The 49820-nt window shown below is 48.3% G+C and carries 50 protein-coding genes and 1 riboswitch (1 of these 51 only partly in view); of the genes, 31 read left to right on the top strand and 19 right to left on the bottom strand.

The window, feature by feature from the left end; all coding sequences use genetic code 11:
* Positions 1–82: 82 nt before the first annotated feature.
* Positions 83–289 (bottom strand): hypothetical protein, encoded by a 207-nt coding sequence (locus tag E2980_RS12110; protein WP_135152430.1) that lies wholly within the window; start codon positions 287–289, stop codon positions 83–85.
* Positions 290–580: 291 nt separating this feature from the next.
* Between E2980_RS12110 and E2980_RS12105 the strand changes: the two genes are divergently transcribed.
* Positions 581–1591: a glucosaminidase domain-containing protein gene (locus E2980_RS12105; RefSeq protein WP_135152429.1), complete on the top strand. Its 1011-nt coding sequence runs from the start codon at positions 581–583 to the stop codon at positions 1589–1591.
* A 3-nt stretch (positions 1592–1594) separates the two neighbouring features.
* Here E2980_RS12105 and E2980_RS12100 read toward each other — a convergent pair whose 3' ends face one another.
* From E2980_RS12100 to desA, 3 genes are read right to left on the bottom strand one after another with little or no spacing between them, the layout of a single operon-like run.
* Entirely contained in the window at positions 1595–2200 is a 606-nt protein-coding gene (locus E2980_RS12100) for a response regulator transcription factor (protein WP_135152428.1), read from the bottom strand.
* Positions 2197–3342: a sensor histidine kinase gene (locus E2980_RS12095; RefSeq protein ID WP_135152427.1), complete on the bottom strand. Its 1146-nt coding sequence runs from the start codon at positions 3340–3342 to the stop codon at positions 2197–2199. The genes E2980_RS12100 and E2980_RS12095 overlap by 4 nt, the downstream gene beginning before the upstream one ends.
* Positions 3343–3394: 52 nt before the next feature.
* The gene (gene desA / locus E2980_RS12090; RefSeq protein ID WP_135152426.1) at positions 3395–4462 is read right to left on the bottom strand and encodes a Delta(5) desaturase DesA; all 1068 of its coding nucleotides are present in this window, start codon (positions 4460–4462) and stop codon (positions 3395–3397) included.
* Positions 4463–4690: 228 nt separating this feature from the next.
* Between desA and E2980_RS12085 the strand changes: the two genes are divergently transcribed.
* Positions 4691–6967 (top strand): PAS domain S-box protein, encoded by a 2277-nt coding sequence (locus E2980_RS12085; protein WP_135152425.1) that lies wholly within the window; start codon positions 4691–4693, stop codon positions 6965–6967.
* A 230-nt stretch (positions 6968–7197) separates the two neighbouring features.
* Here E2980_RS12085 and E2980_RS24220 read toward each other — a convergent pair whose 3' ends face one another.
* Positions 7198–7359 carry a hypothetical protein gene (locus E2980_RS24220; RefSeq protein WP_167747097.1) on the bottom strand — a complete coding sequence of 54 codons (162 nt, stop codon included), beginning with the start codon at positions 7357–7359 and terminating at the stop codon, positions 7198–7200.
* Between the two features lie 151 nt (positions 7360–7510).
* On the opposite strand from E2980_RS24220, the gene E2980_RS12080 reads away from it, so the two are divergent.
* Positions 7511–9001 carry an outer membrane protein assembly factor BamB family protein gene (locus tag E2980_RS12080; protein ID WP_135152424.1) on the top strand — a complete coding sequence of 497 codons (1491 nt, stop codon included), beginning with the start codon at positions 7511–7513 and terminating at the stop codon, positions 8999–9001.
* Here E2980_RS12080 and E2980_RS12075 read toward each other — a convergent pair.
* Positions 8980–10149: a hypothetical protein gene (locus tag E2980_RS12075; RefSeq protein ID WP_135152423.1), complete on the bottom strand. Its 1170-nt coding sequence runs from the start codon at positions 10147–10149 to the stop codon at positions 8980–8982. The genes E2980_RS12080 and E2980_RS12075 overlap by 22 nt on opposite strands.
* Before the next feature lie 153 nt (positions 10150–10302).
* Between E2980_RS12075 and E2980_RS12070 the strand changes: the two genes are divergently transcribed.
* Positions 10303–11214 (top strand): VanW family protein, encoded by a 912-nt coding sequence (locus E2980_RS12070; RefSeq protein WP_135152443.1) that lies wholly within the window; start codon positions 10303–10305, stop codon positions 11212–11214.
* Positions 11215–11293: 79 nt separating this feature from the next.
* On the opposite strand, the gene arsC is transcribed toward E2980_RS12070, so the two are convergent.
* Both arsC and E2980_RS12060 read right to left on the bottom strand, forming a co-directional pair.
* Positions 11294–11716 carry an arsenate reductase (thioredoxin) gene (arsC, locus tag E2980_RS12065; protein ID WP_135152422.1) on the bottom strand — a complete coding sequence of 141 codons (423 nt, stop codon included), beginning with the start codon at positions 11714–11716 and terminating at the stop codon, positions 11294–11296.
* A 48-nt stretch (positions 11717–11764) separates the two neighbouring features.
* Positions 11765–13057, bottom strand: coding sequence for an arsenic transporter (locus E2980_RS12060; RefSeq protein ID WP_135152421.1), 1293 nt, complete (start codon positions 13055–13057; stop codon positions 11765–11767).
* A gap of 105 nt (positions 13058–13162) precedes the next feature.
* On the opposite strand from E2980_RS12060, the gene E2980_RS12055 reads away from it, so the two are divergent.
* From E2980_RS12055 to E2980_RS12040, 4 genes are all read left to right on the top strand, one after another.
* Positions 13163–13579: a MerR family transcriptional regulator gene (locus E2980_RS12055; RefSeq protein WP_135152420.1), complete on the top strand. Its 417-nt coding sequence runs from the start codon at positions 13163–13165 to the stop codon at positions 13577–13579.
* Positions 13580–13597: 18 nt separating this feature from the next.
* Entirely contained in the window at positions 13598–14263 is a 666-nt protein-coding gene (locus E2980_RS12050) for a Rossmann-fold NAD(P)-binding domain-containing protein (protein WP_135152419.1), read from the top strand.
* Positions 14264–14277: 14 nt separating this feature from the next.
* Positions 14278–14694: a DUF2203 domain-containing protein gene (locus E2980_RS12045; protein ID WP_135152442.1), complete on the top strand. Its 417-nt coding sequence runs from the start codon at positions 14278–14280 to the stop codon at positions 14692–14694.
* A 50-nt stretch (positions 14695–14744) separates the two neighbouring features.
* A riboswitch (purine riboswitch) is annotated at positions 14745–14843 on the top strand.
* Between the two features lie 79 nt (positions 14844–14922).
* On the top strand, positions 14923–15864 hold the full coding sequence (locus E2980_RS12040) for an EamA family transporter (protein ID WP_135152418.1): 942 nt from the start codon (positions 14923–14925) through the stop codon (positions 15862–15864).
* Here E2980_RS12040 and E2980_RS12035 read toward each other — a convergent pair.
* Entirely contained in the window at positions 15861–17534 is a 1674-nt protein-coding gene (locus E2980_RS12035) for a ribonuclease J (protein ID WP_205699965.1), read from the bottom strand. The genes E2980_RS12040 and E2980_RS12035 overlap by 4 nt on opposite strands.
* 138 nt (positions 17535–17672) lie before the next feature.
* On the opposite strand from E2980_RS12035, the gene E2980_RS12030 reads away from it, so the two are divergent.
* The 4 genes from E2980_RS12030 (at position 17673) to E2980_RS12015 (ending at position 21439) form a co-directional block, all read left to right on the top strand.
* Complete coding sequence (locus E2980_RS12030) at positions 17673–18416, top strand: hypothetical protein (RefSeq protein ID WP_167747095.1); 744 nt, start codon at positions 17673–17675, stop codon at positions 18414–18416.
* Between the two features lie 337 nt (positions 18417–18753).
* Positions 18754–19521, top strand: a complete 768-nt coding sequence (locus tag E2980_RS12025; RefSeq protein ID WP_135152415.1) for a MerR family transcriptional regulator — start codon at positions 18754–18756, stop codon at positions 19519–19521.
* A 245-nt stretch (positions 19522–19766) separates the two neighbouring features.
* Positions 19767–20099, top strand: a complete 333-nt coding sequence (locus tag E2980_RS12020) for a PadR family transcriptional regulator (protein WP_135152414.1) — start codon at positions 19767–19769, stop codon at positions 20097–20099.
* Positions 20096–21439, top strand: a complete 1344-nt coding sequence (locus E2980_RS12015) for an FtsW/RodA/SpoVE family cell cycle protein (protein ID WP_135152413.1) — start codon at positions 20096–20098, stop codon at positions 21437–21439. The genes E2980_RS12020 and E2980_RS12015 overlap by 4 nt, the downstream gene beginning before the upstream one ends.
* A gap of 51 nt (positions 21440–21490) precedes the next feature.
* Here E2980_RS12015 and E2980_RS12010 read toward each other — a convergent pair whose 3' ends face one another.
* Both E2980_RS12010 and trhO read right to left on the bottom strand, forming a co-directional pair.
* Positions 21491–22117, bottom strand: coding sequence for a helix-turn-helix transcriptional regulator (locus E2980_RS12010; RefSeq protein WP_135152412.1), 627 nt, complete (start codon positions 22115–22117; stop codon positions 21491–21493).
* Positions 22118–22144: 27 nt separating this feature from the next.
* Positions 22145–23047, bottom strand: coding sequence for an oxygen-dependent tRNA uridine(34) hydroxylase TrhO (trhO, locus tag E2980_RS12005; protein WP_135152411.1), 903 nt, complete (start codon positions 23045–23047; stop codon positions 22145–22147).
* A gap of 236 nt (positions 23048–23283) precedes the next feature.
* Between trhO and E2980_RS12000 the strand changes: the two genes are divergently transcribed.
* The 4 genes from E2980_RS12000 (at position 23284) to E2980_RS11985 (ending at position 27034) form a co-directional block, all read left to right on the top strand.
* On the top strand, positions 23284–24300 hold the full coding sequence (locus E2980_RS12000; protein WP_135152410.1) for a glycine-rich domain-containing protein: 1017 nt from the start codon (positions 23284–23286) through the stop codon (positions 24298–24300).
* A 204-nt stretch (positions 24301–24504) separates the two neighbouring features.
* On the top strand, positions 24505–25281 hold the full coding sequence (locus E2980_RS11995) for a sortase B protein-sorting domain-containing protein (protein ID WP_167747094.1): 777 nt from the start codon (positions 24505–24507) through the stop codon (positions 25279–25281).
* Positions 25282–25368: 87 nt separating this feature from the next.
* Positions 25369–26196: a class B sortase gene (gene srtB, locus E2980_RS11990; RefSeq protein WP_135152408.1), complete on the top strand. Its 828-nt coding sequence runs from the start codon at positions 25369–25371 to the stop codon at positions 26194–26196.
* Between the two features lie 19 nt (positions 26197–26215).
* The gene (locus tag E2980_RS11985) at positions 26216–27034 is read left to right on the top strand and encodes an SPL family radical SAM protein (protein ID WP_135152407.1); all 819 of its coding nucleotides are present in this window, start codon (positions 26216–26218) and stop codon (positions 27032–27034) included.
* 21 nt (positions 27035–27055) lie between these two features.
* Here E2980_RS11985 and E2980_RS11980 read toward each other — a convergent pair whose 3' ends face one another.
* A complete protein-coding gene (locus E2980_RS11980) occupies positions 27056–27850 on the bottom strand; it encodes a DUF2935 domain-containing protein (RefSeq protein ID WP_135152406.1) in 795 nt (264 codons plus the stop codon).
* Between the two features lie 499 nt (positions 27851–28349).
* Between E2980_RS11980 and selD the strand changes: the two genes are divergently transcribed.
* The gene (gene selD / locus E2980_RS11975) at positions 28350–29399 is read left to right on the top strand and encodes a selenide, water dikinase SelD (RefSeq protein WP_420808647.1); all 1050 of its coding nucleotides are present in this window, start codon (positions 28350–28352) and stop codon (positions 29397–29399) included.
* Between the two features lie 15 nt (positions 29400–29414).
* The gene (gene mnmH, locus E2980_RS11970; RefSeq protein ID WP_135152404.1) at positions 29415–30452 is read left to right on the top strand and encodes a tRNA 2-selenouridine(34) synthase MnmH; all 1038 of its coding nucleotides are present in this window, start codon (positions 29415–29417) and stop codon (positions 30450–30452) included.
* 58 nt (positions 30453–30510) lie between these two features.
* Here mnmH and E2980_RS11965 read toward each other — a convergent pair whose 3' ends face one another.
* Positions 30511–30948: a hypothetical protein gene (locus E2980_RS11965; RefSeq protein ID WP_135152403.1), complete on the bottom strand. Its 438-nt coding sequence runs from the start codon at positions 30946–30948 to the stop codon at positions 30511–30513.
* A gap of 101 nt (positions 30949–31049) precedes the next feature.
* Between E2980_RS11965 and E2980_RS11960 the strand changes: the two genes are divergently transcribed.
* Positions 31050–31862, top strand: coding sequence for a spermidine synthase (locus E2980_RS11960; RefSeq protein ID WP_135152441.1), 813 nt, complete (start codon positions 31050–31052; stop codon positions 31860–31862).
* A gap of 596 nt (positions 31863–32458) precedes the next feature.
* On the opposite strand, the gene E2980_RS11945 is transcribed toward E2980_RS11960, so the two are convergent.
* The 3 genes from E2980_RS11945 to E2980_RS11935 are packed head-to-tail and all read right to left on the bottom strand — an operon-like array spanning position 32459 to position 35821.
* The gene (locus E2980_RS11945; RefSeq protein ID WP_135152400.1) at positions 32459–33538 is read right to left on the bottom strand and encodes a mannose-1-phosphate guanylyltransferase; all 1080 of its coding nucleotides are present in this window, start codon (positions 33536–33538) and stop codon (positions 32459–32461) included.
* Positions 33531–34634, bottom strand: a complete 1104-nt coding sequence (locus E2980_RS11940; RefSeq protein WP_135152399.1) for a glycosyltransferase — start codon at positions 34632–34634, stop codon at positions 33531–33533. Before E2980_RS11940 ends, E2980_RS11945 begins: the two co-directional genes overlap by 8 nt.
* Entirely contained in the window at positions 34634–35821 is a 1188-nt protein-coding gene (locus E2980_RS11935; protein WP_135152398.1) for a glycosyltransferase family 4 protein, read from the bottom strand. Before E2980_RS11935 ends, E2980_RS11940 begins: the two co-directional genes overlap by 1 nt.
* A gap of 285 nt (positions 35822–36106) precedes the next feature.
* On the opposite strand from E2980_RS11935, the gene E2980_RS11930 reads away from it, so the two are divergent.
* Positions 36107–36679, top strand: a complete 573-nt coding sequence (locus E2980_RS11930; RefSeq protein WP_135152397.1) for a 50S ribosomal protein L25 — start codon at positions 36107–36109, stop codon at positions 36677–36679.
* Positions 36680–36740: 61 nt separating this feature from the next.
* On the opposite strand, the gene E2980_RS11925 is transcribed toward E2980_RS11930, so the two are convergent.
* Positions 36741–37559, bottom strand: a complete 819-nt coding sequence (locus E2980_RS11925; RefSeq protein WP_135152396.1) for an alpha/beta fold hydrolase — start codon at positions 37557–37559, stop codon at positions 36741–36743.
* A 232-nt stretch (positions 37560–37791) separates the two neighbouring features.
* Here E2980_RS11925 and pyk point away from each other — a divergent pair, with 232 nt between their 5' ends.
* Together pyk and E2980_RS11915 are read left to right on the top strand one after the other, a co-directional pair.
* Positions 37792–38862 (top strand): pyruvate kinase, encoded by a 1071-nt coding sequence (gene pyk, locus E2980_RS11920; protein ID WP_135152395.1) that lies wholly within the window; start codon positions 37792–37794, stop codon positions 38860–38862.
* Positions 38859–39134: a DUF1801 domain-containing protein gene (locus E2980_RS11915; RefSeq protein ID WP_240703004.1), complete on the top strand. Its 276-nt coding sequence runs from the start codon at positions 38859–38861 to the stop codon at positions 39132–39134. The genes pyk and E2980_RS11915 overlap by 4 nt, the downstream gene beginning before the upstream one ends.
* 583 nt (positions 39135–39717) lie before the next feature.
* Here the strand turns inward: E2980_RS11915 and E2980_RS11910 are convergent.
* The gene (locus tag E2980_RS11910) at positions 39718–41337 is read right to left on the bottom strand and encodes an S-layer homology domain-containing protein (protein WP_240703003.1); all 1620 of its coding nucleotides are present in this window, start codon (positions 41335–41337) and stop codon (positions 39718–39720) included.
* A 225-nt stretch (positions 41338–41562) separates the two neighbouring features.
* Here E2980_RS11910 and E2980_RS11905 point away from each other — a divergent pair, with 225 nt between their 5' ends.
* From E2980_RS11905 to E2980_RS11865, 9 genes are read left to right on the top strand one after another with little or no spacing between them, the layout of a single operon-like run.
* Positions 41563–42024: a hypothetical protein gene (locus tag E2980_RS11905; protein WP_135152393.1), complete on the top strand. Its 462-nt coding sequence runs from the start codon at positions 41563–41565 to the stop codon at positions 42022–42024.
* Entirely contained in the window at positions 42024–43058 is a 1035-nt protein-coding gene (locus E2980_RS11900; RefSeq protein WP_135152392.1) for a CehA/McbA family metallohydrolase, read from the top strand. The genes E2980_RS11905 and E2980_RS11900 overlap by 1 nt, the downstream gene beginning before the upstream one ends.
* Positions 43055–43786 carry a glycerophosphodiester phosphodiesterase gene (locus tag E2980_RS11895; protein ID WP_135152391.1) on the top strand — a complete coding sequence of 244 codons (732 nt, stop codon included), beginning with the start codon at positions 43055–43057 and terminating at the stop codon, positions 43784–43786. Before E2980_RS11900 ends, E2980_RS11895 begins: the two co-directional genes overlap by 4 nt.
* A complete protein-coding gene (locus E2980_RS11890) occupies positions 43776–44777 on the top strand; it encodes a LacI family DNA-binding transcriptional regulator (protein WP_135152390.1) in 1002 nt (333 codons plus the stop codon). The genes E2980_RS11895 and E2980_RS11890 overlap by 11 nt, the downstream gene beginning before the upstream one ends.
* A gap of 29 nt (positions 44778–44806) precedes the next feature.
* Positions 44807–45631 carry an ABC transporter permease gene (locus E2980_RS11885; protein ID WP_135152389.1) on the top strand — a complete coding sequence of 275 codons (825 nt, stop codon included), beginning with the start codon at positions 44807–44809 and terminating at the stop codon, positions 45629–45631.
* Positions 45632–45664: 33 nt separating this feature from the next.
* Complete coding sequence (locus E2980_RS11880) at positions 45665–46702, top strand: ABC transporter ATP-binding protein (protein ID WP_135152388.1); 1038 nt, start codon at positions 45665–45667, stop codon at positions 46700–46702.
* Between the two features lie 22 nt (positions 46703–46724).
* Complete coding sequence (locus E2980_RS11875; RefSeq protein WP_135152387.1) at positions 46725–47912, top strand: extracellular solute-binding protein; 1188 nt, start codon at positions 46725–46727, stop codon at positions 47910–47912.
* A complete protein-coding gene (locus tag E2980_RS11870; RefSeq protein WP_135152386.1) occupies positions 47909–48748 on the top strand; it encodes an ABC transporter permease in 840 nt (279 codons plus the stop codon). Before E2980_RS11875 ends, E2980_RS11870 begins: the two co-directional genes overlap by 4 nt.
* Before the next feature lie 21 nt (positions 48749–48769).
* Positions 48770–49669: a hypothetical protein gene (locus tag E2980_RS11865; protein ID WP_135152385.1), complete on the top strand. Its 900-nt coding sequence runs from the start codon at positions 48770–48772 to the stop codon at positions 49667–49669.
* A gap of 127 nt (positions 49670–49796) precedes the next feature.
* Here E2980_RS11865 and E2980_RS11860 read toward each other — a convergent pair whose 3' ends face one another.
* A protein-coding gene (locus tag E2980_RS11860) for a GNAT family N-acetyltransferase (RefSeq protein WP_240703002.1) crosses the window boundary here: on the bottom strand, positions 49797–49820 show its end. 498 nt of this gene lie beyond the right edge of the window; the window shows 24 of its 522 coding nt (coding positions 499–522); its start codon lies beyond the right edge, outside the window — the gene reads right to left on this strand; the stop codon is at positions 49797–49799.

Here is a 49820-nt window from a genome sequence, read left to right as displayed (position 1 = left end):
GAAGTGTTGTTTTTGTTTGTATCCGTTTCCTAAACATATGCGATAGTTAACATGGCAAAAGCCACGCCCTATCCGAAGTTTTCTAACTCACGACTGAAGTCACGAGTTTGCGAAAACTGATCATCAAGTAGGGACCGACCATACTTCCGGCCATAGCCGCGTAGACGGAGTGGAGAGGGAGCTTCAGCACGTAATATAGAAGCGTCCCTCCCACGAGGTCGATGGCGATGAACTTCTTAACCTCCGATAACGGAATGACGATTACGACGAAACCGCGCTTTTTGTTCAACGTATACCCTCCTAACATTGTCCTTTCCACAGTCTACTTTCGACCCTTTTTGTCCCATTCGCGCCAATTATGAGAAAATATTAATTTTTGATAGTTCTTATGAAAAAAACTCTCAAACCCGCGCGGTTAGAGGGTTCTTTGCATTCCAAGACCTCCATTGGATAGTCCGGGATCGACAAATTAACAATAATTATTCACTTAAAGAATGACAAGCTTTTCAACTGCATATATGTACAATCTAACCAATATTACTGCGATTAGCCTTCACCATTCTATGAAAGAGGTGTTGTCATGCGTAGGGAATTAATCAGACGATTGTTCATTTATGGACTGGGAGTGACCCTGATCCTAACCCTTGGAATGCGATTCCATTCCGCAAATCACGATGCATCAACCCCGATTTCTTCAGAATCCCCGACCATACCAAAGTCGCATCCCCCATTAATATCGCCTTATCCTCTTGCAGAACCGATAGCAAGCCCTGCAGCGCAGGTCTCTAAAGAAGTGCCAGACATAGCCAAAAATGCAGGAAACGAAGTACATATCTCGGCTTCTCCTACTAAGAAGCCAGCCGTTTCGTCCGTTCAAACCTATAAGGTAACGGCCTACTATCTAAACGTTCGCGCGAATGCTTATGCGAAATCGAAAGTGCTTAAAGTCGTGCAGATGGGAACGCTGTTGGAGGTTCTCCAAAAAATAGACAATGGTTGGTTGAGATTAAACGGCGGGGGATACGTGCATGGGGATTATGCGGAGTTAGTCGACGGTGAAATTCAGACTGCTAAAATAACGCCGTTACAGCAGTTAGTACCGCTAGTTATGAAGAATAGTGAGGATGTGCAGGTTACCGAATCCGGAAATCCAGTTAAACCAACGTCTACCGTAGGGACGGCTTCCGGCCTCTCCGAGGAGGATATCGCCATGATCTTCGATGGGACGGATCTGGCCGGGCATAGGCTGGAGGAGGCGATACTGGAGGTCGAAGAGGAATACGGAATCAATGCCTTATTCACGATTGCGGTCATGAAGCTAGAGAGCGGAAACGGAAGCAGCCGGCTAGCCAAGAACAAGAACAATCTCTTTGGGTTAAACGCGTCAGGCGCGGATCCTCATAAGAGAGCCTTCAGTTTCGAGACTAAGGGAGATAGCGTCCGCAAATTCGGACAGCTTCTCTCCAAGAATTACGTAGGAAAAGGGTATACGACGATTGAGAAGATCGCCACGAAATATTGTCCGGCGAATAGCAAATGGTCAGGCCTAGTCAAGAATATTATGAAGAGGGATTACAGCAAACTGAACTGAGCATCATTTGAACCAGCCTTTTTCGTTAAACCGTTTGATCGCTTCCACCCGGTTACTGACGTTCAGCTTGTCGAGGATGATGGAGATGTAGTTCCGGATCGTTCCGGTGGTTAAGTACAGCTCGGTTGCGATTTCCTTCGTATTCTTGCCGTCGGCGATCAGTTCGAGTACTTCCTTTTCCCGTTCCGTTAACGGATTCTCGTTGTCCCCGCTATAAGCTTCGTCAACGAGCTCCGGCGCGAATACGCGACGTCCGGACAGAACGATACGGATCGTATTGGCGAGATCCTCGCTTGGGCTGTCCTTCAGTAGATAGCCGCTTACTCCAGCCTTAATGGCACGTTCGAAGTATCCCGTGCGGGCAAACGTCGTCAGAATGATTACTTTGCAAGGAAGGTCTTTCAACTCTTCCGCGGCTTCCAATCCGCTCTTGCCGGGCATCTCGATATCCATGATGCATACGTCGGGTTGATGAAGGCGTACAAGCTCGATGGCCTTCTCGCCATTGGAGGCTTTCCCGACAACTTCCATGTCCTCTTCCAGATCCAGCAGGGATCCGAGAGCGCCTAATAGCATGCGTTGATCTTCGGCGATGACGATTCGAATCATGCATTCTCCTCCTTGTCCGAGCGTTTCATGATCAGAGGGATCCTAGTGCTGATAGTCGTCCCTTCCGTACAGGATATCTCAAGGGTGCCGTTAACGAATTCCAGACGTTCCTTCATACCTTGCAAGCCATGGCCTTGCTTAAAGTTTAACTCTCCCGTATGGATTACGCCATTGTCCTTCACCTTCATGATGACCTCCGTCGGGGTCTCTTCAAGCGTAAGGGAACATTCGGTTGCACCGCTGTGCTTGACTACGTTATTCACGGCTTCCTTCAGGCACATGCTTAGCACGTTCTCGGACAATAGCGGGACGTTGGCAAGAACCGGATTTCCTTCAATATGGAACTCGATCTGAGCTGCCTTCAGGATTTGCCGGATACGGATGATCTCTTCTTCGAGCCTGGTTCCTCTCATCCGGGACACGAGGAGCCGGACTTCTTGCAGAGCGGTTCTCGCGGTTTGCTGGACGTCTTTCATCTCCGACCGTGCTCGTTCCGGGTTATTAGAGATGAGCTTGTGGGCCAAATCGCTCTTCAAGCCAATAAGAGAGAGCTTCTGGCCTAGCGTATCATGCAAGTCGCGGGCGATTCGTTGCCTTTCTTCAAGCTTTACCAGCTCGGAGATCCGTAAGTTGGCGTCCTTGAGCTGCTCTTGAAGCTCGCCGCGTTTGTTGCGGTTATAGCTGCCCAGAGGGAGCAGAATAACGGCGATAAGGCTAATTAGGATAAACGGGGTTTGAGTAATGAAAAATTTGTCTTGCAAAATAAAGCCTAAATTGACGGTAACGAAGGTAGTGACGATATTGACCGTGTACAGTGTTATAAACCCGGCCTTATTATGGATGTTCCCAATGAAGAAGGCCAGGAAAAAAGCGAAGTAAGCATAACTGAACAGCAGGGTCATCGCGATGGATACCGCGATTTGAACGCTTGTCCCGACATATACCGGCCACCCCTTGGCGTTCAAGGTGATCCGGTAGCAGAAGAAGAACAATACGATCATCAGGATCCCCGTCGCGATCTCGATATCGGACGAAGACCTGAAGATGAAATAAAACGGCAGAATACTGAACATAAGCCAAACATATGGGCTTATTCCCGTGGTTTTCGGGAATATTTGAATTTTCCTTAACCGCTTGAACATCGGTAACGCTCCTATTTGCGAAGGTAGTTTCCTCAACCTAGTGTATCAGATTTCAGGCTACTTCTCCGCTAATCGACGTATCGGTTTTTTTCGAGGCTTCCGCCAAAGTAGCTGCGTTGGCCTTGCCAAGCAAATGCTTGACTTGCTTAAAGCCAACGAATGTCTTGTTCTGTTCATCCCATAACCGGAAACGAAGCGCCTTGAAGCTGGCGGCAAGGGTGATCGTAGTGGCATGCTGCAAGGGAGGGACGGCGTTATGGGCATTCTCCAGATTATAGTTCGGTACTCTTGGGCTTAGATGATGGACATGGTGAAATCCGATATTTCCCGTAATCCATTGCAGCACTTTAGGAAGCTTGTAATAAGAGCTGCCATCTACGGCGGCTTTCACGTAACTCCATTCTCCATCGTTCTCGAAGTAGGAATCTTCGAATTGATGCTGCACGTAGAATAACCATATTCCCAGTGCTCCGGAAATCCAGAAGACGGGAGCTTGGACGAGCAAGAAATTCTGCCATCCGAGCATCCAGCATAACAAGCCGTAAAGGACGATGATGCCTGCGTTGGTTATCCACGTATTGATACGTTCCTCGCGACGAGCACCTTTCACGTTAAAGCGATATTGGATAAGGAAGGTGACGATAGGACCGATTCCGAACATGACTAGAGGATTTCTGTAGATACGGTAATATATTCTCTTCCACTTGGAAGCCGCGATATATTCGTCAACGGTATATAACCACATGTCCCCGATTCCGCGCTTATCCAAGTTGCTGCTCGTGGAGTGATGGATGGAGTGGCTGCGTTTCCATTGGTGGTAAGGGAACAGTGTGAGTATTCCGGTAATCGTGCCGAGTATTTCGTTCGCTTTGCGGCTTCTGAAGAACGATTGGTGGCAGCAGTCGTGAAAAACGATAAAGAGACGAATCGTGAAGCCCGCTGCAAGAGCGGCGAACATAAGGGTGAGCCAATAGGAGACGGACAAGCTCAAATAGGATGCGGCCCATAGCAGGAAAAAAGGAGGCATCGTATTTAATAATTGCCTCACGCTGGATTTCGTATTCGGTTTCTCATAAGGAGCGACGCCTTTTTTCAATTGTGCATGGTTGGGTGTAGTCATGGGTTCCTCCTTGTGATGGAAGCGGAATGATTATCGTAAAGGTTTCCAGGTCGGCAGAATGGCGACTGTAAGCTTAATTGTAGGGTTTGTAACCGATTTCCGTTAGTCATAAGTGTCAGCAGATGGATATGACAAATGTCATATAATAATTTTTAGCCAGAGAGGAATTTGTCGAACTTTGTCTAATTGATAATAGATCATCTTAGATTTATACCGGAGGCAACTGCCGTGTCCATTAAAGCCAAGCTATCGCTGCTGATATCCATCATCGTTATGATTGTTCTTTCCTTGAATATCTCCATCTACTATTACTCTTCCAAGGCAGAACTCGAGGAGAACGCCAAACAGGATATGATTACGATCGCGAAGCAGATCGGGACAAGCCTGGAAGCTGCGGAAAAATCCTTGAATTACATGGAGGATACGCTTGGTGAGAAGCTGAGGGCGGCTGCCGTCGCCGCAAAGAGCGAGCTCGATCCGCGTATCGACAAGGTGAGCAACGAGCAACTCGTCTCGCTCAGCCGTAAGCTGGGGATCGACCATATTTCGTTATGGAAGCGGACGGCCGACGATATCGTCGTGCTCAAGTCTTCGGATCCGGAAGAGCTTAATTTGGGCTCGAAGACGTGGGATTATTGGTATACGGCTTATAATCAATTATTCGACCATCAAGCCGTAACGATTCCACAGGGCCAGAAGCTGCCAAATTATTGGTCCGGACCTTACCAATACGCAACGTCCGATCCAACCCATGTGAACAAGTGGGGCAATTATTACGACGGAACGACCGATTACATGATTAATCCTTACGTAAACGCCCAGGTATTCCTCGATTATGTCAACAATGTCGGAACGAATGCTCTTATCCGCAATCTAATGGCAGACAATCCGGATATTAAGGGAATAACCGGATTCGATCCGGAGTTTTTCGGTAAACCTGAAATCTTGAAGGTAAAGAAAGGACAAATCATCCATAACCTGGATGTGCGCGCCATCCCGTTCGGCGAATATAATTACGAGGATAAGAACAACGACGTGGAAAACGTGAAGCGTGCTATGCAGACTGGCGAGCTGATAACGTCCACTTTTTATGGTGAAGGCATAAATGTTATGAAGAGTTTCATCCCGCTTAAGGATGGTACGCCTTACGTCATTGGCGTGAATTTCGATAATGGCGTGATCAAGCAAACCTTGAACCGTCAGCTGTTCCTTCATTCCGTCATTTCCCTCTGCTTAATTGTGGCGTCATGGCTGGCCAGTTATTTTATCGCAGGATTCATGATCCGACCACTCCGGCACATTCTGGATAACGTCAACGAAATCGCATTAGGGAATTTCAGCAGCAAGATCTCCATCCGAAGCAAGGATGAGCTAGGCATATTGTCTTCCAGGGTCAATATGATGGCGGATAATCTTGAGACGTACATGGGGAGGCTTCGGGATTCCGCGGAGGAGCTCCGGACCACGAAGGAATATTTGGAATCGTTCGTCAATCATACTTCTGATGCGATACATGTTACGGATCTTGAAGGAAGAATCATCCAAGTCAACCATGCGTTCGAAAGCATGTATGGCTGGAGCAGCGAAGACGTGATGCATCGAATGTTGTTGGATCATATACCGGAAGACCAGAAACAGGAGAATGAAGAGATTCGCAAGCAAATTGAACGCGGGAGTTCCGTTGCCGATTACGAAACCGTACGTAATAGGAAGAACGGAGAGTCGATCGACGTAAGTATTACGATATCCCCAATCCGCGATGAGAGAGAACGGACCGTAGCGGTGGCGGAAATCACCCGGAATATTAGCGCTAGGAAGCAAACCGAAGAGGTCATCCGACGCTCGGAGAAGCTTTCCGTCATCGGCCAGCTGGCAGCCGGAGTTGCCCATGAGATCCGGAACCCGCTCACGACGTTAAGAGGATTCGTGCAACTGAGTAAACAACACGGCAAATTGTCCGAATCCTATTTCGATATCATGTTGACTGAGCTAGATCGCATTAACTTTATCGTGAGCGAATTCCTCGTATTGGCTAAGCCGCAAGTGAACCAGTATCAGCTCGTGAATATTCAAGACATTCTGACGGATATGATTACCCTGTTGGACTCGCATGCCAACCTCATTAACGTTCAGTTCGAAACCCGGTTCGACGCAGAGATTCCGATGCTGTACGGGGAATCAAATCAACTGAAGCAAGTATTCCTTAATGTCATCAAGAATGGAATCGAGGCGATGCCGGAAGGCGGAACGATCACGATCGAAGCGCAACATGAACAGCCTGAACATGTTGTTATCATCCGGATTATCGACCAAGGAAGCGGAATATCCGCGGAGGATATGACTCGTCTCGGGGAGCCGTTCTTTACAAACAAACCTTCCGGTAACGGGTTAGGGTTGATGGTGAGCCAGAGGATTATCGCCAACCACAAAGGAACGATGCAGATTATCAGCAAGATTGGGGAGGGGACCTGCGTTGAAATTCGCCTCAAGGTCGCCAACGCGTAGCTTGAATAACGAGAAAGCAACTTCCTTATCGGAGGTTGCTTTTTTCTTATTTCTATATTTGCGTAATCGAGGTTTTACATATAAAAAAAGCTCTGTCATTTGACAAGGCTTTTTTAGCTTTTGGAGTATTCGACTTCCTCATCCGGCTCCTCATAGGGAACCCGGTCTTCATCATAATACATGAGCTCTCACACCTCCTTTTTAATCATAGTACGTACAAGCCTTCATCGCTATTCCGCTTTTGTGTTAACGGGATGTGAAATTTTTTCCCCGAAAATCACTTCTTCTACCGCATCGCTAACCATATCGATCGGAGAGGCATCCTGTTTGTCTTGGGGAGTCGGTACGGATGCTTCATTGTAGGATTCATCGTTATTATTTTCAATGCTCATGGATCTCAACCTCCTTTGTCGTAATCTTGAATATCCTTTCCATAAATACGACAAATGATCCCGTAAATCTCGCCGACCGTTTGACAAGCTTCTCGAAACCGAGTGGGTACAATCTATTTAATAATCCGTTATAAGGAGGGAATTAATAGAGATGTCCCGCGGAAAAAAGACCTACATCCTCGCACTAGTCCTAATCTGTCTGTACCAGAATTTCGTCCAAGCAGGAGGTCTATTTTCCTATCAATGGAACGCTAAACCAGCGCAGCCTCAATCGTTCCCGGACCAATATAGCTTGGTTGAAGGGATTCTCACCTTTCGGGGGAACAATGAACGCAGTGCGCCTTCCTTTGGGACGACGGACATGGAACTCGTTCGTCCGAAGATCGCGTGGGAGAAGAAGACGAAGTCAAGCTCTTGGGGAGGCGGCGCGGGATGGACGGGGCAGCCAGCCATCGTGAGATGGCCGACGGAGGTTCTCCGCGCGATGAACGTAAAAGCGAAGTTTCTCTCAAAACCGGACTTTACCGAAGTGATCTACGGCTCTCTGGACGGCTATGTCTATTTCATTGAGCTCGAGACGGGCGAGGAAACGCGCAGTCCCATCAAAGTCGGCAATCCCATTAAGGGAAGCGTCTCCGTAGATGCACGCGGTTATCCGCTTCTCTATGTCGGAGAAGGGATCCCGGAGAACGGCACGATCGGTTTTAACCTATACAGTCTTACTGATCAGAAGCGTCTGCTCCGCGTGAACGGAAAAGACAAGTTCGCTTACCGTACTTGGGGAGCGTTCGATAGCTCGGCGATGTTCAATAGGCTGGACGATACGCTAACCGTCGGAGGCGAGAACGGTCTGGTCTATCATCTAAAGCTGAACACGACATTCGATCCGGTTCGCAAATCGATCAAAATCAATCCTGTCATCAGCAAATATCGATATAAGATTCCGGGCAACAACTATCAAGGGATCGAGAATTCCTTGGCCATTTACGGCGATCTAGCTTACTTCGGAGATAACGGGGGCAGCGTGCAAGCCATGAATCTCAAGACTTATGCTCCGGAATGGAATTTGCCGCCGATCGACGATACCGATGCCACGATCGTGATCGAAGCGGAAGGCGGAGTACCCTATTTATATACCGGTACCGAAGTCGATAAGCAGGGGAGATCAGGAAACTCCTATATTCGGAAAATCAACGGGATTACGGGCAAGGTAGTTTGGCAGAACAAATACGCTAGCTTCTCGTTAACCGGAACCCATCCGATTAACGGCGGTCTTCTAGCAACGCCCGTTCTAGGAAAGAAGGAGATCGGCAATCTCGTTATCTTCACGATCGCCCGTTACGGAACTTTCAGCGGCGGGTTGATGGTGGCTCTTGATAAAGAAACCGGCAAGGAAGCATGGAGACATACGATGAAAAACTACGCTTGGTCTTCCCCTGTGGACGTTTACGACAAATCAGGCAAAGCTTATCTGATTCAAGCGGATTCGGTCGGTACCGTCTCCGTCATCTCCGCTAACGATGGCAAGGTGCTTGGCACCCTGAAAATCGGGACGAACATCGAGTCTTCTCCTGCGATCTTCAACAATTATGCCGTCGTCGCTTCTCGCGGAGGCAAGATCTACGGCATTAAGCTGGAGTAGTCGGTCCGAATATCTTCGATTTCCCAAGGAGAGCGCGGAGACTGCCATCGAAAAATAAAGCCGTAAACCGTGTTCCGTTCCGGTTTACCTTGGCTATAAATGGCAATAGGCAGCGTGATTTCCGTCTCTAAGATGACATTATCAAGCGGAATATTATCATCGGTTGTTTGCGATTTGCTTGACCGCTTAATCCGGATGGAAGAGAGCGTAATCATCTCGCGTACGAAATGCGACAATTTATCGTCCGGTATGTCTTCCCATACTTGCGCAAGTAATTGCGGATCCTTCTGATTCAATGCTTCGACGAAGCTTTCTGCCAGCAAGCTCGGTTCTGCGGAATCGAGATAAGATCTGACATCTCCCGAAGCTTTACGGATCATTAATTGATGAGCCGGATCGGGAGTATCGGATTTATGCGAAGTACTATCCTTGAAGTGAATGCAGAAGTGTCCGGAGAATCCGTTCTCCGGTATACCGTCTCCCCCGTGGGGCATGCCGTTCATGGATGCGGCGAGCCTGCCTTGCGGGGAATGCACGGTGATCGCTCGACGATTCCAGCTCCATTGGTCGCCATAAATTTGCTTCATAACGGCCGTGTCATCCTTGGTAATGGGCTGAACGTCGGCATGACTGCTTCCGGCTCGGCGTTGAACCCGAAAGGAAAGGCCGGTTTCCAAGTCAGTCACGGAGAAAATGCTCTTGCGGGTTACGATATCCCTTGCCTGCTCCCATGGGATTAAGCTCCCGAAATGCTGCGTTCTAAGCGCCATTGCGTATGCCGATAGCTTGCTCGTGACCGCGGCAGGCAGGATAAGCCGCTTTTCGGATAATACTTCCCACAGATTTCCGGATCGATCAATTTGGAATTGCTGCTCTTTACTTCCGCTCTTTATCGTCACATTCATATCCACCCAGAGGGAGGCTTTAGCGCCTGCCTCTTTTTTCGCATGGAGAAGAGCCTTGGAGATGCGGGGACTGTTTATATCCAGCCTGCTCATTGAATTTGCGTTTAAACTTGACCGGACCGTCAGGGAAATCACGGATTTCACGGGCTTCTCCGCAGCATGGCTATGGAGAGGCCGATTCAACAATAGACTTAACATAATCATTGCGATTACCGCTGCTAACTCACGAGATCCACGTTTCATCTCGGTTCCTCCTTTCAAGTTCTTTTTATTCTAAACGAACGGACAATGATTTATGTAGGATAATATCCCAGAGTTTGACACACTTTATAGGAGTCATTGCGATAATCCCGCGATTGGAGGTACGACGGCTTGAATTTGCATTGGATCGTCGGCATGCTAATGCTGCTTCAACAATCCGATCTTCCGGATCGATTGACCGTTACGCAGCAAGGAAATTCCATCGCCAGCATCGAACGTTCGGACTATGTGCATCCGCTATTTGGCCTTCCATTCGTTAACGAGGAAAAAATCGTGAAGCTGATGGATGACCTGAGCAAGCTGACTTCTCGCGAACCGGAGAATGCCGGATTGGACGGAGGGGGGAGGATCGTTCCGGAGAAACCTGGCTATGAGCTGGATCGCCCGTCCTTCGCGAAACTGTTCTTCAGCTATATGGTAGAAGGGACAATCTCGGATGTTGAAGCTCCGTTGCTTAAACGCTACCCAAGGGTGGATAGCGAGCTGCTTGCAACCATTAAGGAGAAGATGATCGGCCAATATACGACCTATTACAATTCGAATAATAAAAATCGCTCGCATAATATCGCCCTATCGGCGAAAGCGATTAACAATCAATTCGTCTTTCCAGGGGAGACGTTCTCGTTTAATCAAGTGGTCGGGATGCGTACGCCGCAGAAAGGATACAGACGAGCCAAAATTATCGTAAGAGGAGAGGTATCGGAAGGAATCGGAGGGGGAATATGCCAAATCTCGTCGACGCTGTTCAATGCCGCGGACCGGGCAGGGCTAGAGATCGTCCAGCGATATTCTCACAGTCGTAGAGTTCCGTACGTACCCCCTGGACGGGATGCCACGGTGAGTTGGTATGGTCCCGATTTCGCCTTTCGGAACAAGTACAGCCAACCGATCTTAATTCGGGCTTTCGCGCAGGGCGGGCGGGTCACGATTCTTATTTATACCTCCGAGTCGGTCGATCTTAAGTCTCGCAAGGTTCCTAGCGCATCGAAACAATTGCCCGAAGAAATCGTTGCCGATCAGGACGTTAACGGGCCAGGCGCGAGGTAAATATCCGTACAACGAAAAAGTCTTCAATACCACGCTAGATCGGGTGGAATTGAAGACTTTTTTGGTAAACGGAACGATTTTATTGGTCTTCCTGTACGAACTTCTCGATCCTCGTCTTAATCGCATCGCGGACGGTGCGGAACTGTTCCATGATTTCTTCTTCGGTGCCGGTTGCCTTGGCGGGATCTTCGAAGCCCCAATGCCACTTGATGACATTCGGGTTGGAGATGACCGGGCAATGCTCGTCCGCATGACCGCAGAGCGTTACCACGTATGTTGCGCGATTCAACAGCTCAGGGTCGATAACGTTCGAAGTATTATTCGAGATGTCCACTCCGGCCTCTGACATCACTTTAACGGCGCGGGGATTCAAGCCGTGGGCTTCCAAGCCCGCGCTGCGAACCTCGTAGAGATGCCCGCCGATGGCGTTCATGAAGCCGTCTGCCATCTGGCTGCGGCATGAGTTACCCGTACATAGGAAATACATGAGTTCTTTAGCCATGTTAATTAATCTCCTTCACTCATACATTTATTTGTGATTCGTTTATTCTTATCCAATGATTCTCAGCCACAGGTAAAGGCTTGCCAGCGTGATGAACAACACGGGAATGGTAAGAACGAAGCCTATCTTGAAGTAATAGCCCCAACCGATCTTGACGCCCTTCGATGATAATACGTGAAGCCATAGCAAGGTAGCTAACGAGCCGATAGGCGTAATCTTCGGGCCGAGATCCGATCCGATGACATTGGCGTAGATAAAGGCTTCGCGAACGATTCCGTGAGTATCCGTGCCCTGTATCGCCAACGCATCGATCATGACCGTAGGCATATTATTCATAATCGAGGATAGGATAGCCGCGATAAATCCGGAACCAACGGTCGCGACGAAGAGACCTTGATCGCCTAACCACTCGAATACTGTCCCCAATTGGTCAGTTAGTCCGACATTGCGTAAACCGTAGACAACGACGTACATCCCGATCGAGAAGACGACGACCGCCCACGGAGCTCCTTTAACAAGTTTCCAAGTGTGTATGCTTTCACTTTGTCTGGCGAGCAGCAGGAAGACGATGGCCGCGATTCCCGCAATAAGGGAAACTTGCAAGTGAATGAATTCGCTGGCAAGGTACGCGATCAATAACGCGCCGAGGATAACCCATGAGATCTTAAATAACCGAACGTTCTTAATGGCATCTTTAGGTTGCTTTAACTGGGCGAGATCATAATGCTTGGGAATGCTCTTACGAAACATCAGATACAGGACAAGCAAGCTGGAAGCGATCGCAAACACGGTAGGTACCACCATTCGGCCCGCATATTCCGCGAAACCGATTCCGAAGAAGTCCGACGAGACGATGTTAACCAGATTGCTCACGACAAGGGGAAGGGATGCGGTATCCGAGATAAATCCGCTAGCCATAATGAAGGGCAAGATCATCCGCATATCGAACTTCAGTGCCCTAACCATCGCGAGGACGATCGGAGTAAGGATTAGCGCTGCTCCGTCATTTGCGAAGAATGCGGCAACTGCCGCTCCGAGCAAGATAACGTAGACGAACATAAGAATGCCGTTTCCTCTCGCGAATCTGGCCATATGAAGGGCTGCCCATTCGAAGAAACCGATCTCGTCCAGGATGAGCGAGATCAAGATAACGGCGACGAAGGCAAGGGTCGCGTTCCAGACGATCTGCGTCACGTCCCACACGTCGTTGAAGCTGACTACTCCGCACAGGAGAGCGACGATAGCGCCCCCGGATGCCGACCAGCCGATATTGAGGCCTCGGGGTTGCCAGATGACGAATACTAAGGTAATGATGAAAATAACGGATGCAATAGTTAACATGATTTCCGATTTAAGCCTCCAGATTGTCAGTGTGATGATCATTCGGTATACTCAAGGAATGATACAACTTCAAGTTAACTTGAAGTCAAGGGGGCGGCGAAAAAAATGATGACCATTGGCGAAGTTGCCGAGAAAAGCGGTCTCTCGACGTCCGCGCTCCGTTATTATGAGCAAATTGGTTTAATTCCTACTCCGGAGAGAATAAACGGAAGAAGAATCTTTTCCGACGATATCCTTAGCCGGCTTGAAACGATACGATTAGCTCAAAGCGCCGGATTTCAGATCGATGAGATCAAGCAGCTGCTTGAAGGCTTCGATTCTAACGTTCCGCCATCCGAGAGATGGAGAGTCATGGCTTTGAAGAAGCAAGAAGAGCTCGATGAGCAGATCAATCAGATGCTGAAGATGAAATCCATCCTGTCCAAGAGTCTAGGCTGTAGTTGCCTTTCATGGGAAGAATGTTTCTCGGAGCCTGCTTCGCCGCAAAAGATAACAACCATCAAGCGTGTAAATCAAAAGTAAGATTCGGGAGGGTTCTTATTGAAAATAAAAGCAATCATTACAGGATCTACGGGCATGGTAGGCGAAGGCGTGCTGCTTGAATGCCTTAAGCATCCCGACGTCGAACAAGTATTAGTCATTAACCGAAAACCATGCGGCGTGGAGCACCCTAAGCTGAAGGAAATCGTGCACTCCGATTTCTTCGATCTTACTCCGATCGAAAACCAGTTATCCGGTTATAATGCTTGTTATTTCTGCTTGGGCGTGACTTCGGTCGGCAAGCGGGAAGAAGAGTACAAGCGTTTAACCTATGATCTTACGATGCATGCTGCAACTTTACTCGCCGGAATGAATCCGGACATGGTGTTCTGTTACGTGACCGGCGCAGGAACGGATAGCTCCGAACGGGGCAAAAGCATGTGGGCCCGAGTAAAGGGAAAAACCGAAAACGACATCCTGAAGCTGCCCTTCCGAAAAGCGTTCATGTTTCGTCCTGGCTATATGCACCCGACTAAGGGGGCCAAGAACACACAGAAATATTATCGTGCGGCAGCTTGGCTTTACCCCGTTCTCAAGCGCGTGTTGCCAAACCACGTCATCAAGCTGAGCGACCTGGGGCTTGCCATGGTCCATTCCGTAAATACCGACTATCCTAAATCCATCTTAGAAGTCCGAGACATCATTCAATTAGCCAAAGCGGAATAAGGAGGGAGTTCATGATGGAAGGAAAATGGTTTACATTAGAAGAAGCGAATGCATTATTGCCGCAGTTAAAAGAAGATTTGCGCCAATTGCAGCTGCTTGCGGAACAGATTGAACATCACAATTTAAAGCTGCAGAAAATAAAAGTAAACCATGAACAACGGTCAATCGCGCACGCTGGGCAAGACCCTTTCTTCGAGCTGGAAAGCAAGCTCGACTTCATGCAGATGGAAGCGAACCTCTTGATTAACAATTTTGCGCGAAAAGGCGTTCTTCTAAAGATGATCAACCCCGGATTAATCGACTTCCCGTCCGTGCTTGAAGGCGAAGATATTCTCATCTGCTGGAAGGAAGGCGAGGAACGCATCACCCATTATCACGGCTGGCACGATGGATTCATGGGAAGGAAGCAACTACCGGATGATTCTCGGTAATCATCCATTGACAATTACTAAACGATCGTGCAATAATCGTCCTATTGCTTATTAAACATTTACAATAAATTCGTATAACCTCACGAATTAGGGTGAGGGTTTCTACGGGAAGCCTTAACTTCCTAACTACGAATATAGGATCGTCCAACGACGATTCTATATTTCGGGTTAGGAAGTTTTTTGTCGTACGCAGAAAAAAAAAGCAATTAAAGGGAGGACATCATAGATATGAAATATTTATTATCCGTATTAATGGGCGCGATCTGTTACGGGATCTTATCGACCATCGTCGTCACCGCATATGGAGAGGGTTACGTGCTAGGAGAGGTCGTGGGAAGCCAGCTATTCATCGGCTGTATTCTAGCTTGGTGCCTGGTTTTCTTCACGAAATGGCGGGAAAAACGCAAAAAATCAACGGAAACCGATATAGAAACTTCGCCTAAATCGAAATTGACTTGGAAACAGAGAGTTTTCCTGATGGCAGCCGGAACTCCGACGGCGGTAACCGGACTTCTCTATTACGAATCGTTGCGTTATATTCCGAATTCATTGGCTATTATCTTGCTTTTCCAGTTTACGTGGATTGGCGTACTCATCCATGCCATCGGTCAGCGCAAACGTCCTAATGGTATCATGCTTCTGACGCTGGTTATCTTGTTCGGAGGCACGTTGCTTGCAGCTGGCATCATGGAGCAGGGCTTGTCCAGATTTAACTGGATCGGAGTGGGTCTAGGATTGCTATCGGCCGTCAGTTATTCCGTCTTCATCTTGATTAGCGGGAAAGCGGTGCCCTCGGTTCACCCTGCCTACCGCAGCGGTTGGATGATTACGGGAGGCATGGTGCTCGTGTTCGCGCTATTCCCGCCGCATTTTCTGATTAACGGAGATCTATGGAGCGACCTGCTTCTGTTCGGTTTCCTTCTTGGATTCTTCGGCGCGTTCATTCCTCCAGTACTGTTCGCGGTCGGCGTGCCGCATATCGGAGAGGGTATGACCGGCATATTGGGAGCTTCCGAGCTTCCCGTGGCGGTACTGCTTTCCTCCGTCGTCCTGCATGAGCATGTCAGCATGCTGCAGTGGGCCGGAGTCGTCTTGGTTATGCTGGGCGTCGCATTGCCTGAGCTCATTCGACGAATAAAGAGAACTCAGTCCCGCTATTCCATGAATTAAATCTGGATGATGATCGGAAGAATCATGGGCCTTCTTTTGGTTTTGGCGAACAGAAATCTTCCGATCGATTCCTTAATGGATTGCTTATAAACGTTCCATTGGCTCACATTCTCTTCCAGTAACTTCTGGACCTCCGTCACGGTGATTCGGTTGACCTCTTCGATTAATCCTTCCGATTCCCGGACATAGACGAAACCGCGCGAAATCGTATCCGGTCCGGACAGGATCTTGCCATCCGCTTTGCTAAGCGTAATGACAACGATAAGAATACCGTCTTCGGACAGATGCTTGCGATCCCTTAATACCACGTTCCCCACATCGCCGATTCCCAGCCCGTCAACGAGCGTGTTGCCCGTCGGAATTTTTCGGGATTGGCTGGCAACTTGATTTTGAATATCGACGACGTCGCCGTTTTTCAAGATGAAAATATTGTCGCTCTCCACGCCGACGGCTTCCGCTAGCAAACGGTGTTGGTGCATCATCCGAAATTCGCCGTGAATGGGAATGAAATATTTGGGCTTCATTAACGTGAGCATAAGCTTGAGCTCATCCTGGCTTGCGTGGCCGGATACATGCATTCCCGTCACGGTTCCTGATCCATAGATCACCTTGGCTCCCAGCTCGAACAAGTTATCTACGATACGAGCCACGTTACGTTCATTCCCCGGAATCGGAGTAGCCGCAAGAATTACGGTATCCCCGCGCAGAACTTCCACTTGGCGATGATTAGAGCTAGCAAGACGGGAGAGGGCGGCCATCGGTTCTCCTTGACTTCCCGTACATAGGACGACGATTCTGTGAGGCTCGTATTTATTTACCTCGGTCGCCTCGATCAGCATCTCCTCCGCCATTTTCAGATAACCCAGACTCGACGCAATACTAACCACGTTGACCATACTCCTGCCTAGCAGCGCGATTTTACGGTTTGTTTTGACAGCCGCATCTATTACTTGCTGCAGACGATGGACGTTGGACGCGAAGGTGGATATGAATATTTTCTGCGTAGCCTTAATGAAGGCTTCTTCGATGTGTTCTCCTACGAGGCGTTCGGACGGGGTGAAACCGGGACGCTCCGCGTTCGTGCTCTCGGACAGAAGCGCCAAAACGCCGTTCTTGCCGAGATCCGCCATCTTATGTATGTCCGCATATTGCTCATTGACGGGCGTCAGATCGAATTTGAAATCTCCAGTATGCACAACGGTACCCTCAGGAGTATGAAAGGCAATACCCAGGCAGTCCGGAATGCTGTGATTCGTGCTGAAGAAGCTAAGAGTCATTGAACCCAAGTCGATCTCCGAATCCGAGTTGATGTGGTGCAATTCCGAATCTCTGAGAAGGCCGTGTTCCCGAAGCTTGCCCTCGATTAACCCGAGCGTTAATCCTGTTGCGTATATAGGCATGTTCATTTGCTTCAAGATGTAAGGGATGCCGCCGATATGGTCCTCGTGTCCGTGAGTAACCACAAGCGCTCTGACTTTGTCTTGATTCTCAAGCAAAAAAGAAATATCCGGGACGATTACGTCGATACCCAACAAACTTTCGTCGGGAAACTTGGAACCGCAATCGATAACGACGATATCGTCCGCGTATTGCACTACGTACATATTCTTGCCGATTTCATTCACGCCGCCCAAGGCGACAATAGACAGCATGGTTTCCTTGATGCTCATGATCGGAACCCTCCGTTTTAAAAGGATAAGTGCAGTATCTCCTTAACCTAAATCGCCATTCATGATATACTTTCTTCATCGAAAAAAATGGCGATCTGCGCGTTCAAGCGATGGACAAGCGAGAGGATGAGCGATACTGTGGAAGCGACAAAGATTAGTGGTATTAAGTTATATCCTCCTCAAGGAGAATACTTTGCTTTTGATGATGAAGAGGAATACGCGGACAAGGGCAGAAGCTGGGGATTGTTCGGGAAAACGGCCAAGAAACAGTTCTGGTTCAAGAACTCGACGTCTCAACATCTCGTAGCGATTAAGGGATACCAAGAATACAACAACTTGAATATATTGGTCGTAGAGTTCGAAGACGGAAGCCTAACTTGCATCCATCCTTCCTTCCTGAAAGAAATGCAGAGCGGAACTTTCAGCAGGTATGCTGCAGGCGAGGAAACCGAAACGGTAGAAGCTGCTGCAGATGCAAGTGCAGTTGTTGCGGATGTCGAAGAGGCGGAAGCTAAAGCACCGGCTAAGGGAAAAAGCAAAGCCGCTTCTGGCGAGAAGCCCGCGCCGAAGAAAGAGAAAAAAGAAAAGCTTGAATTGCCCGTCGACAAGGTCAAATTCAGCGCTAAGATCAAGGAGTTCGCTACGAAACCCAATCCGTTCTCGGATAACGACGACGAAGTGATTTTGCTGGAAGATGTCGTCGTTCACGGCGATAACCCGCTTACGGTCGGCGATGCTTGGTGCGGATACAGCAATACGCTGAAAGCGCTCGGTCTTGAGGTGGGGAACAGCCTTGAATTCGAGGGGAAAGTCGTGGACAAGAAGTTCAACAAAGAGATTCTCTATAAGGTGAACAACCCATCTAAAATAACGAAGAGCTAAGCTTACAGGGGATGTTTCTCGGGTCGATGCGGACCTGCGAGGCGTCCCCTTTTTTTATAAAATTGTTGCGAACCCTAAAGGCGGAAGTGTGCTCCAAACTCCGTCACTGCACCACTTCCGACAACCCGCCTCTGTATATCATTTTAAGTGTAGAATAGTCAGTTAGTTTCAAGGAACAAGCATTAAAAGGGAATCCGGGTTTCTTATTGTATATTTTGCAACTAAAATCCTCCTGTGTAGCAGGTCAGTTGATATTCATTAAGAATTTTGTTGTTCATTATCGCTTGACATTGACGTTGCGTAAAGGAGTACGATGAATTTGCAAGGGGGGATGAACATGGAATACACCGTTCAGAAATTAGGTCTCTTAGCGGGAGTCAGCACGCGTACTCTTCGATATTACGATGTCATTGGCATTCTCAAGCCGGCGAGAATCAATTCATCGGGTTATCGGATCTACGGTCAGCAAGAGGTGGATCGGCTTCAGCAGATTCTCTTCTACCGGGAGTTAGGCGTGAGCTTGGAGGAAATCAGAGTGCTCATCACCGCGCCGACCTTCGATGCAGACAAGGCGCTAAGAGAGCACCGCGAGAACCTCCTTGCGAAGCGGGAACAGCTAGATCTGCTGATCGCTAACGTCGATCTGACTTTATCTCAAAGAGAGGGGAAAACTACGATGACCGATAAGCAGAAATTCGAAGGCTTCAAGCAAAAGATGATCGACGACAACGAAAAAAAATACGGCCAAGAAATCCGTGCAAAGTATGGTTCGGAACAAGTCGATAAGTCAAACGTGAAAATCAAAAACATGACCGAGAAGCAGTATGCGGAAGTCGAGCAATTGGCAACGGACATCCACGCGACACTAGCTGAAGCGTTCCCTACCGGGGATCCTGCAGGTGAGCTAGCGCAGAAAGCCGCGGACCTCCATCGTCAATGGCTGAGCTTCTATTGGGACAGCTACAGCAAGGAAGCCCATGCGGGCGTGGCTCAAATGTACGTCGATGACGAACGATTCATGGCCTACTACGACAAGGACCAGCCTGGAGTAGCTAAGTTCTTAAGAGATGCGGTATTGATCTACACGGGGCATGGTGGAGAGTAATTTGGTAAGTTAAGTGGTGGTACAGGGGTCAAACCTGGGCCACCACTTTTCTGTATTGTGAATGTGCCTTCATCGTGCACCGCACACTCGCACGACTCTCGCCAAGGCTAAAAAACTGCCTTCATCGTATTGCAATACTGATCCAATTTGATTATTGCTAATCCTAAGCGTATCCAGTATTCTATACATAGATATTCTATGCATTGTTATTCGAGGTATGTTGAGAAACGGAGAGGGGAGAAATTATGAAAATAAACAAAGAGCTCTTAAAAGGTAGCACGGTCGTGCTAATTCTAACGCTATTAGAAAAACAGGACAGGTATGGCTATGAAATGATTAAAGAAATGGAACACCGATCGGGCGGGATTTTCATGTTTAAGGAAGGCACTCTATATCCCATCCTCCATACTCTTGAAACAGAAGAGTGGGTTCAGTCCTACTGGCAAACGCATGACGGGCGCAAAAGGAAATATTACCGCATTACGGAGTTCGGAAAGTCGAAGCTGCGAGAGAGAAAGCAGGAATGGAGCGTATTTAGAACGGCTGTCGATCGTGTTATCGGGGAGGGCAGCATATGAAGCAGCAACAAAACCATTCCCGGGTTGAGCAATTTCTCGAAGAGGTCTGCGAACGAGTAAGGGCTAAGGAACTTCATGAGGAAATAAAAGAGGAACTGCGTGCGCATTTGGACGAACTTATCGAGGGAAATCTATCTCAAGGCATGTCCGAGGAAGAGGCTGTTAAACAAGCAGTCGTATGTATGGGTGAGCCTGATCTGATTGGCAAAGGTCTGGACAAAGTCCACCGCCCTCGAACGGATTGGGGAATGTTAGCGATCATCGGTCTCTTGTCCGTCATTGGAATACTAGCTATGTATAGCGTTCAAATGTCGGAAGCCGAACTTACGCGTATGTTGAATTTCTTTCAGAATAAAATCATTCTAACCGGTATAGGGTTAGTTTTCATGACCTTACTCTGGGCGTTGGATTATCGCAAGCTGAAGAAATACTCCGAGTCGTTGTTCGTTTTCGGAATAGGTATCCTTGTTCTAGCACCCTTCATAGCCGAAAAGATAAACGGAGCAACCGCATGGATCATGATAGGCCAGACAGGGTTACATATTCCGACGATTGCCATCATGGCGATGAGTATCGGATTGGCTGGAATTAAACCGGCCAAGGAATGGGGATGGAAGGAAAGCATCGTCCAACTCGTCTGTCGGGGAGTGATCCCATTCGTTCTTCTAATGAAAATGAACTCCTTGGCATTTGCAGCCGTCTATACTGCGATCTTCGTAGCCTTTCTATGGATTACCAGGCGTAATGTAGCTCAGATCATGACGTTCGGAGCTGGATTTACGGGATTCATCTATTTCATCGTAGTCGGTTCGGATTACTATAATTACTATGTGACGATGAGATTGAGAAACTTCCTGGTTCCGTGGAACGATCCTAATGGAGAGGGATTTATGCTCCAGCAGGCCCGCAATGCCATTCATTCCGGAGGTTGGTGGGGGCAGGGGATTGGCACTCCGAACAGAACGATTCCATACGTTCAAAGCGAGGGAATGCTGCCCTATTTCATCTATTGCTTTGGATGGTTGGCTGGGATTGCCGTTGTTATGCTTATTCTTTGTTTTATCGGGAAGGCCATAGAAACGACTTACCGAACCAAAGATGAATTTGGTAAAAGACTATCTTTTATCATAGGCATGTTATTGATTGTCCAATTCGTCTGGACGGTATTGATGACATTTGGTTATGCTCCATTCGTTGGTCTTACGATTCCTTTCTTAAGCTATGGAGGGACCGGGCAAGTCTTACAGTTCGCCACCATCGGCCTACTGCTAAGCATTTATCGCCGCCGCGATACGATTCCAACCTCATGGATGCCGAACACAATTAACCAAATCAAATAAAAAAGGCTTCTCGCCATGGACAAGTATCCAGAGCGAGAAGCTTCTTCATTTTTACCTAGGACGAATGCGATACACGCATTTCTTATCGCCCTTGGCCAAGCAATCGGTGCGGCTGACGTCGGCCTCTAGCAAGGATTCGAACAGGTTCAGCTCGCAATTGCAGGCGTGGTTATATTTGTTCGCGACTTGAGATATCGGACAATTGTATTCGGTTAGAACGTATTCGTCGTCATTCTTCTCCCAAGTCGCCATATAGCCGTTCTCGTTCTGGATTTCGGAGAGAGCGGCTACTTTGCGTTCTAGATCCTTGTCCCGCATCTTTCCTTCATAACGATGCATGAGTGTCGTCTTGCGACGATCGAAGAGGTGGTTGACCATCGGTTCTCCTGCTTCACCCTCAAGTTCGGCGAGCAGGTCGAGCGCAACGGTGTGATAATTCTTCGGAAAATAGTCTTCGGCCTCGGCCGATAACCGGTACACCGCGGCAGGGCGGCCCATCGGCAGTTTAACCGTGTTGGATTCGATCAGATTGTCCCGCTCCAGAATCGAGATATGCCGACGAACGGCCATACCCGTGATTCCTAGCTGGTCGGTGAGCTCCTTGGTCGTGAGCTCTCCCGAGGTCTTGATCATCTGCATAATCTTGTTGCGGGTAGATAAATCCAGTTCATCTTTCAAAGCATAACCTCCCCATACTTCGATAGATTACAGGACTGACCCGGATGCAACTAGATCGTGTTCTTCGCATTCCGAGGAGCAATAGCCCTTTTTCTCAGACTCGCACGGCTCGCAGCTGAGATGTTGGAGATGGCAAGTATCGTCCGTGCAGTTCACGTATCGGTCAGTCGGCGTTCCGCAGTGATGGCATTTGCCCACGAGAACGTGCTCGTCGGTTTGGTTGATCCGCACCGATACGCGCTCGTCGAACACATAGCAATTGCCATCGAAGCCTTTGCCTTGAACTTCCGGGTCTTGACCGTAAGTGACGATGCCGCCATCCAATTGGAACACGTTCTTAAAGCCTTCGTTCTTGAGGACGGCCGTTAGCATCTCGCATCGAATGCCGCCCGTGCAGTAGGTTAGAACGGGTTTGTCCTTATGCTCGGCAAGGTTATTCCGTATCCAATCCGGGAATTCGCGGAAAGTCTCCAAGTCGGGCTTGATGGCGTTACGGAAATGGCCAAGGTCATACTCATAATTGCTTCTGCCGTCCAGGATGAGTACATCGTCTCTTTGCAAGTACTCATGGAATTCCTTCGGTTTCAAACGTTCGCCGCCATCCACGTGGGGATTCAGCTTTTTGTCGTAACGCAAGGTGACGAGCTCTTTTTTATGTCTTACGAAAAGCTTCTTAAAGGCATGGCCCTCGGATTCGTCGATCTTGAACAAAAGATCGGTGAAGAGGGGGTGGGCGTGCATGGCCTCCATATAGCTGTTTGTCTGCTCTATCGTGCCGGAGAGCGTGCCGTTGATCCCTTCCTCGGCGATCAGAATTCTTCCCTTAATCCCGAGTTCCTTGCAGAATTGTAGATGCTCCGCGGTAAAGGCTTCTGCGTCAGCGATCGGAACGTATTTGTAAAATAGCAGGATGCGATAATCTTTAGTCATGATCGATCACCTTTCTATTATGCAAGAATAAAGAATAGCGGAAGAGCAAGGAGGGTTTCCTCGTCTCTTCCGCTAAGCTATAGGTCATTTCATAGCGGGTAATAGTTGTCTTGCTGTATATTTTAGCGGTTAGTCCGGACTTAGTCAACATTAATGTTTATTATGTTGTCCAAGGTGGTCTAATTTTCACGTATCATGATATAGTTAAGGAAATATTAGGATCCAGAGGTGTGATAATGCCAACTTTTTTCGTGATTGTCCTCGTTATCGTCGTTATCTCATTTGCCATCGCGATTACCAAAAGCCAGAAAGCCAAGCGGCGGGGACCCGATTACTCGAAGCATTTGCCGCCCAAGGGGCTGGAGTTACAACCGGACCTGCCGCTTCAGACGACGGAGTCCAGATTAGAGGAGGGACTAAGCCCGGATTTCGCATGGCAGTTGAAATCGCGGATACAATCGAAATACCCGGAGATGCCATTGGCGGAATTCGATTGGAAGCTGTTCGAGCTCAAGCGTTATTTTATGATGACCGCCGTATTGAAGTCCGTCCCTATGTATAGCGATTCGGTAGACGACATTTGGCACGAAATGCTTATGTTCTCCAGAGAGTATGAGACTTTCGGCAAAAGGTTCATGGGAGCGCACATTCACCATGAGCCTCATAGCGGCGAGGCGCCGAAGCCTAACCCGGGTGAACGGGCATGGTTCGATTGGGTGTATGGGCATCTATTCGTCGCTACTCCCTACAGCGGTGCGATTTGGGGCAGCTTCTTCCGTTATCCGCTAAACGAATCGCAGATTGACGACTTTCGCGAGCTCGACGAGAGAACGCTCGTATCGCGCTTTTTCAACGAGAAGAACGCCGAGCGCTTTCCGGAGATTCAGGAAACGATTACTCTACTGATCGCCAAGGCAAAAGCACAAATCGCGCGAGCCGAGGATAAAAACGCCTACGAAGATTCACGGCCTCTGTTAGGGACTGCAAGCGCCATGCCTTTCCTGGCGGGCGCAATGATCTTTCACTCCGTTCAAAATAGCGGCGATTACGGTACTCATATGCAGCAATATACGGCGGATGAGCAAAGGAAAAACGACCCTGGAGGAAGCGCTTCTAGCTGCGGCGGGTGGAGCGAGAGCCATTCGTCTAACGGGAGCGGCGGGCATTCATCGGATGGCGGAGGGAGCGGTTCGTCATCGAGCTGTTCGACTTCCAGCTGTTCATCTTCTAGCTGCGGTGGCGGCGGGGATTAAAGTTTCATGCGTAAAACGGCGACCTGTATGTTCCCGACCTGGGAACTGCAGGTCGTTATTTGTTATGGTGCGCAAATGATGTGGAAAAATCTTGCTTTGCATAGTAACGCGCACGATTTACGTAGGAATGCAACTGACCTTGGAAGCGCTTTAGATTTATTATCAGAGGTGAGAATATTCCAAATTTTGAGGAGGCATTTTTTCATGACAAGCGGGTTTAAGAAGAAATCTCTTAAGTGGTCCATGTCCTTGCTTATCGCTTTTCTTCTCTGTTTCGCCGCGGGATTATCCGCGATGGCGGCTTCCGACGATCTTGTGTTCGATAACTATGACCGGTCCGCACTGGCAGATTTTGCAAGCTCTAATGCGGGAGCCCAATGGACTGGAGGAGACGCAGGCAAGAGCGCAACGCTCGACGATAACGCGCTTAAGCTGGAATACGGCAGCAAGGGTTGGTTCGGTACGGGCGGCGGCATAGACGCGAGCTCCTATAAATACTTAAAAATCACCATAAAAGGAGCGGCGGGCGGTGAAGGCGCGGATTTCGATCTCAACTATGCCGTGGGCGAGACCGTTAAGACGATAGGCAAGAATTTCGCCGACCTATCCGGCGCAGCGATAACGAAGGACTTCCAAGATATCTACATCGACCTCGCAGCTAATGAGATCGACAAAGGAATTCAGGCGCTTCACTTCAACTTCCTAGACGGAAAGAGCGGAACAATTTGGATCGACGACATTACCTTCACGAACTCCAATGGCGCTGCGGAGGAGGAGCCGGCCAAAGAGAGCGCGGGTGCTGACGATTCCGGAGAAACCGACGCCACTACGGATGATACATCAAGCGACAACGCCGGCGCGGAAGCCAATCCGAAAACAGGCGATTCCATGAACTTGACGCTTTACGTCACCATGGCGATGATCTCGGGTCTTGCCGCTCTTGCTATGGTATATAAGGTTAGAAAAGCTAACCGAGATTAACCGGGTTCGAATAGAAGAGGAAATCCGCATACCCTTAAGGGTCTATGCGGATTTTACTTCCATCTAGAGGGGAAAGGAGAGAATCGCTTGAATTGGAGAAAATGGAGCTATTATGGCCTGTTGGCTGCGTTTGTCTTTGTCTTCTTATTTTCAGCAGGGAGATTGGCCGCTTATTTCTGGGATGCCCAGCAGAGCCAAGAACAATTGCAAGAGGTTAAGAAATTATACCGGGCGACTCCACAGAACAATCCGCCGATCAAGACCGTATTCAAACCAGAAACCCAAGAAAGCGAGCAGAAGATAGCACCTCCACTACCGGCAACCGTGTCCGTTCCGGAGAGCCATCCAGACAAAGCGGTTATCCAAGAGAGATTCAATCCGCTGCTAAAAGTGAACGACGACGTGATCGGTTGGGTTCGAATCGAAGATACCGTAATCGACTACCCGGTTGTTCAGTCGGACGACAACGAGTATTATTTATTGAGAGACCTTCATAAGAAAGAAAACGTGAACGGCAGCATCTTCATGGACTATCGCAATCGAATCGAACAGCCTGCCGCGCATTGGATTCTGTACGGACACAATATGAAGAACAAGACGATGTTCATGGCCTTGCTAAACTACGAAAGCAGATGGTATTTCGATAACCATTCGATCATACAGTTCGACACGCTCTACGACGACAAGAAGTGGCAGGTTTTCTCCGCCTATTTTACGGATACGAACGACGATTACTTAAGAACGGATTTCCATGACGACGGAGATTTCCTTACCTTCATTCAGGACTTACAAGGAAAGTCTTTGCATCGCACGGATACCGAGCTGAGTGCCAACGACACGATACTGACGCTCTCTACTTGCTCGAATTCTAATGATGATGCTAGATTCGTCGTACATGCTAAGCTGATCGAATGACCCCTAGGAGTGATTAAGGATGAGTACGGAGTTGCTGTACAAGAAACCCAAGTCCCTGCTCAACAAAGGTACGGGCCTTCTCTCCGATTATAGCCATTCCCTAAACCCCTACGTAGGATGTTCATTCGGCTGCTCCTACTGCTACGTGCGTCAAATGCCGGTAGCGGCTTTCCGCAAGGAGGAGTGGGGAACATGGGTAGATATAAAAGTGGAAGCCGGAGAAATTCTGCGCAAAGAGATTCGCAAAGCCAAATCGAAAGGTAAAGTAACGATCTTCATGTCATCAAGCACGGATCCTTATCAGCCTATCGAGCACAAGGAAAAGGTTACCAGGTCGATGCTTGAAGTCATGCTGGAGGAACAACCGGATTTCCTGGTTGTACAGACGCGAAGCCCTCTTGTTACCAGAGATATCGACCTGTTGCTGAAACTTAAGGATAAGGTTAGGGTTAGCATGACCGTGGAGACGGATCTGGATGAGATCCGCAAGCATTTCTCTCCGTCGGCGCCCCCGATTGGAGGCAGGTTGGAAGCTCTGCGGCAATTGGCGGATGCCGGCGTAGCAACGCAGGCCACGATCGCTCCTCTGCTACCTAGCAGCGAAGCATTTCCTGACAAGCTAAGGCCATTGGTTAACCGGGTTTGCTTGGATGACTACTTTATGGGGGATGGCAGCGGAGGGAGACGGACAAGGACTTTGGGAATATTAGCGTTATACGAGAAACTTGGATTAGAACAATGGTACGACTCTTCCGCATACCGGATCGTTTACGATAGGCTTAGGCGGGTATTTTCCGAGGATGAGATTCGGATTAGTCAGGCGGGCTTCGCTCCTTAAAATAGGAAGAGGCGGAATGGACTACATAATACGGGGTTTGGCGGGATCGCAATTAGGCGAAGGAATCTGGCCGCTCTGCGCTAATTTCATTAAGTAGTAACATTCCTCGCGGTACATATGATCCGGAACGAGCGGATTCAGGCGGCTGAGCAGTTCTTCGCTTAATCCAAGCTCCTCGATCTCCATCAGGAATGCCATGAATATGGACATTTCCATCTTTACTTCGGAATGAAAACGCGGGATAACAGGGTAATTTTGGTTCATCGTTCGCAAATATCCGGTTAACTCGATGGCTTTTAGATAAAATTCGTTGAAATGCTTCTCGAAAGCTTCGCTTTTCTTGATGAGGCGTTTCTCTACCGCGTCCAGATCCATGGCAATTGCTGCCGCATGTCCGGAAGCATCCGGCAACCAAAGCAGGTCGTGATGCAGCGAATGGTATCGCGGAACTGGATTGCCGCGTACTAGCTCCTCCAATATGTTCTTATACTCATCCAGTTCATTTACCATGTGATTAAAGAAGGTTGGAGTAAATCCGATAGAAACTTTTCCTAGTAAAAGCCGTTCCAATAAGCTGAGTTTGAAGGAGCGAAGACTTAGTGTAGCTTGCAAAGCCGCTGCGTTTAGTTCGTCTAACTGAACGGAATCCGTTATGGCTCTCGCTCGTCCGAGCAGTTGATCGAAAAGTAAGATGAATCGTTCCGCCGTTTGCGCGTCCGGCTGCTCTTTTGGCGATAAGGCATTATAAATAAACCTGGAGTGGTCACCCAATATTTGCAGCCAAAATCGGTGCTCGAATAAGGCCTCTTGGTTCAACTATCATCAGTCCCTCCGAAACGTCGATAGTTGAATATATACTGCTGCTGCGAAATGAATATTACAGGAGGTTGGAATGAAGAACGGAGATCGGATGGGCACCCATTCGATCTCCGTTTAGGGAGGATGTGTGATCCGATATGCAAAGTGGTACAGGTGTACAAGCCGTACAAGCCTTGGTAATCGCAGTAACAAAAGTAAGGTAAACGTGGCAAACGTTGAAGATACAGGTAAAAGCAATAGTAAAAGTAATGGATACCATAGAAATTTCTGGGATAGTCAGTGCTTAAATAAAGATAATCCATGGGATAGAATTAATTCGGATACGAAAAGCTGCTGGAACAGCCGTTTTCTAGACTGACAAATCTAATATGTAAGATGGTGGAAGTCGACATCTGTCGGCTTCTTTGCTTTATTAGGTTGGAATAATTGCTTCCCCCTTCGTGATCGTGTACCATTTAAATATTCATGAAAGGAACGTGATATCCAAATGGAAATGATGAATAACATTAAATTAACTTCTTTATCGAGCAAAGGAGGCTGCGGTTGCAAAATTGGACCCGCCGATTTAATGGAAGTGTTACGCAATCTTCCCCCGGCTCAACCCAATCCGGACTTGCTCGTCGGATTGGATACGAGCGACGATGCGGGAGTTTACCGGTTAAGCGATGAATTAGCTCTTGTTCAAACCGTCGATTTCTTCACTCCGATCGTCGATGATCCTTATGATTTCGGACAGATAGCAGCGGCGAACGCGATCAGTGATATCTATGCCATGGGCGGAAAGCCTTTAACCGTATTAAATATTGTAGCCTTTCCTATCTCGACATTGGACAAGCGCGTTCTCTCCGAAATCTTGCGAGGCGCAGCGGATAAGGTTCGGGAAGCTGGTGCCACGCTAGTCGGAGGCCATTCCATCGATGACAAAGAGCCCAAGTTCGGCCTGGCCGTTACAGGTCTCGTTCACCCCGAGAAAGTGCGTACGAATGCCGGCGCGAAACCCGGGGATCGCTTGATCTTAACGAAACCGATCGGAGTGGGCATCTTGACAACTTCGATCAAGAAAGATCAGTTATCGCAAGAAGAGACGAAGCGCCTCACCAGCGTTATGGCCACGTTGAATAAAACGGCCGCGGAGATTATGGAACCGTATCCCGTACACGCTTGTACGGATGTGACGGGGTTCGGATTAATTGGACATGCCTTAGAGATGGCCAAAGGCAGTAAGGTAGGCGTAAAGATCCATCATAAAGCCGTGCCGCTGCTGCCTAGGGTAAGAGAGCTCGCGGAGAGCGGATTCGTACCCGGCGGAACGAAAAATAATTTCGCTCATGTACAGAACGATGTCACCTTTCCGGATGAGATGGATCAAACGGGGCGATGGATTCTTTGCGATGCCGTAACTTCGGGAGGACTGCTGATTTCGGTTGCGGGAGATCAATCGGATTCCTTACTGCAAGAGCTGAAGGAAGCCGGAGTTGAAGCGAGCTTAATCGGCGAGATTACTCAAGACCATCCAAGTCGCGTAACGATAACAGCTGAAGATTGATAAAGGGGCACATCTATGTTTCAGGATTTAAAGCAAGATGAACTGTCGGCGCTGCGCCAGAAGAAGGAACTCGTTACGATCGATGTCCGAACTCCATCCGAATATGACGATGCAACCATTCCGGGCAGCTTGAATATTCCATTTTTCGATGATGAAGAACGTGCCGAGATCGGTACCCTATATAAGCAAGTCAGTGTCCAAGCAGCATCGGAGCGAGGCCTTGAGATTGTTTCCGCTAAGCTGCCGGCTTTCATCAAGCAGTTCTCGCGGATACCCGGTAAGAAGGCGGTATTCTGCTGGAGAGGCGGCATGCGCAGTAAAACAACCGCAACGTTGTTGTCTCTCATGGGAATTCACGTTTATCGTTTAGAAGGCGGGTATCGCGCGTATCGGCAAGGGGTCGTTAAAGCGCTTGACGAACTCGTCGTAACTCCTCCCGCGATTGTGCTTCATGGGAATACGGGGAGCGGTAAAACGGCCATTCTTCGTACTATGAAGGATCGGGGATATCCTGTCCTCGATTTCGAAGCGTTGGCCGGACATCGAGGATCCGTATTCGGAAACATCGGCCTGAAAGCCCACAACCAGAAAAAATTCGATGCGCTGCTTATTGACGAACTAGTTGAAAAAAAGGAATCCGGTTATTTATTATTTGAAGCGGAGAGTAAAAGAATCGGCAAAGTCGTCCTGCCGGACCAACTGGTGCAGAAGAAAGAAGAGGGGCATCAGATTTGGTTGGAGTTACCTCTTGAAGCGCGAGTCCAGCACATATTGGACGATTATCGTCCATGGGAACATCAAGAGGAATGCTTGAAATCTTTTCATCATATTAAATCGCGCATTCATACCCCGATTGCTGCCGAGATCGAACAGAGTTTGACAGAGGGTAAATACGACCGTGCCGTTGAATTGCTGCTTGTCTATTATTATGACCTACGCTATGCACATACTGCGTCATCTTATAACCCGGACAACAAGACGGTCGTTACAGCGCAAACCGTCGAAGAAGCCGTGGAAGCAGTGGAACAGATAATAGCCGCCCTCCATGTTTAAAAGTGCCGAGGTTGCGGAAATCGAACCTCGGCTTTCATTCCCTATAGCTAAGTCCGGATTATCGAGTTCTGCCGCCAAACCTTTTTCGTAGAAAACGAAAGACGAAGTAAATGATTAACCCCCAGAAAAGCAAACCGATGAACGAGAAGCCTCCCGTGCCTCCGAAACCGAAGGGATTTAGTAAGCTGCCAAGCAAGGTTCCAGCAAGTATTCCTCCGAAAAAACCGCCAAATCGGTTAGTCGGATTTGCGGGCGTTCGATTCACGGGAGCATTCGTATCTGGGCGCTGTCCTCGAACACCGCCAGTGTAGCCGCTTCTCGGCGATCTGAAGCTGCCCCTGCCGGCTCGGAAAGCCTTCGTTTGCCCGTTATCTTCATCTTGTACCGTGGGTGAAGCGATTACGGTGGAGACCATTCTCTTCGCTGGTAACGTAGATGTGGCGGTTGTGAAAATCAAAATCCCCATTAATAATCCCAATCCGATTGCCATTCTCATATCTTGACCCTCCATTCAAACATAGCTTTTCCAAAGCATGTCTATATTATTGGTTTTACATATCTAGAACGTTTAAATGTTGCGAAAAAGAGGTGGATGATTTGCATCTGCTAGCCAAGGAGTTCAGCAAGTTTAATGAAATTACGGTATACGATACTAACCAGCTTTATGGAAAAATGGGGAAATTTCGATGCTTGCAGTTTGCGGATGATGCGATACAAGGCGCGATAGACTTGAAGGATCCTATGCGGATCGTGTTAGATTACCAGAGAGCAATGATGCATTTAATGGAGTTAAATAATCCGTCGTTCGAGAACGTTTTTATCATCGGGCATGGGATTGGGAAGATCGCAGGCCACTACCCGGACAAGCGATTTAAAGTAGCGGAAATCGACGAGGTTGTCGTGGAAATCAGCAAGAAGTTTTTTGGATACAGCAAGAATAATGTTGAAGTAGGGGATGGGCGCGAGATTCTAAAGAATGAACAACCGAATTCATACGACTACATTATCTTGGATGCCTTCACCCACAAGGGGATCCCGCTTCATTTCACTACTTTAGAATTTTTTGAAATGACCATGGAAAAGCTCGGTTCCCGCGGAGTTATTTTCATGAATGTTATGGGAAAACCCAAAAACGATTGGCTGCTTAACGGCATTTATACGACACTCAGGGAAGCTTTTGCGTATGCAAAGGCTTTTTCCCTGCCGGCGGTGGATGAGGGGGATGTACGGAATATGATTGTAATGGCAAGCAACGAGGCAATCGATTTTAAAGCGCGGAATAAGAAGGGGGTTTTTGAAATCGAATTGGAGAAAGGACATGTCATAAGAGAATTTATATGTAAAGACCCACCATTCTACAAGAGGATGGCGGGTGGGATTGGTCCCGGAATTGTCAGTAACCGGCTTTAAGAATAATAACCAACAAAATGAAAAGCACTAGCGCAAAAGCTGCAGCACCCATTGCACCGGTTCCAGCGTAACTCATGTATATCACCGCCGCTTGTGTATTGTGATCTCTCATCACATGACATTATATGTGTAAGGTTAAATGCTTGGACAGTACTCTTACCTATATAAGTAATAAATGAGCCACCTGCCGTATACGGTTAGGTGGCTTGTTATTCATGCATGATATAAAAAAATCAACCGATCATAACCAGGATCGAGGCTGGTAATATCCGCAGGACTTTTGTCTTCCATAAGATTTGTGATGTCCACAAGATTTGTGATGTCCATGAGACTTGTCCTTATCTTTATGACAACTGCAAGACCACTTCTCATGCTTGGATTTGTCGTAACCTTTGCTTTTACCGTGAGATTTGCTTTTACCGTGAGATTTGCTCTTGTCATGACAACCGCAATCGCATTTCCCATAAGATTTGTGGTTAACGTAGAAACTAGGTCCCAAATTCATATTCACACCCCCTTTAGTACAAGGTATGAATTCTGAAGCTTAATTGCTTGTACAAATACCTGAACATATTAGTGTAAAAGAACAACGACATTTAAATATATTCCCGCATTCCGTTCTTCTTTAGCAAGACGACGATATCTTTAACGTCTTGCGCTCTATCCTTTGAGCAGATTAATAGGGCGTCTTTCGTGTCGGCTATTATCAAGCCGTCTATGCCGATCGTAGTGATGAGTCTTTCTTCTCCATAGATGATGGAGTTCCTCGTCTGGATACCCAGATGCTTGGATTTCACGATATTGCCGAATTCATCCGGAGGAATGATTGCGCCAAGCGCATCCCAGCTTCCAATATCATTCCAACCGAAATCTCCGGAAATGACCACCACTTCATCGCTTCTCTCCAAGACTCCATAATCGATGGATATATTTTGGAGATTCGGATATATGTCGCGAATGATATCTTTCTGATGATCCCGATCGAGATAATCAACGAGGGGTAACATCGTTTTATACAACCGCGGAAGGTATCGTTTGAAGTGATCTATAATTACCGACGTTTTCCATATGAAGATCCCGCTATTCCATAAATAGTTTCCCGAAGACAGGTATTCTTCCGCAACAATGAAGCTAGGCTTCTCAACGAATTCAGCAACTTCATAGACGTTGCATGGCTTGGTCAAATAAGCTTCGCTGGAGTGGGAGATGTAGCCATAACCGGTGGAAGGGAATGTCGGTTTGATGCCGATCGTTACGATTTTATTCGTTTCTTCGGCAACGGAGCATGCTTCGGATAGCGTCTTCTTGTACTTTGCCTCATCGGTAATATGATGGTCGGAGGGAGAAACGACCATTAAGGAATCGCCGAATTTCTGGTTAATGAACAATGCCGCGTAGAGGATGCTTGCCGCCGTGTTGCGCGCGATGGGTTCAACGAGAATGTTGCTTGCGGGTACGCTGATGTGCATGATGCTTTCTAATTGAACGGCTTGCGACGAATTGGTTACGACGATCGTATTCTCTAGCGGAATGACGCCGTTAAACCGTCCTATCGTGTCGTTAAGCATAATGTCATTGCCGCTAATGTTCAATAATTGCTTGGGCATTTCCTGTCGGGAAAGAGGCCAGAACCGCGTACCGCCTCCACCTGCCAGAATCGTCACGAACTTATGCATGGTGGATCACCGTATGTGCTATGCAGTAGGAGATGATATTTTCCGAACCTTGGTTTAGGTTCAATCCGCTTGGATGAATCCCGTCATAACAACCGCCAGTCTGCGGATCGATCATGGATTGATTACTGGAGTTGCGACCATGAAACCAGTCCAGGCATAAGTTAGCCTTATCGAGGTAAGAAGGACTCCCTAGATTCTCATAAGCTTCCTGAAAAGCGAGAAGCATCTCGCAAGCCTCGATCGGCTGTTCGTCATGCAGTGCGGCAGCTTCGCCACGCACAAGCCATCCGTTGCTTCCGATGGGTTTGAAATAACCTTCCCCCGTGAAGGTAAGCGATGCAAGGAAGTCCAGACTAGACTTCGCCGTATGCCGCAAATCCGTTCTTCCGCTTATACGCGAAGCTTTGAACAAGGCCCAAGGCAGCATGGCATTACCGTACGTGATGCTATCTTCGAACCAATGCCAATCCAATCTATCGTAATGGTCATATTGCAAAAGTAGACGATCAGCCATTTCTTCTACTAATTCTCTTATCCTTTTGTGCGGCAGGAAATGAGAAGCGGCATCTGTTTTTTCAGTATAGGGGTAAGGAAAAGCATATGAGAGGGAGTCTTTGGTTTCGAGTAAGTAACTAAGCCCAACAATTGCGTAGGCTATCGCTCTTGGAGAGCGCAGAGCGGCGACGTGGGGAAGGGCTTGATTAATCATATACCTGCAGCTGTTATGAAGATTATCGGGAACGGAGGGCTCTGAAAGCGTGAATCCGAGCGCCCATAAGCATCGGCCTAAACAATCTTCCGAGCCTAAGTCCTCCATGAAATTGCGGTTGTAATCCATGAAATTGCGAAAGCTTCCATCTTCGTTCTGGGCATGATGGACAAAGGATAAATAAGTAGTTATGAGATCGATCCAACCTTCATCTTCGCAACTCCCGTGCAGCATGACAGCGGCAATTAATGCCCGTGAATTATCATCGGTAGTGTAGCCTTTGCTGCGATCGGGTATCCCGAACTTAGTATGTTGGAAAATGCCGGTGTCATCCGTAAGTCTTCGCAAATATTCCGATCTCAATGGTTTAATCTTCACTTTCTCCATTAAATCACACTCCCTTGGATCGTATATTGGGTTTCGGATTGGACTGAATCCCGAATGATTGCGGCATATTGTAGGACAATTTGGTTCCATATCATCGTGCGACCGAGATCAAGGGTCTTTTGTTCCATCTGGTTCTTCTTGTCGGGATGATCCATGATGTCCAGAATGCTTGTTTCCAAAGACTTCGGATCGCGGAAATCGGCGAGCAATCCTCTGCCATCCGCTAACATTTCCGTTGCATATCGGTAGGGCGTAGAGATGATGACTCTTCCGTAACCGATTCCGTAAGCAAGAGTGCCGCTTACGGCTTGTTCCTTGCCCAAATAAGGAGTCATGTAGATGTCTGATAGAACGAGAGAATGAACTACTTCCTCTTGCGTTAGCAGCTTATCTACAAAAATCACATTTTCGTTCAACTCCAACCGAGAGACGAGATCAACTAGCTTCTGGCGGTACACTTCGCCGACTTCCTGTTTCACGACAGGATGCGTCTTGCCCCAAACGATATATAAAGCATCGGGATGTTTTACTTTGACACCACTCATGGCCTCAATAGCATATTCAATACCTTTTCCCAGGCTTAAGAAACCGAAAGTGGAAACAATCTGACGATCGGCATACCCATAGCGGGTTTTTAGCTGTTCCCTTGATTCGGTTTCGACGCTAGGGACTCCATGATGGATCATGCTGACTTTAGCAGCCGGAATTCCGTAAATCTTATGAAGATCCGCAACCGTGCTCTGTGCCATCGTAATGGATCGACGGCTTAATTCGCCAAGGCGCGCGACAATCTGAAATTGTTTTGGATTCGGAGCGGTTAGAACCGTATGGAAGATAACGATAAAAGGAATGGTCAGCCTCTCCGCAAGATCAAGCACATATTCTCCGCTTTCCCCGCCGTAAATACCGAATTCGTGTTGGATCACAAGGAGATCGACATTGGATCGATTCAATTCCAAAGCAATCCTAATGTATTCCCATCTGTGATTCTGATTAAAGCTCATCATCACTTTCTTGCCATAGGCGTATGTCGCGTTATTGTTAACGGCTACGACACGAGGGGGATTAAAGTCTCTTATCTTCTCTAGTTCATTCATCATATCCTGCGTGAAAGTAGCTAGTCCGCATTCCCGTGGAAGGTAAGTACCTAGAAAGGCTACATTCCTCTTATTTAACTTGTTTTCCATCCAATAACCTCCTCGAATAATTAAAAATTCCATTCAAAATCAATAAAAAAAAGAAATAAAGTTGTCTTTATTTCTGGCGTGGAAGCGAATATTCATTTGGCACGTAAAACGGTTGATATACATATTGATTTGATCGATGTGATATGATATTATAAAATATTTTGGAAAATTTCACCTCGTCTATAAACAATAGCACCCTAATCAATATCTGTCAATTTCGATAAAAATTGTACATCGGCGAATAACCGTGTTAAGCTTGTGACAATTCATGAGGGGGCTAAAGCAATGAGTAACACTATCCAATTAACGGATCGGTCTAATCTTCCCTCTTCGCACGTGAAACAACTGAGAAAGCAAGGATTCATTCCTGCCGTCGTATATGGAGTAGGGCTTACAAGTATCCCGGTTGAAGTCAACGGCAAACAACTGTTCGCCGCGTTGAAGAAAAATCCTAAAGCTATCCTGCAAGCTGCGATCGCGGAACGTGGTCAACACCCTGTTCTTGTCCAAGCGATTCAGAAGGATATGTTAACGGGGAGATGGACTCACGTAGATTTTCACCAGATCAATATGAACGAAAGCATTGATACGAAAGCTACGATTCATTTCTCCGGAGATCCTATTGGGGTAGTAGAAGGTGGTATCCTTCAAATTGAAGTCCACGAAGTGGAGATTCGATGTATGCCGGACAAATTATTCGCGGCATTCGAAGTCGATATTAGTAAACTCGGTATTGGTGACCAGCTGCTAGTTTCTGATCTATCGTTCCATGAAGGCGTTGAAATCTTAACGGATGCTTTAGTCATGTTAGTAAAAATTCTCAACCCGCAAGTAGCAGAAGTTAAGCCTTCGGCGTAAATGAATAATTAATGAGGTTAACTTAGCCCTCCCGATCATAAAGACGATCTGGAGGGCTTTTTTAGTTTCTAGAAGCTTCGTATAACTTCCGTGCAATGCGGACGGGATCTTCTATGATCGTGGAGAAATGATCGCCATGCGTTTTAACCAAACGGAACAGGCCGAGCCGAATGGACATATGCGGATGCCAACCATATCCTTCGCCTTGGGGTAAGGCGTTGTCTTCCGTCAAATACAAGTAGCTTTTCGGAATATCAAGCGAATAGAATTTCTTGAGATCCAGCTTCTGGAATAAAGGTTTCGCGGGTTCGGGAGTTATCCGGTTGTACATTTGTTGGGCAAATAAGAGATCGGCTAAGTTGGTGAAGGTCTCCCGAAATACGGGGAAAGGCAACATGATCGTGTCGTCCTTCGAAGCTTTCCTGAGTTGTTCGAAAGCCATTCTCGTCGGAGGGGGAAGTTGGTCCGCAAGAGACTCTCCGTCATTCAAGACGAATGCATTGAGGAATACTAACCGTTTGATTCGATCGGGGATCTGTTCCGTGACTTTCTGGATGACCGTGCCGCCAAAGCTATGCCCAACGAGAATAAAGTCCCGCAATTGGTGGGACGTAATATAATCCGTAACCGATTGGGTAATCATTTCATGAGTCACGCCAACGGTCGGGTTTCCTCCATGGCCGGCGTACTCAGGAACGTATACGGCGTGCCCCTGCCTACGCAATTCCGCGGCTACGCCATCCCAAAAACGAGTATCTGCCCAAGAACCGTGAACGAGCACGAAGGTGAGGGGCTGTTGAATGTCGCGATAGTAAACGTAGTAGCTTTGACCGGACCGGGGGTAAGTCCATGCCGTCCAAGGCGTATTTTGTTGATACATAATGCCCACATCCTTTAATATACTAGGCTTCAGTTTATGTGCATTTGCCTAAATCGTTCACTGCCTAGCGTCATTAAAAATGAGGATAGGCACTCACCTATTTCTGCGCGGATGAATATCTTATTTCTCATGGATCATTCTGGGAATTGCGGGATAAGTTTAACCAGCTGCTCATTCAATTCGTGAGTTAGAAGCAGGATATTTAATAAAGCGAATCGGAGGATCGGAAAAAATGAGTATCGACTTGATATGCACTATCGGACCTGCCAGTGCCTCCTATGCAAATCTTAAAGAGCTGATGTTAGGCGGTATGACAATCGCCAGGATAAACATGTCGCACGGAAACCATGAAAGCCATAGGGAAGTCATTCAATTTCTAAGGGAGGCCAGCAGGGAATTGGGTAAGCCGATTCGAATAATGGCTGATTTGCAAGGTCCCAAGATCAGGCTGGGTGAATTCGAAGGCGACGGCGTAATTCTTAAGGAAGGTCAATCTTATGATCTTCTGATTACTCCCGTAACGGGAAATAATCAGCGGGCGAATGTCGACTACGCGGGCATTACGAAGGATATCGCCGTTGGCGCAACCGTTCTGATTAATGACGGCGAGGTTAAGTTGGAGGTTACCGAAGTCGCCCCTGTATGGGTGAAAACGACTTGTTTGATTGGCGGGAAAATAAGCAGCAACAAAGGCGTAAACTTTCCGGGAACCACGTTGCACATTCAAGCGATTACGGACAAGGATCGCGAAGATCTGGCTTTTCTTCTCGGTGAAGGAGTCGATTTGATCGCTTGCTCCTTTATTCGCCGTTCCGCTCATTTGGAAGAGATCAGGGAGGTATGCCGATCATTAAGCGGGACCGTTCCGCTATTGGTCGCCAAGATCGAAACGTTGGAAAGCGTAAAGAATTTCAGGGATATCGCCGCTCATTCGGAAGGAATCATGATTGCAAGGGGAGACCTCGGCGTCGAACTCCCCTTCGAACAAGTTCCGCTCATTCAGAAAACTCTTTTAAAGGAATGCAAGGCATCCGGAACTTATGTCATCACGGCAACGCAAATGCTTCAGTCCATGATCGAGCATCCGGTTCCCACGCGAGCGGAAGTAACGGATATCTTTCAAGCCGTGCAAGATGGCACGAACGCAGTGATGCTTTCCGCCGAAAGCTCCGTAGGCAAATTTCCTATCCAATCCGTCCAAGTTCTGAGCCGCGTTGCTTTATTTGCCGAGGGTGTTGATCGGGAGGAGAACTTTACTCTGGAAAGCTTATATTCACGGTTCCCGTTCAACGTGAATTCTTGATTATCCCTTTACAGGAATATTCCTCACCTAAGGTCGCGGAGCGGATTCAATACAAGAAACCTCATTTTCTGAAGAACGGGAAGTACGCTGCGGTCATTACGCCTTCTAAGGATGCTGTAGCCTTTATGATCTTTAACGCGGAAGGTCTTGATTTACCGAAAGGCCAGTTCGAAGGTCCTCCGGAAAGAAAGTGGATTAAAATCCGCGAAGGACAATCGATGGACTATGAGATGTTGTCCAAGCTTCTTGTTCAGGCATCGAGTACTCTCTAAGGAAACAAGTTTAAGGGGCTGTCCCAAAAGTGTAAACTTTTGAGCAGCTTCTTTTTTATCTTGGACCAGGTCGAACTTGGTGTAGGAATAGTTGTTGCTACTATTAATAATTCGTCCTCATTTGCGCTAAATTGGTGCACGGAGTCAGCGCGGAGTGGCGTAGTTAGCTTTAGTCTAACTAAATAGGGTCTCTGAGTCGGCGCAGAGGGGCGTAGTTAGCTTTAGTCTAACTAAATAGGTGCACGGAGTCACATCGGCGGGGCGTAGGTAGCTTTAGTCTAACTAAACGTGCGCCTAGACCAGTGCGGTGTCTCGCAGTTAGCTTTAGTCAAACTAATTGCGTACTGGGGGCTAGTTTGAGGCACCGTAGTTTGCGTAGGTTTACTAATTGCGTGAGTGGAGAGGATTTATGAGTGAAGAATGGGCTTTCCCAAAAGGATAAAACTGATTAAGTAAATCCCAAAATATGAACAAGAAAACCTCCAAATCCACTATCAAAGTGGGGATGGAGGTTTTACTTTGGCTTGATTATTCATCGAAAGTGGGGGCTCAAAATCCAAATTTGACTTTTGAGACAGCCCCTTTATGAGAACGAATAAGAACCGAATTTCATGACATTGCGTAAGCTCGTCCAGATGTCTGGGCTCTCGCCTCCCATATACCAGTAACCGTAACCGGCGAAGGAATGTGTTTCGCCTAACATGACTTTAAGGGATAACGAACGGCCATCCTCCAACCATAGCTTATTAAGCATAGCTTTATCACTATAGTGCGCATAATATTGGCCAAGCGTATCATTCCAAGCCGTCTTTAACAGTCTTGTGTTCACTGTTTTGTTCTGTTGGACAAGGCTCCAGTCCGCGGAAGAGGTTTTTCCGGCTGAGCTTATCGTCCAATTACGCATATAAAGCGGCAGGGCAAGAATGACTTTGCGAGCAGGCACTTGCGTGAGCAGGGTTTCGATGCCTTGCCGAAGCCAGGGAAGAGAGGAGACCGATCCTGCTTCCGGAGCCCCGCCCCAATGCTCGTCGTATCCCATAAGGACGATATAATCTGCGTTTCTCCCCAATGCGGAGTAGTCAAACACCTCGGTCCAATCCGTGCCGAAATCAGGGGATACGTTTACGGATAATACGGCTGGAATGGCCCTCATTTTCTGAGATAAATCCTTGATGAAGGTCGTAAACGAATCGCGGTCTTGAGGACTCACGTTCTCGAAATCGATGTTCAAACCGTCAATGCCATAGTACCGAACGAGGTTAGTCAGCTTTAGAATAAAGGCTTGGCGTTGATCCGAATGGGATAACATCTGGTGGGTGATCTCCTGATCGGAATGGTTGCCGACCATCGCCCACACCTTCTTTCCATACTTATGCGCCCATTCAATCAGAGACGAATCGGTATGATTTTCGACCGTACTTGTCTTCCCTAGGTAAAACCAACGCGGAGAGACGGTATTCACGTGGGACTGTGCGACCTGCTGCTCGAATTGCTGGGTTGTCTGCCCATACTGCCAACCTAGCTGGATTCGTTGAGGAGGAGTCGCGCGAATCTGTTCGGACCAACCAGGTCGTGTCCATGCACGATACATCATCACGGCCGCTTCTTGTCTAGTAATGGAATCGTTAGGGCGGAAGTTCCCGCTCTCGCCTTCTATTATTCCGAAATGACTTAGTTGATAGACGGACGAAAGCGCCCACGAATGTATTCGATCATGGTCAAGGTAATTGGATTCGGAATCGGCAGGAGGACTTATCGAAGTCTGCTTCAATGCCCGGGTCATTAATACGGCTGCTTCCTCGCGGGTGACCGGGCGATTCGGCTCGAATAGGGTATTCGATGTGCCATGTGCGATGCCCAGTTGAATCGCTGGCTGTACCCATTCATAGAACCATGCCGTCTTCGGCACGTCAGAGAAAGAAGGGATCGCGCTAGAGACGGGAGAAATCCCGAGCAAGCGGTCAAGCAATGCGACAAGCTCGGCCCGCGTAATGGGTTTAGCAGGCTCGAAGTTGCGTCCTCCCGTTCCGGAAATGAGCTTTAATTTCGATAGATTTATGATCGCTTCCGTAGCGAAGTTCTGGGTAATATCGTCGAATGGCAGACGGATATCGGCTGCCGCAGCGCGATGCATTTGTATGGTGAATGTAAAGCATAAAATAAGGGCAACCATCGCTCTTCCGATGGCATAGATGCGCTTCATTTCTCTTGCAACTCGCTTTCCGATTGTAATTGAGTAGAGTTCACTCACTCTATCCTATTCTATTAGCGGGACAATACCCATCTTCAATTATTGGTAATAGGGGAGTCTATTTTAACAAAAAACGCAAACTCCGATAATATCTGCCGAATAGCCGGGAGGTATGATATATTTGTTGTGGGATCGTTCCCATATTAAGTCAATCATGTCACAACCAAAGGAGACTATATGCTTCTTTACATTACCGGGCAGGTTACCCCGGACGACTCCCGACAACATTTCGCTCACCGGTTTAACCTGGATCATCCAACCGCAAAAATATGGATCAGGTTCAATTATAGTCCCAAAGTTCTTGAAGATAACGAACGCGCCAAACCATTGATTATGGCGGGAATTGATTTATATTCCGCTCCGGAACAAAAGCAGCTGCTTCAGGGCGGCTGGGAACGTTATCTGCCTTTAACCAATCTGATTACCGTTTCGGTGGATGATCCCGAAGGCAACAGAGGAGCGTGTCACCGGCACGATCCGGAGCAGTTGTTGTTCCTTGCGGAGCGGGATTCCTCGCCAGGATTGACGAAGGGCCGGATGGTTGCAGGAATATGGAGCGTAACGCTCAGTTTACACTCCATTGTAACGGAACAGTGTTCTTATCATCTTACGGTTTGGGCATCGGAGGAGGAAACGTAATGTATTGGTTAGCCTGCGAACTCCACACCCATACCTATCATAGCGACGGCAGACAAACCTTAAGCGAGCTCGCCGAAGGCTCGGCAAAGCTGGGCTTCGAATGCATCGCGCTAACTGATCACAATACGTTGTCCGGTATCGAGGATCGCGAGAAAGTCGAACGGGAATGGGGCGTAACCATTATTCCGGGCATGGAATGGACAACGTTCCACGGTCACATGCTTACGCTCGGCTTACAAGAGTTCGTGGATTGGCGTACGTCCGAACCGCACAACATCTACAAGGGAATATCCGAAGTTCACCAGAAGGCGGGGCTTGTAGGTATGGCCCATCCCTATCGAATAGGAAGTCCCATCTGTACCGGCTGTTATTGGGAGTATGAAATTCAGAATTGGGACGACATCGATTATATCGAAGTATGGTCGGGCACGTTTCCTTCCATTAAGACGGATAATCTTCGCGCTTTCTCCTTATGGACTGACCGACTGAACGAAGGCTGCCGAATCGCTGCTACATCCGGTCGCGATTGGCATGCGCAAGTCGCGACGGAGGAACCCGTATCCGTCACTTATCTCGGCCTTCGTGCGGATAAGCCAAATGAGATGAAGCAGATTGCTCAAGACGCAGTTCATGCGCTGCGCCACGGAAGTGCTGTCGTGACGATTGGACCGCTAGTAACAATGGAAGTTGAATCGGCCAGCTCGCGGTTCGGAATCGGCGATAGTGTTCCGGCTCCCGGGTCCGATCACAATGAACGTTTCGGCGGGTATTGGGGCCATGTAAAAACGGTTTTTTCAAATAGGCAAGGATTGTGGGAGCTCCCTGAACAGAAATTTGCGCTAAAGATTATAGGAAATGCGGGAATGGTGGCCGAACGATCCGTCGGAGCGGAGGATGAGGTTTATCGAATGAACATCCCGGAAGGCGGACTACTCTGGGTTAGGGCTGAATTATGGGGAACCGTTCACGGAGCAAGAGCACTTATCGCATTTACGAATGCCATTTATTTCAATGAGGGGAGAGGTAACGAGTGAAGAGCTTCCCGCTGATTACCGCTCATACCGGGTGTATGGACACGCCTACGAACTCGCTGCTATCGATCGAAACCGGGATTTCATACGGGGCAGACATTATCGAAGACGACATTCACGTCACGCGAGACGGCATCCTCGTGCTTTCCCATGACGATACGGTTCGCTTGGAGAACGGGACCGAGAGCCGGATTTCCGGAATGACCTTCAATGAGCTGCGCGATGGAGTGTCAACGCTAATACCAACGCTGGAACAGGCCTTGGAGCTTGTACGCAATGCCGGAAAAATCATGAACCTGGATCTGAAGACGGACTTGTGCATCGCGCCGGTATCCGATTTAGTCGAAAGGCTCGGCTTGCACGACCAAGTTTTCCTAACGGGATGCGAATACGAATCGGCACGTAAGGCCCAGGAACACAACCCTAGATTATTCAAGCTTCTCAACGCGGATGTCCGGATTTTTAAGACCTTGAGCTATACGGATGCCATCCGAAAAACATGCGATCACGCGAGAAGCGCCGGATGCTTGGGACTGAATATGCCCTATCAACTGGTTCAACCGCCGTTACTCGAGATAGCGGCCGATTACAGCTTGCCCGTATACATCTGGACAGTAAATGAAGAGGGTCAGATCAAACGATTCGCCGAGATGGGCGTTCGCTCGATAACGACCAAGAATGTTGCCGCCGCGGCAAGAGTGAAGCGGGAGGTAACGGGAATTGGCTTATAACATCAAAGAAATCGCTTTGCGCGTCGGCGTTTCCAAGTCGACGGTTTCTCGGGTCATCTCCGGTAAAGGTTATACCAGTCCGGAAGTACGCGAGCGCGTGCTCAGCGTCGTCGAGGAATTGAAGTACAAGCCGAGCGCGGTGGCGAGGGCAATGGTTTCCCAACGAACGAACAATATAGGCGTCATCATTTATCGTGATCAGCAACCGATCGTTTCCCATCCGATATACGGTAAAATCGTCGATTCCATTCTAGTGGCCGCCCAAGCCATGGGATACTCCGTTTACCTTGCCACGGACCGAGGGATGTCGCTGAGTTCCACCGACTTCATGATGGAGAAGCGGGTCGAAGGATTGATTCTGATCAGCCGATTGCGACAGAACGTTATCGAATACGTCAAGAAATTCAATATTCCTTATCTGATGGTAAATGGTTCGACGGACGATCCGGAGGTGATGCATTTCGTGAGCATGGATGAGGAAGGAGGGAGCCACGCGGCCTCTTATCTTTATCAACTGGGTCACCGCAACTTTTTTGTAATCGCCGGTCCGCAGGAGCATAGAAGCCATAATTTGCGACTCAGAGGATTCCAGGAAAGCATGGAACGAATGGACGAAAATATCGAGATGAGCGTTTATTACTCCCCCGAATCAAGCTTTGAGCAAGGGTACCGTCTTCTGGAAGAGCAATGGGATTATTTTATCGGACAGGGCTTTACCGCTCTATTCGCGACCAACGATATGATGGCGCTTGGCGCGATGAAACTTCTGCAGCAACGATCCGTCCCAATCCCCGGACAGGTTGCGGTGATGGGCTTTGACGATATCGAATATGCCGCCATGTATTCGCCTTCGCTAACGACCATCAAAGTGGATAACAGCAAGATCGGGCACGATGCGGTTGTGATGCTGGACCGTTTAATCAAGCAAGAAAAGGTTTTGTCCAAGCTTAACGAATATACGAGCGAGCTTGTCATCCGAGAGTCGACTTAAATTGTGCGCGGAGGGAGATGAATCATTGCATGTTATGGTATTTCCGAGCAATCGGAACTCGCAAAATCATCGAGTTTCTGCTTCTGATCGTGTTTATCGTGTTCTTCGTCAGTCCCTTATTGAACTTGGTCGTTCTGGCTTTTAGCGGAAAATGGACTTATCCCGATTTGTTGCCTCACCAGTGGTCGTTGCAGTGGTGGAAATTCGTGCTTCAAGAGGATGAAATCGCTAAATCGATTGGACTATCATTCTTGATAGCCGCATTGGTTACGGCTTTGTCCATTGTGCTGTGCATTCCAGCAGCTTACGCATTTGCGCGCATCAGGTTTCCGCTCAGCAAAGTATTCCTTTTCTCCTTCTTGCTTACGCATGCTTTTCCGAAAATGGGGCTGTACGTATCGATTGCCGTCCTCTTCTATAAATTGGGACTTATGAATACGCTGCTCGGTGTCGTGCTGGTTCACATGATCAATGTCCTGATGTTCATGACCTGGATCCCAACGGCCGCCTTCCGCAACGTTCATTCGGCGCAAGAGGAATCCGCCCGGGACGTAGGAGCGTCACCGTTTCGCGTGTTCCGAAGCATTACGTTGCCGATGGCATTGCCCGGTATTATCGTGGCTTCCGTCTTTACGTTTCTTAACTCTCTGGATGAAGCTCAAGGTACTTTTCTCGTAGGCATTCCCGATTACAGAACGATGCCGATCGTCATGTATTCCATTATCGCCGATTTTCCGGGCAGCGCAGGCGCGGTGTTCTCCATCATTCTGACGGCGCCAACGATTATCTTGCTGCTCGCGGCCCAGCGGTTTGTGAGTGCCGATGTCATGTCCAGCGGTTTCCAATTGAAATAACCGGAGCCTTGATTCCGGAATATGGAGGAAATCATGAGCATTCAACTATCCATTCGCGATTTGTCTAAACGTTACAAAACGGGTGAAGGCGTGAGCGGGATTTCACTCGATGTTAACAAGGGCGAGCTCATCACCTTGCTCGGTCCTTCCGGCTGCGGTAAGACAACCGTGTTGAGGAGCATCGGAGGTTTTCTAGAGCCCGATTCGGGAGACATCCTGATCGAGGGTCGAAGCGTGGTCAAGCTCCCACCGGAAAAAAGACCGACTTCCATGGTCTTCCAAGGTTATAACCTATGGCCTCATATGACCATCTTCGATAACCTTGCTTTCGGACTCAAGATCCGCAAAATGCCTAAGGCGGAAATACGAAAAGCCGTCGAGGAAGTGCTTAATCTTGTCCGTTTGCCCGGAGCGGAGAAGAAATATCCGGGCCAGCTTTCAGGCGGTCAACAGCAGCGAATCGCCGTTGCCCGATCCCTTCTTCTCAAGCCGGCGGTATTGCTTCTGGACGAGCCTTTCTCCGCGCTTGATGCCAAGCTCCGCCACGAGATGAGGGAGGAATTGCGCGAAATTCAGACGGAGACCGGTCTTACGATGGTATTCGTCACGCACGATCAGGAGGAAGCACTTTCGCTGTCCGATCGGATCGTAGTCATGAATCATGGACATATCGAACAAATTGCCGCGCCTCAGGACATATACGATGCACCTGAAACGCTTTACGTCGCTGAGTTTATCGGCAAAATGAATTTCTTGAAGGGAGGTGCGCAAGAAGACAAGCTGGTTATGGGACGAATGGAATTTCCGAATGCGAAACGTCTATCGGGTGAGGTTGTCGTCGCCGTCAGGCCGGAAGATATCATCCTGGAGCCGGGAACAAGACAGGAAGCGGGTTTGCCCGGTACGATCAAACAAATGATGATACTCGGACATTATGCCGAAGTATCCGTCGATCTGGGCGATCGTGGCATTATTCGTGCTTTTCAGCCGAGGGATAAAGTCAAAGAGCTTCATTTGGGACAGAGTGTGAACGCAGCCTTTACTAAAGTTATCGCTTATTCGAATAACTAAGAATAATAGGAGGAATTCCAACATGTTTCATTTAAAAAAAGGTTTAACGGTATTGTCGGCCCTAGCTTTGACATTCACGGTTCTGGCCGGCTGCGGCAATAAAGCAGACAACGCTAATGCTTCATCCTCCGACGCTTCCGCTCCTGCTTCGTCAAGCAGCAATCCCGCTTCCAGCGCACCCGTTGAAATCTCGTTTTATTTTACCGGATCCCAGAACGTGAAAGACATGTGGGACACGCTCGTTCCGAAATTCGAAGAGCAAAACAAGGACGTTAAAGTCAAGCTCGTGTACATTCCTTCCGGAACCGGCGCGCAGCCGACCTATGACCGCATTCTAGCTGCAAAAAAAGCGGGGAAAGGATCGGGAGACATCGACCTGTACGAAGACAGCCTTTCTACTGTGACCAAAGGCGGAAAAGACGATCTTTGGGATAAGCTGAGCCTCGATTCCATCCCGAACATCGGCAATATCAATTCGAAAACAATGGATAATGTCTCCCATTTGGCCGTACCGTACCGTGCATCTGCCGTCGTTCTGGCTTATAACAGCGAGAAGGTAACCACCCCTCCGAGCACGCTTGACGAGCTTTACGAATGGATCCGCAACAACCCCGAAAAGTTTGCCTATAATGACCCCTCCACTGGCGGTTCGGGCAACTCGTTCGTTTCGACGTCCATATACAAGGATCTGCCCCAAGATGCGATCTACAGCACCGATCCGGCGATTCAAAAAGATTGGGATAGCGGGTTCGCTACGTTAAAGGATCTTGGTAAATATGTTTACGGCAAAGGAATTTATCCGAAGAAGAACCAAGGCACGCTTGATCTGCTTGCTAATGGAGAAGTGGACATGATTCCCGCATGGTCCGACATGGTACTGGAACAAACGGCTAAAGGCCAACTGCCGGCCACGACCAAAATGAAACAGATCACGCCCGGCTTTAACGGCGGCCCTACCTATCTGATGGTGCCGAAGCTGTCCGAGAAAAAAGAAGCGGTGTATCAATTCCTTGGTTATGTGATGTCGCCTGAGGCGCAAGGGATCATTGTCGAGAAAATGCATGGCTTCCCAGGTATCGAGCTTGCGAATATGCCGCAGGAGATCCAAGATTCGTTCAAAGGCGTATCGGAGGGCTTCCGCAGCTTTAACATTGGTGATTTGGACAAGGAAATCACCAAGCGTTGGCAGAGCGAAGTCGCGGCGCAATGAGTAAGACGATGAAAATGGGGATGCTGGGACTGATTCTAGTCATCCCCTCTTTTCTTCTGCTATTCGTTATCGTCGTGATCCCGATCGCGCTCTCTTTCGTGGAAAGCTTGCGGAACGATGCGGGCGGGTTCGATTTGAGCCGTTACCAATTTCTATTTACCGATAAGGCCATGCGTTCGAATATCCTATTTACATTGAAAGTAACGATCGTTTCTTGCGTGATCGTGCTCATCGTAAGCTACGCGCTTGCCGTGTACATGCGGTTCAGCTCGGGAAGGCTGGTCGAGCTGATACGCAAAACTTATATGATTCCGATCTTCATTCCAGGCGTGATCGCAACATATGGCTTAATTAACCTTCTTGGAAATCATGGCTGGCTTTCCCGGTTTTTATTGCTGATCGGGATAACGCTGCCTCGGATCATTTTCGATCAAAAAGGGATTATCATCGCCAACTTATGGTTTAATATCCCCTTTACAGCGATGCTGCTCAGTTCGGCGCTTGCCGGTATTCCAAACTCGGTGCTGGAGAGCGCTAAAGATGTTGGTGCCGGAAGGCTGCGCGTCTTTTTCCAGATTGTGTTTCCTTTATCGTACAAAACGTTCCTTGTCGCGGCCACTTTCGTATTCATGGGCGTCATAGGCTCGTTTACGGCTCCGTTCCTTGTCGGACCGAACGCTCCGCAGATGCTCGGGGTTTCCATGGAGCAAGTGTTCGGCGTGTTCCAAGAACGCGAACAGGCGGCAGCGATCGCATTCTTTACCTTTTTGCTCTGCTCGGTGCTCGGCTACTTTTATATCCGTTCTATGGTAAAAGAAGAGACGGCCCGCTTATGAGTCTAGAAGGAGGGGAACGGAATGATCGATATTTATACGAAAGAATTTAAATCGGCAAACGATGAACTCATGGATTTGGTGAAAGCCGGTAAAATTTCAAACTCGGATTACTACCAGTTTGCGATCCATCAGCTTGAACTGTTAAAAAAAGCTTGTCCCGATCATCTGCAGTTTTCGTCATGGCAGGCCGAATATTACCATCTGGACGGCAATTTGCGCCGCGCCGGCGAGCAGTACCGTGCCGTGCTGGATAAAGACCCTATCATTCCTCTTACGGATAATGACATCCGTCTTATTCATAAGTTCTGCCCAGTCCTACGGATGAATCCTCAAGAATGCTTCCCTCTGAAGGATTTCGTAGCGATTCACCACCCTTCATTGCCATTGATCGGGTACCATCTGTTCTGGGAAGACGATTACGATTTTCCGGACGACTACGAGCCGTGCGATCATGAAGAAGTATGGATCGAGTACGATTCCGAGCAAGAGTCCGTCACGCGGGTCATGAGCTTTTTCCATAGCCGCGTCATCCAATCGGAAGTCGCGGTGGAAGAAGCGAGAAGCAATGATCAGCGAGCGGTAATTAGCGTCGAATGGGGCAAGCACGGTTCATTGTTGACAGGGTGGGAGGATATGAGCGAAACGTTGACCGGGGTTTCGTTGATGGAATGGATGAAGCTAACCTATGACCACGTGAGCACAGGAGGACGCCTGCCGACGCATCCGTTAAAGCGTTTCTGGCCGCAACGATTTGAGGGTACTTTCGAGGAATACATTGATTTTTCCGTAACGGTCGATCCTCTGCAATGGCTGCAAAAGAAGCCCTTGATGTTCAAATCGCGCTGGGCGAACGCCGTATTGCACTCGTACTGCCTGCTGTATAATTTTCATCCGAAAATGGAGTGGCCGGAGCGATTTTAAAAATTAGGAATGAAACTAAAAGCAGCTTGGAAGGCTCTAATGGGCTTTTCAAGCTGCTTTTTCGTTTCCATATATTGTGCGATCGGCGATCCGATGGTAAACTCATTCCAACGATCCGTTCTTAACTCTACAAGACGAGACGCCAATCATT

This window comes from Cohnella luojiensis (assembly GCF_004564235.1).
Classification (GTDB): Bacteria; Bacillota; Bacilli; order Paenibacillales; family Paenibacillaceae; genus Cohnella; species Cohnella luojiensis.
The sequence above is the reverse complement of the archived record's forward strand: the minus strand, read 5'-3'. Positions and strand labels throughout refer to the sequence as shown.

Coding starts and splice junctions, on each gene's coding strand:
- E2980_RS12105 (WP_135152429.1), top strand. CDS start 581: ATGCGTAGGGAATTAATCAGACGATTGTTCATTTATGGACTGGGAGTG.
- E2980_RS12100 (WP_135152428.1), bottom strand. CDS start 2,200: ATGATTCGAATCGTCATCGCCGAAGATCAACGCATGCTATTAGGCGCT.
- E2980_RS12095 (WP_135152427.1), bottom strand. CDS start 3,342: ATGTTCAAGCGGTTAAGGAAAATTCAAATATTCCCGAAAACCACGGGA.
- desA (WP_135152426.1), bottom strand. CDS start 4,462: ATGACTACACCCAACCATGCACAATTGAAAAAAGGCGTCGCTCCTTAT.
- E2980_RS24220 (WP_167747097.1), bottom strand. CDS start 7,359: ATGAGCATTGAAAATAATAACGATGAATCCTACAATGAAGCATCCGTA.
- E2980_RS12080 (WP_135152424.1), top strand. CDS start 7,511: ATGTCCCGCGGAAAAAAGACCTACATCCTCGCACTAGTCCTAATCTGT.
- E2980_RS12075 (WP_135152423.1), bottom strand. CDS start 10,149: ATGAAACGTGGATCTCGTGAGTTAGCAGCGGTAATCGCAATGATTATG.
- E2980_RS12070 (WP_135152443.1), top strand. CDS start 10,303: ATGCTAATGCTGCTTCAACAATCCGATCTTCCGGATCGATTGACCGTT.
- arsC (WP_135152422.1), bottom strand. CDS start 11,716: ATGGCTAAAGAACTCATGTATTTCCTATGTACGGGTAACTCATGCCGC.
- E2980_RS12060 (WP_135152421.1), bottom strand. CDS start 13,057: ATGTTAACTATTGCATCCGTTATTTTCATCATTACCTTAGTATTCGTC.
- E2980_RS12055 (WP_135152420.1), top strand. CDS start 13,163: ATGATGACCATTGGCGAAGTTGCCGAGAAAAGCGGTCTCTCGACGTCC.
- E2980_RS12045 (WP_135152442.1), top strand. CDS start 14,278: ATGGAAGGAAAATGGTTTACATTAGAAGAAGCGAATGCATTATTGCCG.
- E2980_RS12040 (WP_135152418.1), top strand. CDS start 14,923: ATGAAATATTTATTATCCGTATTAATGGGCGCGATCTGTTACGGGATC.
- E2980_RS12035 (WP_205699965.1), bottom strand. CDS start 17,534: ATGAGCATCAAGGAAACCATGCTGTCTATTGTCGCCTTGGGCGGCGTG.
- E2980_RS12025 (WP_135152415.1), top strand. CDS start 18,754: ATGGAATACACCGTTCAGAAATTAGGTCTCTTAGCGGGAGTCAGCACG.
- E2980_RS12020 (WP_135152414.1), top strand. CDS start 19,767: ATGAAAATAAACAAAGAGCTCTTAAAAGGTAGCACGGTCGTGCTAATT.
- E2980_RS12015 (WP_135152413.1), top strand. CDS start 20,096: ATGAAGCAGCAACAAAACCATTCCCGGGTTGAGCAATTTCTCGAAGAG.
- trhO (WP_135152411.1), bottom strand. CDS start 23,047: ATGACTAAAGATTATCGCATCCTGCTATTTTACAAATACGTTCCGATC.
- E2980_RS12000 (WP_135152410.1), top strand. CDS start 23,284: ATGCCAACTTTTTTCGTGATTGTCCTCGTTATCGTCGTTATCTCATTT.
- E2980_RS11995 (WP_167747094.1), top strand. CDS start 24,505: ATGACAAGCGGGTTTAAGAAGAAATCTCTTAAGTGGTCCATGTCCTTG.
- E2980_RS11985 (WP_135152407.1), top strand. CDS start 26,216: ATGAGTACGGAGTTGCTGTACAAGAAACCCAAGTCCCTGCTCAACAAA.
- selD (WP_420808647.1), top strand. CDS start 28,350: ATGAATAACATTAAATTAACTTCTTTATCGAGCAAAGGAGGCTGCGGT.
- mnmH (WP_135152404.1), top strand. CDS start 29,415: ATGTTTCAGGATTTAAAGCAAGATGAACTGTCGGCGCTGCGCCAGAAG.
- E2980_RS11965 (WP_135152403.1), bottom strand. CDS start 30,948: ATGAGAATGGCAATCGGATTGGGATTATTAATGGGGATTTTGATTTTC.
- E2980_RS11945 (WP_135152400.1), bottom strand. CDS start 33,538: ATGCATAAGTTCGTGACGATTCTGGCAGGTGGAGGCGGTACGCGGTTC.
- E2980_RS11940 (WP_135152399.1), bottom strand. CDS start 34,634: ATGGAGAAAGTGAAGATTAAACCATTGAGATCGGAATATTTGCGAAGA.
- E2980_RS11935 (WP_135152398.1), bottom strand. CDS start 35,821: ATGGAAAACAAGTTAAATAAGAGGAATGTAGCCTTTCTAGGTACTTAC.
- E2980_RS11930 (WP_135152397.1), top strand. CDS start 36,107: ATGAGTAACACTATCCAATTAACGGATCGGTCTAATCTTCCCTCTTCG.
- E2980_RS11925 (WP_135152396.1), bottom strand. CDS start 37,559: ATGTATCAACAAAATACGCCTTGGACGGCATGGACTTACCCCCGGTCC.
- pyk (WP_135152395.1), top strand. CDS start 37,792: ATGAGTATCGACTTGATATGCACTATCGGACCTGCCAGTGCCTCCTAT.
- E2980_RS11910 (WP_240703003.1), bottom strand. CDS start 41,337: ATGAAGCGCATCTATGCCATCGGAAGAGCGATGGTTGCCCTTATTTTA.
- E2980_RS11905 (WP_135152393.1), top strand. CDS start 41,563: ATGCTTCTTTACATTACCGGGCAGGTTACCCCGGACGACTCCCGACAA.
- E2980_RS11900 (WP_135152392.1), top strand. CDS start 42,024: ATGTATTGGTTAGCCTGCGAACTCCACACCCATACCTATCATAGCGAC.
- E2980_RS11885 (WP_135152389.1), top strand. CDS start 44,807: ATGTTATGGTATTTCCGAGCAATCGGAACTCGCAAAATCATCGAGTTT.
- E2980_RS11880 (WP_135152388.1), top strand. CDS start 45,665: ATGAGCATTCAACTATCCATTCGCGATTTGTCTAAACGTTACAAAACG.
- E2980_RS11875 (WP_135152387.1), top strand. CDS start 46,725: ATGTTTCATTTAAAAAAAGGTTTAACGGTATTGTCGGCCCTAGCTTTG.
- E2980_RS11870 (WP_135152386.1), top strand. CDS start 47,909: ATGAGTAAGACGATGAAAATGGGGATGCTGGGACTGATTCTAGTCATC.
- E2980_RS11865 (WP_135152385.1), top strand. CDS start 48,770: ATGATCGATATTTATACGAAAGAATTTAAATCGGCAAACGATGAACTC.